At 53.7% G+C, this 57,671-nt stretch carries 50 protein-coding genes and 1 tRNA gene (1 of these 51 running past the window's edge); 30 read left to right on the top strand and 21 right to left on the bottom strand.

All coding sequences use genetic code 11. The features are described from left to right. The 4 genes from O0S10_RS00255 to O0S10_RS00240 form a co-directional block, all read right to left on the bottom strand. Positions 1-8 carry the 5' portion of a DUF373 family protein gene (locus O0S10_RS00255; RefSeq protein WP_268923877.1) on the bottom strand. It extends 1,174 nt beyond the left edge of the window, so 8 of the gene's 1,182 nt are visible here — the first part of the coding sequence; its start codon is at positions 6-8; the stop codon falls past the left edge of the window. A 254-nt stretch (positions 9-262) separates the two neighbouring features. Continuing rightward, positions 263-1,144 (bottom strand): coiled-coil protein, encoded by an 882-nt coding sequence (locus O0S10_RS00250; protein WP_268923876.1) that lies wholly within the window; start codon positions 1,142-1,144, stop codon positions 263-265. Between the two features lie 487 nt (positions 1,145-1,631). Continuing rightward, positions 1,632-2,795, bottom strand: a complete 1,164-nt coding sequence (ftsZ, locus tag O0S10_RS00245; RefSeq protein WP_268923875.1) for a cell division protein FtsZ — start codon at positions 2,793-2,795, stop codon at positions 1,632-1,634. 26 nt (positions 2,796-2,821) lie between these two features. Next, positions 2,822-3,007, bottom strand: a complete 186-nt coding sequence (locus O0S10_RS00240; protein WP_268922435.1) for a ribbon-helix-helix domain-containing protein — start codon at positions 3,005-3,007, stop codon at positions 2,822-2,824. 215 nt (positions 3,008-3,222) lie between these two features. Here O0S10_RS00240 and O0S10_RS00235 point away from each other — a divergent pair, with 215 nt between their 5' ends. The 3 genes from O0S10_RS00235 (at position 3,223) to O0S10_RS00225 (ending at position 5,814) form a co-directional block, all read left to right on the top strand. Further along, positions 3,223-4,233 (top strand): pyridoxal phosphate-dependent aminotransferase, encoded by a 1,011-nt coding sequence (locus O0S10_RS00235; RefSeq protein WP_268923874.1) that lies wholly within the window; start codon positions 3,223-3,225, stop codon positions 4,231-4,233. Beyond that, on the top strand, positions 4,221-4,826 hold the full coding sequence (locus O0S10_RS00230; protein ID WP_268923873.1) for an NTP transferase domain-containing protein: 606 nt from the start codon (positions 4,221-4,223) through the stop codon (positions 4,824-4,826). Before O0S10_RS00235 ends, O0S10_RS00230 begins: the two co-directional genes overlap by 13 nt. 307 nt (positions 4,827-5,133) lie before the next feature. Next, complete coding sequence (locus O0S10_RS00225) at positions 5,134-5,814, top strand: 2,5-diamino-6-(ribosylamino)-4(3H)-pyrimidinone 5'-phosphate reductase (protein WP_268923872.1); 681 nt, start codon at positions 5,134-5,136, stop codon at positions 5,812-5,814. Between the two features lie 21 nt (positions 5,815-5,835). On the opposite strand, the gene O0S10_RS00220 is transcribed toward O0S10_RS00225, so the two are convergent. Continuing rightward, on the bottom strand, positions 5,836-6,315 hold the full coding sequence (locus tag O0S10_RS00220; protein WP_268923871.1) for a hypothetical protein: 480 nt from the start codon (positions 6,313-6,315) through the stop codon (positions 5,836-5,838). Positions 6,316-6,870: 555 nt separating this feature from the next. On the opposite strand from O0S10_RS00220, the gene O0S10_RS00215 reads away from it, so the two are divergent. Continuing rightward, positions 6,871-9,486, top strand: coding sequence for an InlB B-repeat-containing protein (locus O0S10_RS00215; RefSeq protein WP_268923870.1), 2,616 nt, complete (start codon positions 6,871-6,873; stop codon positions 9,484-9,486). A gap of 443 nt (positions 9,487-9,929) precedes the next feature. Here O0S10_RS00215 and O0S10_RS00210 read toward each other — a convergent pair whose 3' ends face one another. The 7 genes from O0S10_RS00210 to O0S10_RS00180 form a co-directional block, all read right to left on the bottom strand. Further along, positions 9,930-10,589 carry a DUF4013 domain-containing protein gene (locus O0S10_RS00210; protein ID WP_268923869.1) on the bottom strand — a complete coding sequence of 220 codons (660 nt, stop codon included), beginning with the start codon at positions 10,587-10,589 and terminating at the stop codon, positions 9,930-9,932. A 311-nt stretch (positions 10,590-10,900) separates the two neighbouring features. Beyond that, the gene (locus O0S10_RS00205; RefSeq protein ID WP_268923868.1) at positions 10,901-11,500 is read right to left on the bottom strand and encodes a DUF4013 domain-containing protein; all 600 of its coding nucleotides are present in this window, start codon (positions 11,498-11,500) and stop codon (positions 10,901-10,903) included. Positions 11,501-11,643: 143 nt separating this feature from the next. After that, positions 11,644-12,453: a DUF4013 domain-containing protein gene (locus O0S10_RS00200; protein WP_268923867.1), complete on the bottom strand. Its 810-nt coding sequence runs from the start codon at positions 12,451-12,453 to the stop codon at positions 11,644-11,646. 84 nt (positions 12,454-12,537) lie between these two features. Then, positions 12,538-14,031 (bottom strand): bifunctional phosphoribosylaminoimidazolecarboxamide formyltransferase/IMP cyclohydrolase, encoded by a 1,494-nt coding sequence (purH, locus tag O0S10_RS00195; RefSeq protein ID WP_268923866.1) that lies wholly within the window; start codon positions 14,029-14,031, stop codon positions 12,538-12,540. 60 nt (positions 14,032-14,091) lie between these two features. Beyond that, positions 14,092-16,026, bottom strand: a complete 1,935-nt coding sequence (uvrB, locus tag O0S10_RS00190) for an excinuclease ABC subunit UvrB (RefSeq protein ID WP_268923865.1) — start codon at positions 16,024-16,026, stop codon at positions 14,092-14,094. 100 nt (positions 16,027-16,126) lie between these two features. Then, a complete protein-coding gene (gene tpiA, locus O0S10_RS00185; RefSeq protein ID WP_268923864.1) occupies positions 16,127-16,792 on the bottom strand; it encodes a triose-phosphate isomerase in 666 nt (221 codons plus the stop codon). A gap of 16 nt (positions 16,793-16,808) precedes the next feature. Continuing rightward, the gene (locus O0S10_RS00180; RefSeq protein ID WP_268923863.1) at positions 16,809-17,324 is read right to left on the bottom strand and encodes a multiprotein bridging factor aMBF1; all 516 of its coding nucleotides are present in this window, start codon (positions 17,322-17,324) and stop codon (positions 16,809-16,811) included. 152 nt (positions 17,325-17,476) lie between these two features. Here O0S10_RS00180 and O0S10_RS00175 point away from each other — a divergent pair, with 152 nt between their 5' ends. Continuing rightward, positions 17,477-18,760 carry a proteasome-activating nucleotidase gene (locus O0S10_RS00175; RefSeq protein WP_268923862.1) on the top strand — a complete coding sequence of 428 codons (1,284 nt, stop codon included), beginning with the start codon at positions 17,477-17,479 and terminating at the stop codon, positions 18,758-18,760. 160 nt (positions 18,761-18,920) lie between these two features. Further along, the gene (locus tag O0S10_RS00170; protein ID WP_268923861.1) at positions 18,921-19,145 is read left to right on the top strand and encodes a hypothetical protein; all 225 of its coding nucleotides are present in this window, start codon (positions 18,921-18,923) and stop codon (positions 19,143-19,145) included. A gap of 37 nt (positions 19,146-19,182) precedes the next feature. On the opposite strand, the gene O0S10_RS00165 is transcribed toward O0S10_RS00170, so the two are convergent. Further along, positions 19,183-20,979: an InlB B-repeat-containing protein gene (locus O0S10_RS00165; protein WP_268923860.1), complete on the bottom strand. Its 1,797-nt coding sequence runs from the start codon at positions 20,977-20,979 to the stop codon at positions 19,183-19,185. Positions 20,980-22,275: 1,296 nt separating this feature from the next. Here O0S10_RS00165 and mutS point away from each other — a divergent pair. From mutS to O0S10_RS00140, 5 genes are all read left to right on the top strand, one after another. Continuing rightward, positions 22,276-24,885 (top strand): DNA mismatch repair protein MutS, encoded by a 2,610-nt coding sequence (gene mutS / locus O0S10_RS00160; RefSeq protein ID WP_268923859.1) that lies wholly within the window; start codon positions 22,276-22,278, stop codon positions 24,883-24,885. After that, positions 24,885-26,702: a DNA mismatch repair endonuclease MutL gene (mutL, locus tag O0S10_RS00155; RefSeq protein ID WP_268923858.1), complete on the top strand. Its 1,818-nt coding sequence runs from the start codon at positions 24,885-24,887 to the stop codon at positions 26,700-26,702. Before mutS ends, mutL begins: the two co-directional genes overlap by 1 nt. A 3-nt stretch (positions 26,703-26,705) precedes the next feature. Beyond that, positions 26,706-27,818 (top strand): FecCD family ABC transporter permease, encoded by a 1,113-nt coding sequence (locus O0S10_RS00150; RefSeq protein WP_268923857.1) that lies wholly within the window; start codon positions 26,706-26,708, stop codon positions 27,816-27,818. Further along, the gene (locus O0S10_RS00145; RefSeq protein ID WP_268923856.1) at positions 27,815-28,588 is read left to right on the top strand and encodes an ABC transporter ATP-binding protein; all 774 of its coding nucleotides are present in this window, start codon (positions 27,815-27,817) and stop codon (positions 28,586-28,588) included. The genes O0S10_RS00150 and O0S10_RS00145 overlap by 4 nt, the downstream gene beginning before the upstream one ends. Before the next feature lie 63 nt (positions 28,589-28,651). Next, entirely contained in the window at positions 28,652-29,674 is a 1,023-nt protein-coding gene (locus tag O0S10_RS00140; RefSeq protein ID WP_268923855.1) for an ABC transporter substrate-binding protein, read from the top strand. Here the strand turns inward: O0S10_RS00140 and amrS are convergent. Further along, complete coding sequence (gene amrS, locus O0S10_RS00135) at positions 29,656-30,702, bottom strand: AmmeMemoRadiSam system radical SAM enzyme (protein WP_268923854.1); 1,047 nt, start codon at positions 30,700-30,702, stop codon at positions 29,656-29,658. The genes O0S10_RS00140 and amrS overlap by 19 nt on opposite strands. 190 nt (positions 30,703-30,892) lie before the next feature. Here amrS and O0S10_RS00130 point away from each other — a divergent pair, with 190 nt between their 5' ends. Further along, positions 30,893-32,128, top strand: coding sequence for an ornithine cyclodeaminase, nickel-pincer nucleotide-dependent (locus tag O0S10_RS00130; protein WP_268923853.1), 1,236 nt, complete (start codon positions 30,893-30,895; stop codon positions 32,126-32,128). Here the strand turns inward: O0S10_RS00130 and O0S10_RS00125 are convergent. Further along, positions 32,125-33,102, bottom strand: a complete 978-nt coding sequence (locus O0S10_RS00125; RefSeq protein WP_268923852.1) for an archaeosine biosynthesis radical SAM protein RaSEA — start codon at positions 33,100-33,102, stop codon at positions 32,125-32,127. The two genes, O0S10_RS00130 and O0S10_RS00125, sit on opposite strands and share 4 nt — an antisense overlap. Before the next feature lie 87 nt (positions 33,103-33,189). Here O0S10_RS00125 and O0S10_RS00120 point away from each other — a divergent pair, with 87 nt between their 5' ends. The 10 genes from O0S10_RS00120 to O0S10_RS00075 all read left to right on the top strand — a co-directional run bounded on the left by O0S10_RS00120 (position 33,190) and on the right by O0S10_RS00075 (position 41,791). Beyond that, positions 33,190-34,332, top strand: a complete 1,143-nt coding sequence (locus tag O0S10_RS00120) for a hypothetical protein (RefSeq protein ID WP_268923851.1) — start codon at positions 33,190-33,192, stop codon at positions 34,330-34,332. A gap of 53 nt (positions 34,333-34,385) precedes the next feature. Further along, positions 34,386-34,469 (top strand) — tRNA-Ser (locus O0S10_RS00115). Positions 34,470-34,519: 50 nt separating this feature from the next. Further along, positions 34,520-34,762, top strand: a complete 243-nt coding sequence (locus tag O0S10_RS00110; protein ID WP_268922465.1) for a HypC/HybG/HupF family hydrogenase formation chaperone — start codon at positions 34,520-34,522, stop codon at positions 34,760-34,762. Further along, positions 34,755-35,093: a hydrogenase maturation nickel metallochaperone HypA/HybF gene (locus tag O0S10_RS00105; protein WP_268923850.1), complete on the top strand. Its 339-nt coding sequence runs from the start codon at positions 34,755-34,757 to the stop codon at positions 35,091-35,093. The genes O0S10_RS00110 and O0S10_RS00105 overlap by 8 nt, the downstream gene beginning before the upstream one ends. A 1-nt stretch (position 35,094) precedes the next feature. Then, positions 35,095-36,120, top strand: a complete 1,026-nt coding sequence (gene hypE / locus O0S10_RS00100; RefSeq protein WP_268923849.1) for a hydrogenase expression/formation protein HypE — start codon at positions 35,095-35,097, stop codon at positions 36,118-36,120. Between the two features lies 1 nt (position 36,121). Then, a complete protein-coding gene (gene pyrC / locus O0S10_RS00095; protein WP_268923848.1) occupies positions 36,122-37,408 on the top strand; it encodes a dihydroorotase in 1,287 nt (428 codons plus the stop codon). Positions 37,409-37,667: 259 nt separating this feature from the next. Further along, on the top strand, positions 37,668-38,255 hold the full coding sequence (locus O0S10_RS00090) for a hypothetical protein (protein ID WP_268923847.1): 588 nt from the start codon (positions 37,668-37,670) through the stop codon (positions 38,253-38,255). A gap of 118 nt (positions 38,256-38,373) precedes the next feature. Beyond that, positions 38,374-39,888 carry a DNA primase DnaG gene (gene dnaG / locus O0S10_RS00085; protein ID WP_268923846.1) on the top strand — a complete coding sequence of 505 codons (1,515 nt, stop codon included), beginning with the start codon at positions 38,374-38,376 and terminating at the stop codon, positions 39,886-39,888. Between the two features lie 77 nt (positions 39,889-39,965). Continuing rightward, positions 39,966-41,420, top strand: coding sequence for a cobyric acid synthase (locus O0S10_RS00080; RefSeq protein ID WP_268923845.1), 1,455 nt, complete (start codon positions 39,966-39,968; stop codon positions 41,418-41,420). 20 nt (positions 41,421-41,440) lie between these two features. After that, positions 41,441-41,791 (top strand): type II secretion system protein E, encoded by a 351-nt coding sequence (locus O0S10_RS00075; RefSeq protein ID WP_268923844.1) that lies wholly within the window; start codon positions 41,441-41,443, stop codon positions 41,789-41,791. An 86-nt stretch (positions 41,792-41,877) separates the two neighbouring features. On the opposite strand, the gene O0S10_RS00070 is transcribed toward O0S10_RS00075, so the two are convergent. From O0S10_RS00070 to O0S10_RS00060, 3 genes are all read right to left on the bottom strand, one after another. Continuing rightward, the gene (locus O0S10_RS00070; RefSeq protein WP_268923843.1) at positions 41,878-42,447 is read right to left on the bottom strand and encodes a flavodoxin family protein; all 570 of its coding nucleotides are present in this window, start codon (positions 42,445-42,447) and stop codon (positions 41,878-41,880) included. Positions 42,448-42,747: 300 nt separating this feature from the next. Continuing rightward, positions 42,748-43,308: a pentapeptide repeat-containing protein gene (locus O0S10_RS00065; protein WP_268923842.1), complete on the bottom strand. Its 561-nt coding sequence runs from the start codon at positions 43,306-43,308 to the stop codon at positions 42,748-42,750. Continuing rightward, positions 43,305-43,547: a hypothetical protein gene (locus tag O0S10_RS00060; protein WP_268923841.1), complete on the bottom strand. Its 243-nt coding sequence runs from the start codon at positions 43,545-43,547 to the stop codon at positions 43,305-43,307. The genes O0S10_RS00065 and O0S10_RS00060 overlap by 4 nt, the downstream gene beginning before the upstream one ends. A gap of 485 nt (positions 43,548-44,032) precedes the next feature. Here O0S10_RS00060 and O0S10_RS00055 point away from each other — a divergent pair, with 485 nt between their 5' ends. Beyond that, positions 44,033-44,881 carry a sulfide/dihydroorotate dehydrogenase-like FAD/NAD-binding protein gene (locus O0S10_RS00055; RefSeq protein ID WP_268923840.1) on the top strand — a complete coding sequence of 283 codons (849 nt, stop codon included), beginning with the start codon at positions 44,033-44,035 and terminating at the stop codon, positions 44,879-44,881. Then, positions 44,882-46,237, top strand: coding sequence for an NADPH-dependent glutamate synthase (gene gltA, locus O0S10_RS00050; protein WP_268923839.1), 1,356 nt, complete (start codon positions 44,882-44,884; stop codon positions 46,235-46,237). It begins immediately after the preceding gene. Between the two features lie 41 nt (positions 46,238-46,278). Here the strand turns inward: gltA and O0S10_RS00045 are convergent, their stop codons facing one another. Both O0S10_RS00045 and O0S10_RS00040 read right to left on the bottom strand, forming a co-directional pair. After that, a complete protein-coding gene (locus O0S10_RS00045) occupies positions 46,279-46,740 on the bottom strand; it encodes a hypothetical protein (RefSeq protein WP_268923838.1) in 462 nt (153 codons plus the stop codon). 305 nt (positions 46,741-47,045) lie between these two features. Then, on the bottom strand, positions 47,046-48,257 hold the full coding sequence (locus O0S10_RS00040; protein ID WP_268923837.1) for a magnesium transporter: 1,212 nt from the start codon (positions 48,255-48,257) through the stop codon (positions 47,046-47,048). A gap of 200 nt (positions 48,258-48,457) precedes the next feature. On the opposite strand from O0S10_RS00040, the gene ppk1 reads away from it, so the two are divergent. The 6 genes from ppk1 to O0S10_RS00010 all read left to right on the top strand — a co-directional run bounded on the left by ppk1 (position 48,458) and on the right by O0S10_RS00010 (position 57,349). After that, positions 48,458-50,587, top strand: coding sequence for a polyphosphate kinase 1 (gene ppk1 / locus O0S10_RS00035; RefSeq protein WP_268923836.1), 2,130 nt, complete (start codon positions 48,458-48,460; stop codon positions 50,585-50,587). Next, a complete protein-coding gene (locus tag O0S10_RS00030; protein WP_268923835.1) occupies positions 50,577-52,559 on the top strand; it encodes a CHAD domain-containing protein in 1,983 nt (660 codons plus the stop codon). The genes ppk1 and O0S10_RS00030 overlap by 11 nt, the downstream gene beginning before the upstream one ends. Beyond that, positions 52,556-54,109, top strand: coding sequence for a Ppx/GppA phosphatase family protein (locus tag O0S10_RS00025; protein WP_268923834.1), 1,554 nt, complete (start codon positions 52,556-52,558; stop codon positions 54,107-54,109). Before O0S10_RS00030 ends, O0S10_RS00025 begins: the two co-directional genes overlap by 4 nt. A gap of 324 nt (positions 54,110-54,433) precedes the next feature. Continuing rightward, positions 54,434-55,735: a proteasome-activating nucleotidase gene (locus tag O0S10_RS00020; RefSeq protein ID WP_268923833.1), complete on the top strand. Its 1,302-nt coding sequence runs from the start codon at positions 54,434-54,436 to the stop codon at positions 55,733-55,735. Position 55,736: 1 nt separating this feature from the next. Beyond that, positions 55,737-56,156: a DUF5804 family protein gene (locus tag O0S10_RS00015; protein WP_268923832.1), complete on the top strand. Its 420-nt coding sequence runs from the start codon at positions 55,737-55,739 to the stop codon at positions 56,154-56,156. Between the two features lie 227 nt (positions 56,157-56,383). After that, a complete protein-coding gene (locus O0S10_RS00010) occupies positions 56,384-57,349 on the top strand; it encodes an EF-Tu/IF-2/RF-3 family GTPase (protein ID WP_268923831.1) in 966 nt (321 codons plus the stop codon). A 47-nt stretch (positions 57,350-57,396) separates the two neighbouring features. On the opposite strand, the gene O0S10_RS00005 is transcribed toward O0S10_RS00010, so the two are convergent. Beyond that, positions 57,397-57,546, bottom strand: coding sequence for a hypothetical protein (locus tag O0S10_RS00005; RefSeq protein ID WP_268923830.1), 150 nt, complete (start codon positions 57,544-57,546; stop codon positions 57,397-57,399). Positions 57,547-57,671: the final 125 nt, after the last annotated feature.

Genomic DNA, 57,671 nt, shown 5'->3' with positions numbered 1-57,671 from the left:
GCAGTCATTCATTATAGTTTTGCGAGTTCTTCGATAATATACCTGTGGGCGTGCCGGGTATCTTTGGAAATACTTTAGTCTTTTTTCCTGGAAACTCTAGGCGGGTTAGCTCTTAGAGGGTGGTTATCCACGTGCTGAGCACGTGAGCTGTCGTGCGGGGTTGAAGACCTCGTGGATTTTTGCCTGAACCACGGAATACACCGTACACGTAACTCATAAAGCCGGTGTACCTCTGCATACAAAACAGAAAAAAATATGGAATTTAGATAAGCTTCGACCGCTGGAGCTTTAACAGATCCTCGGTCGTCAACTTCTCGCCACTCTTGAAAGCATTGAAGATGGTCTCTGCCTCCTTGCGTGCGGACTTGTTCTCCTTGACACTTCTGACCTTCTTCTGCTTCGTGCGCATGCCGGTCAGGACTTTATCATAGTCGCGGAGGTTCTTCTGGCACTCAAGGAATGCCTTGTGCTCTGCATCTGCTGCTTCCTGAGCCTCAACAAACTGCTTGTGCTTTGCATCTGCACCCTCGCGCGACTTATCGGCTTTCCGGTAGCACTCAACCATCAGGTCATGGTGCTTCTGGGCAAGTTCTGCCTTCTCAGTCACATCTGCATGGAGTGCGGATGCCTGTTTGCGGAACTCGCGGGCCTCAATAAGGCGACCGCGAACTTCTTTATTCTGCTCGTGCTCAACTTCCTGCTCTTTGACTTCGGCACGGAGTTGCTTGATCTTGTCAACAAGCTCGCGCTCCTTTTCCGTTGTCATGACCTCAGTCTGCTGTCTCTCTTCAAGAGACTCAATCTGACGGAGGATGTCCTTTACGGATGTCTTCTTCTCATGGCTTGCAGCGGCCGCGCCGGAACCTGCATCGCCCCTGAGTGCGTCAATCTCCTCAAAGAGTGCATTTGCCTTGTCGTTTAACTCATTGCGCTGTTCTTTCAGAGTCTGGACGTCATTGTTGTACTGATCACGAAGTTCCTTGTTCTTCTGTGCATCCTCAACATACTGGCGGGTTGCATTGTTCAACTCGTTTCTCTCGCGTGCAAACTGGCTTGCCTGCGCGTTTAACTCGTTGCGTTTTGCTTTGTGTTCTTCGGACTCTTCAAGGAGTGTTTTTCTCTTTTCGACAAGATCTTCGGTCAACGTTCTTACCTATCCTGAGCAGTCGTCTGTCAGATCAGAGAGGGGAGGGACATACGGAAAAGAACAGGGAATCAAATACAAAACTGCATGAAAAATGACACAAAAACGAATCTGAAATTTCAAGCGAACGAATGGTATTCAACCTCCTGTACTTTCTGCCGTCTGTCTTTCGGGTCTCTGCCCTGCAGATATACGACTTTCCTATAATAAATGGTGCTATACTAATTTAAACATATCGAAAACCGAAGAAAAAACGAAAGACGCGGGTACCACAACCCATTTTCGGGTTGGGGTTTCCAGGGACGGATCTGTATGTACGTGTTATCCAATCCGTCCCTGTGTGAACATATTCTATCGTATTTCGTGTCCTTTCTTTGTATCCTGGGCGGGGTTCGTTCCGGGAGGGTTTAGCGTGTGTATATTTTTTCCCGGAACACCTGTGGTGTAATATATGAAACCTGTGTAACTCTGATGTGGCAGGCCCGACTTACATAATCCAGTCAAAGCTTGAGCCGCTGCGGGCGGTTGCTGCGTTGTTGGAGGACTGGGTTGCTGGTGAGGAAGACTGGAATCCGTAGATGTTTCCTTCCGAACGGGAAGAATTGGTTGCGGTGTTGACTGAGTGACCACCAAGGATCTGCGGGCTCTGGATACCGGTCATGATTGCCATGACAGAAACCTTGCCTTCAAAGTCCTTGCGGACACGTGCACCCCAGATAACATCTGCGTGCGGGTCAAGCTCGTAGGTGAGCTGCTGGGCGATCTCTTCGGCATCATGGAGCGTAAGATCATTACCGCCGGTGATGTGGATCAGGCCGCCGGTTGCGCCTCTGAAGTCGATGTCAAGGAGCGGGTGTGCAAGGCAGTCGCGGATAACGCTCTCTGCTTTGTTCTGCTGCTTGGACTCGCCGACCAGCATGACTGCAAGACCTCCCTTGCTCATAATTGCACGGACATCTGCGTAGTCGATGTTGATTAAGGACGGCTCGGTGATGGTCTCGGAAATTCCTTTGACGGTCTCTGCGATGATCTGGTCCATGACGGAGAATGCCTGGCCGAGCGGGAGGTTCGGGACGAAGTTCTTGAGTCTGTTGTTGTCAAGAACAATCACGGAGTCTGCTGCCTGGCGCATTGCTTCCAGACCATCCTCGGCTTTGAGCATTCTCGCACGCTCAACCTGGAACGGATAGCTGACCATGGCGACGACGATTGCACCATGCTCTTTTGCGATCTGTGCAACGACCGGTGCGGATCCGGTACCGGTTCCTCCGCCCATGCCGGCGGTGACGAAGACAAGGTCTGCATCCTTTAAGATCTCTTCAAGAGTCGGGCGGGCCATCTCGGCTGCGCGACGACCGACGTCGGGAAATCCTCCGGCACCTAAGCCCCGGGTCAGGGATTTTCCGATCAGGACGCGCTTGTCGGCCTGGATCATGTCAAGGTGCTGCTTGTCGGTGTTGATGGCGATCGTTTCCGATCCTGCAACCTTCATGTTGTGGAGACGGTTGATGGTGTTGTTTCCTGCACCACCGCATCCGACGATGACGATTCTTGGCTGTCCAAGCATGTCGTCGTCGTCAACGATGGAGGTCTTCTGCATTCCCTTTTCAAGTTCTGAGTTTTTTAATGCCTCGTTAATGATGCTCTGCATTTTTCACACCCCAATAATTTTTAACTTTAGAGTCGTACGTCGAATGTGGATACCTGTTCACTTTCACGGATAATCCGCTCTGATCTTCCAGCGAGAAACTCTCTTACAGCATATCTGACGGCTTCTGACACGGTGGGAAACTCCCCAGTTTCCACGAGTTTCTCGAGCAGTTCAACCTGCTGCGGCGGTAGGCGGATGGTGATTCTGTCCATTGTAACTCCATTCAGACAATTGTCAGTCATTTGTCCGACATTTGTCTGACGTTTGTAAGACATTCGACTGACGTCCTAATTTGGACAAATCATAATTGAATCTCTTGGTATATATAGATATGGATATGTCGCGGAGCAGATTAAATGAGAAATCCTTCGTTTCTGCACTTTATTTATGTCCGGGGTGTGAATAGTAGGATCAGGAACACGGCATCATGGCAGGACATTTTCCGGAAAAAGCAGTTCACGGGGGAAAAGTGCAGGAACTGCGGCGTATTTTCGGTCATGATTTTCTTGATGTGAGCGCAAGCATGAACCCCTTTGTACCGCAGGTCGGGGCTGACTTTTCCTGCGCGGATTTGTCCATGTATCCGGACGACAGCTATGCCGAGCTGAAGGAAAGTATTGCCCGTGTCTTTTCGCGTACCACCGACGAAATTTGTCTTGGAAACGGGTCTGCGGAACTGATCCGGGTGTACTGTCATACTGTACTTTCCCGGGGTGATACCGCGCAGATCGATCCGCCGACGTTTGCGGAGTATGGTCTTTCCGCAGAGCTTGCAGGGGCTGCAGTGCTGCCGGGAGCGATGCTTGGGGATCGTGTGCCTACGGTCCGGTTTATCTGCAATCCGAACAACCCGACCGGGACGCTTCTTCCCCGCAAGATCATGTTTGCAGAACTTGATCAGTGTTGTGCGGCCGGAACACAGCTGTTTGTGGATGAGGCATTTATGGATCTGTCCTGCCCGGAAGATTCGATCACGGATGTCCGATCCGAAAATCTGTTTGTGATGCGGTCGCTGACAAAGTCATTTGCAGTGCCGGGAATCCGGTTCGGATTCGGGTTCGGACCGCCGGATCTGATCGAAAAGATCGAGACGGCACGAACCCCGTGGACGATCAATGCGTTTGCGGAGTATTATGCAAAACTCGCGTTTGTCCATTATCATGAGCTGCGCGACGCGGCCAAACGAATTGCCGCCGAACGTGAATGGTACTATGCCCGTCTGGATGAACTCGGGCTGTCATACGAACGGTCGTCAGTCAATTATATTCTGATTCATCTGAACCGCAATGCGGCTGCCTTTACCCGTGCGATGATTGATAAAGGAATTTTAGTCCGGGACTGTACGTCGTTCGGCCTTCCGGAGTGTATCCGGGTGTCGGTGGAGACCCGCGAGAGAAACGTCCGGGTTCTGGAGGCAATCTCTGCATGCTTGCACTGATTCTTGCGGGCGGCGAGGGGTCTCGTCTGCGGCTCGGGGAAAAAGCGCTGGTGATGGTGCATGAGCGGCCGATGATTTCCTGGGTGCTGGATGCGTTTGGTGATGCGGACTGTGAACCTGTGGTGGTGACGTCGTATAAGACACCGTTTACACGGAACTGGTGCCGGGCAAACGGGGTTGCGTATCTGGATACAGCAGGGATCGGGTATGTGGAGGATCTGACCGAGGCGGTGGAGGAGTGCGGGGTGGAAGGGCCGCTGTTTACGTCCGCCGCAGATATTCCCTGCCTTACCCGCGACATTATCTGCCGCATTCGTGCGGCACATGCCGCGTCCTGTCTGCCGGCGTGTTCGGCATGGGTGCCGGTCAGCCGGTGCGAGGTATTCGGGATGCAGCCCCGCTATCGTGAGGTGGTCTGTGGAATTCCGGCAACGCCGTGTGCAGTGAATATTCTGACCGGCAGTTTGATTGGATCCGTGCAGGAGGAGTACTGTCTACTGCTGGATGAGCCGGGTCTGGCGTTTAATATCAATACCCGCGAGGAGCTGACGGTGCTGGAACGCGAGTTTGCAGCAGTGCGGAAACGCGGATGAATGATACCACGAAATGAAGTTCTTCGGTTTTTCTGGAAACAGCAGGCGGGTGAGTGGTGAGTGTGGTTTTGTTTGGAGTAACCACGTGCTGAAAATTCCCGAAAACATTTCCGTGTATGGTTACTCCAAGCAAAACCAAAGTCAAAGTTTTTTTTATTCAGATAATTTTTGATCCTGCAATAAAAGACGTTTCAGACTTTTGGATCAAATCCCGGCAATGATTTTCCGGGAAATGTAAGCAGGTAAGAGGGAAGCGTTTTTCCCCAAACCTGCAACGTATATATCCCTCCAATACAAAGGGACATACATGCGTCCCTATGTCATCATCAATGCTGCAATGAGCGCTGACGGGAAAATCTCCACCAAAGAACACCGGCAGACCAAAATCTCCGGCGACCAGGATTTCGCCCGCGTAGACCGTCTGCGGGCCGACTGTGACGCCGTCATGGTCGGCATCGGCACCATTCTTGCCGACGACTCCTCCCTTCGCCTCAAAAACCCTGACCTCATCGCAGAACGCACCGCCGCAGGTAAAACCGAACAGCCCATGCGGGTGGTAATCGACAGCCGGGCACGAATGCCTCCGGACGGGGACATGTTCAAAAAAGGAACCGGACAGCGGGTAATCTTCGTCGCGGAAACCGCACCCCCGGACCGCGTCGCTGCCCTTGCAGAAAAAGCAACCGTCATTTCTGCCGGAACCGACAAAGTCGATCTCACCCTCGTCCTAGACAAACTCGGAGAAATGGGCGTCAAAAAACTCATGGTTGAAGGCGGGGCAACCCTCCTCTGGTCATTCACCAGCCAGAAACTTTTCGACGAAATCCGCATCTACGTAGGGGCATTAATCATCGGCGGCACCGACGCACCAACCTTTGTGGACGGGAGCGGTTTCACCCGTGCCGAAGGCTTCACTCGTCTTGCACTCAAAAACGTTGAAAAGATCGATGACGGCCTGCTGATAACCTGGCACAAAAAAGAAGAATAAAAAAATAATTTTTTCGGGGATTTAGGATCTCTTCTTGTAGGTATACAGATCATCGCTCACAACCACAACCTCACCGGAGTAGTAGTAGGCAACAACCTTCACCCGATCGTCCGTGGACGGTGTGGAAGAACCCTCAAAGACCAGTTCGGATCCGATCTTCGGCTCTTTTCCAAACTGTTGGGTAATGACTTCCTTATCATCTGCACGGTAGAGCGTTACCTCAATCCTGCTGATCTGGTTCGTTCCCTTCCCGCCGGAATAGGTTGCCGTAATCGTCGGCTTGTTCGAGTCACGGCCGATCTGTACCGTCACCGATTTTCCATCCGGAAAAGAATCGGTCGGGCCGGGAGTCAGGCTGAAATCCGAGTTGCCGGACTGTGTCGGCTCAACTGTCGGTGTCGGTGTTGCAGTAGGAGACGGCGTGTCGGGATTGACACAACCCGCCGCAAGCACCAGAGCTGCAAGCAGCAGGACACACGCGGTCACAAGTTTATAGTTCATACAGTAAAGTCGTCTCACCGGCTATTATATTTTGCGCTGGGACCGGTTCTGCTCCAAAAATCTCAACGTGTACAGGATATCTGATCGGTTTTTTCCGGTTTTTTTCGCGGTGATTTTGTTTGGGGGATCTACAGAACGTCTGGCCTTCAGCCTGTTTACCTCCGGCAAAGTGCGTAATTCACACATATTCGCGGAAGATCAGCGAAAGAGGGAGAATGGGATGGAGTTGATATACTATCGTAAGAGGATATAATACTCCAGATAGGATAAAGATATCCTTTAACCACCTCGAAATACGAATTGACACCCGATTTGCCACAGCTTCATCTTTCCGGAATGGGGGTTCATTTCGGTTTTTTTACTTTTTTCCGACGTACTGATCATGGTGCGCGACAATATTTTTTGTCGGTATTGTCGATCATTTTTGTTTTTGTGTTGTTTCGTCCCCGTATTTTTGTATCCTCTTACGATAGGATAGCATCCTGAGATTCATTCGCGTTTCAGCTCCGTATTCACCGTATTTTTCGGGAACTATTCCTATTCTGAGGAATTTTCATGAAGTCAATATGTGTCCAGGAGCGTGTGTTCTCCGCGCTCCCGATAAATTCTGTTCTGCGGCGCGGGATGTTCGCCGCCGCAGTTCTGCTGCTGTTTGCGGTGGTGTGTGCCGTACCAGCGGCGGCCTCCGCGGATGATGCGGTGGTGTTCGATGGCAGTGGCGATACGTTTGACACCGCAGAAAAACTTGCAGAAGCGCTCGGCGATGGTAACGCAATCCTATCCGGCGACAGCACGCTCAAGCTTCTGAAGGACATCAAGGTCACCGGTACGATCAACATCACTGGTGACATGACCATCCTCAGTGACGGCATCACCATCTGGCGTGGTAAGAACGACATCACCCTCATCGAAGTCACCGGTGGAGCCCTCACGCTCGGTGACGGCTCATCGAAGCTGACCATTGACGGACAGAAGGATACGTTCGGTACAAATAAGGAATCTCTCATCTCTATCAGGAATGGTGCATCCTGTACGATGAATGCCGGAGTTACGCTCACTAACAACTACGCGGAATATGGCGGCGGGGTATTCGTCAATGATGGCAGCACGTTCGAGATGTCCGGTGATGCAAAAATCTCCGGCAACATCGCCAGTTATGCCGGCGGCGGGGTATACGTCACCGGCAGAGGCACATTCACGATGTACAGCGGAACGATCTCCGACAACAGAGCGGCTCATGGCGGAGGGGTATACGGCAATATGGGCAGCACGTTTACGATGACCAGCGGAGAAATCTCAGACAACAAAGCGGGTTATGGCGGCGGGGTACACGTCGATGGGGGCACGTTCACGATGAACGGTGGAACGATCTCCGACAACAGAGCGGCTCATGGCGGAGGGGTATACGGCAATATGGGCAGCACGTTTACGATGACCAGCGGAGAAATCTCAGACAACAAAGCGGGTTATGGCGGCGGGGTACACGTCGATGGGGGCACGTTCACGATGAACGGTGGAACGATCTCCGACAACAGAGCGGCTCATGGCGGAGGGGTATACGGCAATATGGGCAGCACGTTTACGATGACCAGCGGAGAAATCTCAGACAACAAAGCGGATTATGGCGGAGGGGTAAGGCTCTCCCAATGTAAGTTCCTGATGTCCGGTGATGTAAAAATCTCCAACAATATCGCGTACAACGACGGCGGCGGGGTATACATGGATGATGACACCACGTTCACGATGTCCGGCGGTGTGATTTCCGGCAACAACGCGAAGAACGGCGGCGGGGTATGCGGCAATGAGGGCAGTACGTTCGAAATGTCCGGTGATGCAAAAATCTCCAACAACACCGGGACCCAATACGGCGGCGGGGTACACGTCGATGGGGGCACGTTCACGATGAACGGTGGAGAGATCTCCGGCAACACTGGGTACAGAGGCGGCGGAGTATACGTCGATGGGGGCACGTTCACGATGACTGATGGAGAGATCTCCGGCAACAACCCCGATGATAAGGGCGGCGGGGTATTCGTCAATGAGGGCACGCTCACGATGTCCGGCGGTGTGATTTCCGGCAACATCGCCAGTAATGGCGGCGGCGGGGTATTCGTCAATGAGGGCACGCTCACGATGTCCGGCAGCGTAACGATCGCTGCGGACAACGAACTGTATATAGATAGTAGTTCTTCCTTCGTCATGGTCAACGGCACCTCATTTACCGGCAGTGCCACAAACATCACCGGTGATTCAAAAGTTATCACGAATGGCTACCTACTTATCAAGATCAATTCTACCTCCATCCTCACCGCATCGGAGATTCAGGACAAGTTCCAGCTCCAGAAGTCCCAGGAGTATACCCTCACCCCTTCTGACGATGACAAAAACCTCATCGTCACAGCTTTACCAGTGAAAATTATCACTGAGTCACTTCCTGCCGGCATGGTTGACGAACCATACAGCCAGGTCATCAATGCAACCGGTTCCTCACCGCTAACATGGACATACGATGAACCATCGCTACCGCCCGGCCTGACGTTGGAAGAGGTGGAAGAAAGACAGTACCGGATCTCCGGCACACCGACGGTGGCCAACACCTACACGTTCTGGATCAATGTAACGAACGGCCAGAATTCCTGCAACGAAACTTTCACCCTCACCATCAATGATCTCCCCGAGCCTGACCCACAGCCGCAGCCTTCGGTCGGTCCCTCCGGAGGCAGCTCCTCCGGTGACGGCAACATGGAAAACGCCTTCCGCGTCCTCTTCGACACCTCCGGCGGCAGCTTCATCAGCCCCGCCACCGGCCTCTCCTACGGCGACCGCGTGACAAAACCCGCCGACCCCGTCAAGGACGGTTCCACCTTTACCGGCTGGTACAAAGATGCAGGGCACACACAACCCTGGGACTTCGCCGACGGCATTCCGGGCGACATGACCCTGTATGCAAAATGGACCAGCACCACGGCAACCACCCAGCCGACAATAACCGCGACCACTGCCGCAACCGGAACTGTAACACAGATTCCCGTAACTGCGGCCACCACGACAACCCCGGCGGCAACAACCGCCACAGAACCCCGCCGCACCTTAGTCCAGACACCCGCACCTGTGTTCGGCGTACTGGCAGGACTCCTTGCCGCGGGAGTTCTCCTTAGAAGAAAAACGTAAGAAGAGCAGAACCGCTCTTCCTCATTTTTGTACTGGCATCACCGGCGGCACAGAACACGCCACGCCTGTATCCAGGCGGCACGCGCCGTCTCCGGACCTCCTCCAACAATCGTAAACTCATGGGTCCGGAACACGGCACCGGCAGACCGGCGCCTCTCTGTACCTTGCAGAATCACATGCACGGTAGGGACCGTGCATAGCGCCAGAACCCCGGACAGCAGCATCTGCGGATGCAGAAAGCGTGTTCGCCGAAACCGGTATCCTGCCAGCAAAGTAACGGGATTTTGTATCGTATGACGTGGTCACCTCGGTAGCTGTTTTCGGGAATCTTCAGCATGTGATTTTACCCAAGACACCAATCCAATCAGACAATCCGAACAAACTTAGACATTTGAAACAAAACCGCCAGAACAGAAAAAAGAAAAAAATTGAATGAACCGGTTTTACGCGGACTCGTACAGCTGGGCGAAGTACCGTGCTTCCCAGATGGCCAGGAACGGAGCAAAGATCAGCATCAGAATCAGACCGATGATCACAAGCGCCAGCAGGAAGAAGATGAAGAAGATGACCGCAAAGATGATTGCAAGCACAATCCAGGACAGGATGTAGTGCACCCAGCCGATCTTACCGATGATCTTAAAGATCTCGCCAAACTGGAATGCTGCACCAAGGCTCTCCTCCTTTGCAAACCGGACGATTGCCATCGTTCCCATGATACCAAAGATGATGGAAACAATCAACGTAACGATCACACCAATGATACTGACTCCCGCCGTGAGTGCGGTAAGTGATCCCATCGGGTCCATCGGATTGATTGCATAAAGGGATGCACCAAAGATCATACCGACAATCGCCGGGATAATACCATAAATAATCGCGATGATGACCAGAAGGATACCATCAATCAGCATCTTAATCCATTCGCCGAGTTTTGCCTCGCCGCCGCGGTACACGCGAACAATAAATCCGAGCAGGAGCAGCCAGCCGATGAACGGAATGATACACAGGATGATAAGAATAAGCCAGTCAACCCAGTTTCCGAACAGTCGGTTCTTCGCAAAGTCCACAGACTTGTTCAGGTTTTCTACAATACCAATAGACATAAATTTCCACCTCTTTTTGTGGTTATAGATACATCTGCGTCTTTCTATATATAAGTATCTCATAATTTTGTCAGACAACGATTGAATATCAGTCGGTTTCGCAAACCAATGCATTTTTTCGTGATTTTCCCCTCCGAAAAAAACCCACGAAAAAATACCTGAAAACAGGGCTATTTCAAAAACTTACCACAATATGATGGAAAATTCGGCAATTGGTAAACATCAATTCGTCCGAACATCCAAACTGCGCGGAAAAAAAGAGTCAGGGAAAAAAACACCGCAGCCCCTCCCCTCCCCTCCTCCCGCACATCTTATGCGGACTCGTACACGTTTGCATAATATCTGGCAAAACCGATCAGCACAAACGGCGTCAGAAGTGCCATAATCAGCCACCCGATACCACCAAGGAAACCACATACCGCGCCAAGAACCCACATGATAATATAGGCAACAAGAACCGCAATCAGATAGCTCAGCCAGCCGATCGAAGCGATCTTCGTAAAAACCGCACCAAGCTGAAATGCATCACCAAAACTTCCCTTTGCAAACCGGATAAGGGCAATAATCAGCAGCAGTACAAACAACAAGGAGACAACAAAGGAAACCACAATCGTAACAATATTTTCAGCACCAAACAGCACGCCGAAAACGGCGGCAACAACTGCCGGAATAATCAGGTACACAACCGCGATGATAAGCGCCTTCACACTATCGATCACCAGTTCGACCCAGTCCCCGATGGCGAACTTATTCCGGAACACCCTCACCGCAAAACCCGGCAGAGTCAGCAGATTCACAAGCGGAATAAGTGCACACACAAACAGAACCACGTACGTTATCCACTTTCCAACCAGATTGTCCTTTGCATACTGAAAGGACTTGCCAAGATTATCAGTCACATCAATTGTCATACACATTCACCTCCCGGGTGAACAAAAAATATCTTGCCACGTCACACATATACCTGCCGGAATGCGAAACAAACAGCAGACCTCAGTCAGTATACGCTGACAACAGTTTTTGAAAATTACATAAAACAACAAAAAAAAGAGGATTACTCCTCAAGAACTGCGGGTGCGGACGCGGCAACCGCCGACTCATACAGATTCGTAAAGAACTTTGCCTCCCAGATGGTCAGAAGCGGCATAACAACAAGTAACAGAACCCAGCCGACCACCAGAATCACCAGCAGAATGACGCAGATAATCAGAAGAACAACGCCGACAACAATAATGTTGCCCAGATACCGCAGCCAGCCGATCGTCGCAATAACGTTGAACAGTTCCTTCATCTGGAACGCCGCACCAAACCGCTGCTCCTTGGCAAACCGGATCAGCGCCATGATCAGTACCATACAGGTGATCAGCAGCACAACGAACCGGATGACCATTGAACCAAGAACAAATGCCGCATTGTCCATGGGACCGAACATCAGCAGCACGGATATCACAATATATGGAATACAGTACACGAGCGAAATGATCGTTGCCAGCAGACCGTCAAGGAACATGCCGCCCCAGGAACCGAGCTTCAGCTCACCGCCGCGGTACACCCGCAGAATAAAACCTGTCCACAGAATACTGAAGATGAGGGTAAAAATCACACCGATACACAGAGCAGCCAGCGAAAATGCACCAACCACTCCGGCAAAAGGAATGCTCTCCGGAAACAGAGTCGCCGAACCCGGAGCAATTGCCTCCATGGACGCAGCAATAAACCCGAACAGACCAACAGCCATCAGGACAGCCCCTGCCAGTGTCAGCAGACAGATCGTGATCAGAATTACCCAGTCGCTGAAAGAATGCAGCGCCTTGTTTGCGTACTCATACGAACCGCGAAGGTTCTCTACAATACCAATAACCATACTTTTATGCACCTCTTTTTGGAGATACCAAATACTGTGCCCCAAGAGTATATACAAATTGTGCACGACGTTAAAAAAAAGAAGTTAATGCCGGAAATGCCGGGTTCCGGTAAACACCATCGCAACACCCAGCTCATCCGCCTTCGCAATAACCTCATCATCACGGATCGAACCGCCCGGCTGAATCAGCGCGGTTGCCCCGGCAGCCGCTGCGACCTCCAGTGTATCCGCAAACGGCAGGAACGCATCCGACGCCACAACCGTATCCTTCATCGTCCGGCCGAACTCTGCCGCCTTCATCACCGCAATCTTCGCCGAATCCACACGGTTCATCTGGCCGACACCAATACCCACCAGCTCGGTTGCATTTGAGTACACAATCGCGTTGCTCTTCGCATACTTCACAATCTTCCAGGCAAACCGCATCGCCGCAGTCTCCGCCGCGGTCGGCGCACGTTTGGAGACAACCGTCCACCCCTCTTCATACGCCGGAGTTCTCTGCACCAGCACCCCGCCGTCGATCGTCCGCAGTTCATCCGCCGGAACCTCCGGCGGGAGAAGCAGAAGACGCATATTCTCCTTTTTCCGCATAATTTCCCGTGCCTCATCGGTAAAGGACGGGGCAATCAGCACCTCCACAAATGTGGAACAGATCTCCTCTGCAACATCCTTTCCGACCGGACTGTTCATCGCCACAACCGAACCGTAGGCAGAAACCGGATCAACCTCGCGTGCCTTGAGATAGGACTCAAGCTGGGTTGCGCCCGTCGCAACCCCGCAGGGATTGTTGTGCTTCACAATAACTGTTCCGGGGGACGGCAGTTCGCGGCAGAGACTGACCGCGGCGTGCACGTCCAGATAATTGTTGTAGGACATCTCCTTCCCCTGCAAAGCCGTCTGACCGGCAATCCCGGACGTTCCGTACACCGCAGCTTTCTGGTGCGGATTTTCCCCATACCGGAGATGGCGGCCGTTGGCAAACTGCACCGTATAGGTTGACGGGAACTCGGCACCGATACCATTCAGATAGTTCGAGATTGCTGCATCATATGCCGCAGTCCGTGTAAACGCCTTTGCCGCAAGACCAAGCTTCTGCTCATACGTAAAGCCGCCGCCGTTCACCGCATCAATCACCATCGGGTAATCACTCGGATCCACAACCACCGCAACATCCTTAAAATTCTTGGACGCTGCGCGGATCATCGCCGGCCCGCCGATATCCACAAACTCGATCAGCTCGTTGAGCGGCAGATTCTTTTTTGACATCTCCTCAAACGGATAGAGATTGACACAGAGAATATCAATCCCCTCAATACCGTGCTCCTGCATGACCGCATCATCTGTACCGCGGCGTCCCAGCAGTCCTCCATGCACTTTCGGGTGCAGCGTCTTGACACGGCCATCCATCATCTCAGGAAAACCGGTATACTCCGAAACGTCCTTCACCGGAATTCCTGCCTCCCGAAGAGTCTTTGCGGTTCCACCGGAACTGAGAATACCGATATTTTTTGCTGCCAGGACTTTGGCAAGATCAATAATGCCGGTCTTGTCCCAGACCGACAGGAGTGCGAGAGTCATAACACATGTATATGGTTGGAAGAAGGTATTAATGGCATCGGGTTTCTGCCGGCAGGCGGCTCAAAGCCCGTCCCGCAACCCCTTGATCCTGTCCCGAAGCTCAATTGCCCGCTCGAAATCCAGCGAACCGGCTGCCGCCTTCATCTCCGCCTCAAGCTCAATGATAAGGTTTGGAATCTCCGACTTTGGCAGATGCTTGACATCTTTGATGTCAACTTCTTTTTCCCGCACCGGTTTTTTGATCGTCTTTGGAATAATGCCGTGCTCCGCATTGAACGCAATCTGCATCTCGCGTCTGCGGGACGTCTCGGACATTGCCACCCGCATCGACTCGGTAATCTTATCAGCGTACAGCACAACCCGTGACTCGGCGTTTCGTGCTGCCCGACCGATGATCTGAATCAGACTGCGGGAGTCGCGGAGGAACCCCTCCTTATCGGCATCAAGAATACCGATGAACCCGACCTCGGGAATGTCAAGACCCTCACGAAGCAGGTTGATACCGACCAGCACATCGAACATACCGAGCCGCAGCTGACGGATCAGTTCCGTGCGTTCCAGTGACTGAATGTCCGAGTGGAGATAGCGTGTCCTGATTCCCTGCTGTGCAAGATACTCGGTCAGCTCCTCGGCGAGTTTCTTGGTCAGGGTGGTAACCAGTGCCCGGTCGCCGCGTTCGATCACCGCATGAATCTCTTTGATGATATCGTCCGTCTGTCCTGCAATCGGCCTGACCTCCACAACCGGATCGACGAGACCGGTAGGCCGGATAATCTGCTCCACAGCACCCGCTGAATGGGACAGTTCATACTCGCCCGGCGTTGCCGAGACGAAGATCACCTGATGCATGTACTGCTCAAACTCAGGGAACCTGAGCGGCCGGTTGTCAAAGGCACTCGGGAGCCGGAACCCGTACTCAACGAGGGAAACCTTTCGAGAGTGGTCGCCGTTGTACATGCCGCGTACCTGCGGCAGCGACTGGTGACTCTCATCAATGACCATCAGGAAGTCGTCGGGGAAGTAGTCCAGAAGACAGTACGGTTTCTCTCCCGGGCAACGACCGTCGAAGTGGCGGGAGTAGTTCTCGATTCCCTTGCACGAACCGGTCTCCTCGATCATCTCAAGATCATACTGCGTCCGCTGCTTCAGCCGGTGGGCGGCAAGATCATCCAGCTCCCCGCGGGCAAGTACTTCGCTGAGTTCGGCACGGATCGATGCAAGACTGCGCTGCATCTCGGACTCTGGCGTTACGAAGTGGCGGGCCGGATATACATAGAAGTACTCCAGCCGCTCCTTTTCTTTGCCGGTGTTTTTGTCAACCTCTGCAATGCGGTCGATCTCATCACCGAACATCTCAATTCTGATGATGTCGTTGAAGTATCCCGGAATGATGTCGATTGTGTCTCCCTTGACGCGGAATCGTCCCGGCATCAGTTCGAGATCGTTTCTTTCAAAGAGAATGGCAAGCAGTTTTTCCATAATCTCGCGGCGGGAGATTTTCTGGCCTTTGCGGAGTTCAAATCCCAGGTTGCGGAAGTTCTCCGGATTACCGAGACCATAGATGCAGGAGACCGAGGCAACAATAATCGTATCGCGATGGGAAAGAAGTGACGCTGTTGCCGCAAGCCGCATCATCTCAATCTTCGGGTTGATCTGGGCATCCTTTTCGATGTACTGATCCTTTTTGGCGATATAGGACTCCGGCTGATAGTAGTCGTAGTAGGAGATGAAGTACTCCACGTGGTTGTTCGGGAAAAACTCCTTGAACTCATTGTAGAGCTGGGCGGCGAGGGTTTTGTTGTGGGCGAGAACGAGTGTCGGTTTCTGGACGTTCTGAATTACATTTGCAATCGTAAAGGTCTTGCCCGACCCGGTCACCCCCAGGAGCGTCTGGTACTGTTCGCCGTCTTCGATTCCTGCGGTCAGCTCGGCAATCGCTTCCGGCTGCGAACCCCGCGGAGCAAATGAGGAGCTGAGTTCAAACGTTCCTGACATCAGTAGTAATGATGTTGGTGCGGGACGATATTAGTGTGTGGGGATGCGGCAGGCAGGGGGTGGCAGTGTACGCAGTTCCGGACAAAAAAGAAAAAAATATTCAGATCAAAGATACCAGATCCCGCAGAACCGCTTCGGGATCCTTTGCCTTCACCACACTTGACGCAAGAAGAACCCCGTCGGCGCCAAGGGAAAGTGCGGTCTTCACACACTCGCCGGACTGAATCCCTGCACCGCACAGCACTTTTACGTCCGGATTCACCCGGTGCACCGCATCAACCGTTCCTTTGATAATTTCCGGATCTGCCTTTGCCACCGAGATGCCGGAACCGATCAGCTCCGGCGGCTCCACCGCGATATAGGTCGGGGCAAACGAAGCCGCAGCAGCAGACACCGCCACATTATTTGTACAGACCACCGACTCCAGATGGTGGAACTTTGCCGCAGCAACCGTCGCCTCAATGTCTGCAATCGACAGACGGCGCTCCGAATGATTGATCAGCGCACCCGTGCATCCTGCTGCGCGGACGGTGAACGCCGGAACACGGCCGGTAAACGCACCCTCAACCGGATCGATGTGCTGTGCATACACCGGAATTTCATAATGTTTGCAGAACGGGTGCAGCTCGGTAAACTGAGGGGCAACCCCGATGGTCACGCCCGACTCCTGCATTACCAGCTCTGCCGCAGACCCGATCTGGCCCGCATTATTGCCTGCTCCTTCCCGGTACGACTTGAAATTAATAAGGATAAGTGGGGATGCCATGATCGATTCGTCCCGCTTACTTCCGCTTCACCTGCAGAACATCACCAAGCGTTGTTGCCGCAACACCGCCCTGTTGGAGTGAATCGGAATCACTGCCGGTATCCAGAAGCTCAATACCAAGCTCTGCTTCCAGCTTCTTGCGTTCCGCCTCGGTCGGCTCACGCTCTCCGCGTTCCAGCTTCTTAATATCCCCTTCCTGCATCTTCAGAACAAAGGCAAGATCCTTCTGGGAGAAACCCTTTGCCAAACGCGCTGCTGCAATGCGCTTCGGGAAATCCTCAACAATATCGCCTTCCATATAATCAAACATATCGCGCTTGCGCGGTACTGCGGCTGATGCCGGCTGTGCGGGTCCTTTGCGCACAACCGTTGGCCTGCCAAATCCTGCAGATGCCGGCCGCGGTGCCTGGACCTCTGTGCCGAGTTTGGCACATTTATCGCAAACTTTCATTGGCTTTGCACCTTCAATCTGCACCAGTTTTCCTTTTTTGGTGAGAGGTGCACCACATAACTCACAGTATTCTGTTTGCATGATAAATTCGCCGTACTATATTATTTATTTCTACCACATTAACAATTCGGATACCGATACTTTTTAGAGAAGAATTTTCCCGAACATCAAAAATCCGATATCCATATGGGAAGCTATTTTACTCATATACACTGATATACCCGTAAGTTGCCATGTCAGAAACACCGGACATCATCTCGTCGTGTGCCAGAGAGTCAAATTCCGTAGACACGATCGCGGAAAAATCCTCGCACTCAAAGGAAAACGAACTTGCGTCTCTCCGGAAGGCAAACATCGCACTGGAGAGCAGAAACTTCGAACTCCGCGAGCAGGTCCGGCAGCTCCGACTCCAGAATGCGGCAGCAGAGTCACAGCGTGATCAGTACAAGCGCGAAATAAAGAAACTGCGCGATGAACTGAATGACTACCGCAGCCCGCCGCTTGTTCTCGGAACGATTGAGTCGGTTATTGATGAGACACATGTGGTGGTCCGAAGCACCACCGGCCCGCAGTTCCTTTCCCGGGTGAGTGAACATCTGGATCCAAAAGATATCATGCCCGGGACCCTGTGTGCTATGCACCTGCAGTCCTTCAGTATCGTGGATATCCTGCCGCCGAAATACGACTGTCAGGTATCCGCAATGGAAGTCATGGACACACCGACCATCACCTATGACGACATCGGCGGCCTTGAGGAGCAGAAGCAGCTGCTCCGCGAATCAGTGGAGCTGCCGCTCAGATCTCCGCGGTTGTTTGAGACGGTCGGTATTGCCCCGCCCAAAGGTGTTCTGATGTTCGGACCGCCCGGAACCGGCAAGACACTTCTCGCAAAAGCAGTTGCACATCATACCAAAGCATCATTTATTCACGTGGTCGGATCCGAACTCGTTCAGAAGTACATCGGCGAGGGCGCACGGCTGGTACGCGAACTGTTCCAGATGGCCAGGGAACGCTCACCGACAATTATTTTCATCGATGAGATCGATGCTATCGGTGCGGCACGCGGAAACGACAGTTACTCCCCGGGCGATCACGAGGTCAGCAGAACACTCATGCAGCTGCTTGCCGAGCTGGACGGATTTGACAACCGCGGCGATGTAAAGATCATAGGTGCAACAAACCGTCCCGATATCCTTGATAAAGCACTGCTCCGCCCCGGACGATTCGACCGCATCATTGAGTTCCCGCTGCCGGATGAGGAGGGACGAAAGACCATTCTTGAGATTCATACCCGAAAGATGAATCTCCGGAAAACGGTGTCGCTTGCAGATATTGCAAAAGAGACCGAGGGTATGAACGGTTCGGAACTTATGGCGGTGTGTGTGGAGGCGGGTATGAACGCTATCCGCACACGGCGGACGACGATAAGTTCCGAGGACTTTTCAAAAGCACTCGCAGCAGTGAAAGCCGGACGAACCGGGATTGTGGTCCAGCAGCCGGACGCAATGTACTCCTGACCGGAATGGTCACCCTTTCTAAGACCGACCTGTTTTCAGCGGGTGTTTGTGCGGTGACAGGTTGATTTCGTTTTTTTTTGTTGTGATTCCATCAAACAAAACCCCACAGGCCGCGGAATGAGTGAAAGTCTGTAACTGTTGCGGCCCTGCGGGTACCGGTATGGTAGTACCGGTTTCGGCGGACACGCCCCTATCGGCAGATGATGCTGCCGGAGATCGGGCGCGATGCACGGTCCCCACCGCGCGTATTATTCTGCAAAGTGCAGAGAGGCGCTGGTCTGCCGGTACCGTGTTCCGGACTCATGAGTTTACGATTGTTGGAGGAGGTCCGGAGACGGCGTGTGTCGCCTGCATACAGGCGAAGCGTGTCCTGTGCCGCCGGTAGCGGGAAGATGCCCGCGAAGAGGGGAGGGGAGAGGGAGTTAACCGAGGTATAACTCGATGCTTTTTCGGACACGGTCTTTGTTAAAGTCCCAGCGTTCGCGTCGTCCGGGGTCGCGATACCAGGCGGCTGTACGGAACAGTTCGGGAAGTTTGTCCGGGTTGATGTATCTGCCGTGCCATACTTTGATGCGGTATTCGCTGAGTTCTCCGCCGGAGGGGATGAGGAAGGTGACGGTGTGGCGGAGGAAGAGGAGGATGAGGAGCAGGATGGCGAGGAACAGGAATAGGATGCCGCCAAGGAGGGGCAGGATGCCGCCAGCGGGTTTGGTACCGGTATCGCTGGTGGGTTGTCCGGTGGGTTCGCTGGTCTGTTCCCCGGTGGGTGTTGGGGTTGCGGGCTGTCCGGTTGGTTCGGGGGTTATGGTTGCGGTGGGTGTAGGGGTTGTGGTCGCTTCACAGTTCCATTTGGCATACAATGTCATGTCGCCCGGAATGCTGTCGCTGAAACTCCATGCCTGGGTGCATCCTGCGTCTTTGTACCAGCCGTCGAAGGTACAGCCGTCCTTGACGGGGTCGGCGGGCTTTGTTACGCGGTCGCCGTAGGAGAGGCCGGTTTGGGGCGGGATGGTGCTGCCGCCGCGGGTGTCGAAGAGGACGCGGAAGGCGTTCTCCATGTTGCCGTCGCCGGAGGAGCTGCTGCCGGAAGGGGTGGGTACCGGGGTTTCCGGTTCAGGTGTACCGCCGCCGGAGGCGTCTTGGTAGGTCGCAGTGACGGTAACCGACATGGCAGGCATTGTGAAGGTAGTTGCACTGCTGAATGGATCGTCAAGGGTGGTAACGTCGTCCGTGACGACCCATTTGTCAAATACCTTACCTTCTTCAGACGTATTTGCGGTAATCCAAACCGTGTCTCCGGAAAAGTATGATTCACTGGTATTAGTAGTTCCGGTAATAACACCGTCGAGAATTGTTACCGTGTACGGAGTTTTCAGAATGAGGTTTGGTTCCTCCACCTGAAGCGTTATTTTCGGGTCCATCCTGCTGCCCAGAGCAAAGAATGGCCGCATGTTCTCTGCTGTTTTCGCTGTATCAGATACCTGAATCACAACCGTACCATCGCTCTTCTCTGCTGTTGTAATGTTCTTTGCACCCCCGTTGCCCGCCAGCGCTCTGGGGATGTTGATGAACGTACCGGTAGTCAGATAGACTTCAGAGGAAATATTGGCATTTTCGGACATGTTCAGTTCGCCTTCTACGTATACTCCGGCACCATTCTCCGTTGCATAGGAATCGGTGATTTTTGCTGTGCCTGATAGATTGAGGACTCCGCTGGTACCAACCATCACCCCGCCACCGATTTCGGCAGAGTTGCCGGAGATCGTGCCGTCGGACATGGTGAGACATCCCGTGTCGACTAAAACACCACCACCCTGTCCGGCAGAGTTGCCGGAGATCGTGCCTCCAGTCATGATCATTTCTTTTGCACCATCGTCGAGGGAGACTCCGCCTCCACCAAAACAGGCATATGTATCAGTACCCTTGTTACCTGTGATACTTCCCCCGCTCATCTCAAACGTAGCATTCTGGCTCAGATAGATACCGGCGCCACCTTTGGGAGCACCGGTATTTTCGGAGATGCTGCCTCCTGTCATGGTAAGAGTTCCTTGGGTAACATGAATGCCTCCGCCAGATGTCGTTGCTGTATTCCCTGTTATCTTGGCATCACCAGAAATGATGTTAACTCCCCCAACGATCTGAACATTCCCACTATCTGTAGTATGCGTAGAACTATTAGTAACCCTGATTCCTCCGCCATAGGCTGCAGTATTATTCATGATTATTCCCCCTGAAATAGTCACATTAGACCCGGGAATGCCCCACACCCCGCCGCCATCGCCAGATCTTACCATATTGTTGGAGATCTCACCACCGGACATGGTGAAGTTCCCACACACTCCCACCAATACCCCACCTCCGCCTTTACTTGCAGAATTATCAGAAATTATACCTCCTTTCATAATGAACTCTCCAGGTTCTTCCCAAAAGATATCATCTGTATCCGATTTATGACCCACAAATACAGCACCACAAACATTGTTTGACCCATCAATATTTTTATTGTTTATCAGGTGTCCGCCTTCCATGGTAAATGTAGTTCCACTTGGAACTGAGACAAGAGGTCCCATAATTAGCATGCCCTCTTTTGTTCCATCAATGGTAAGTACCCCGGTACCATTATTCCGAATAGTAAGAGCACCATATGAATACGGGGAGAGATGAAACAAGGACTGCATCACGGTACCACGGAATATAGTATAGTTCGTATCTTCAGGAACCGTAAGAATAACATTGCTTTGAACCAGGATTCCATCCGTCTCCTCGGACCAAGCCGAAATCCCGGTAATGTTATTCCCGATGACAATAACAGTACCGTCGTTGCTAGCGTCCATTAATTCGCGAGATAAGTCGTCGAATGTCATGACATACTTTGTCTCTGCCGATACTGCGGGCACCAGACACAGCCCGCAAAGCAGAAGAAGTACACATATCCATACCACACAGTGCGGAGTATCCTCCGCACGCTTTTCGGGACACGAATGTCCGCCACCACGTAAACACATAATTGTTCCTCCGGACAGTGGTCACACACGTACGCACACACACGAATCACTTGAATATGTGATGACCACTGAATCCTATGACAAGAGAATTTATCCGGAAATTGTCCTCCCTCCAAAATTGAGGAAATGAACCGATTTTGCGTGGATAAATGAGGAATAGATGCAGTCAAAAAAAATCACAAAAAAAGTAGGATATAATATTGCGGACGCAGTCCGGCAGGTCTTCCCTCCCTATTTCTGTGTCGTATGCCGAATTCACAGAGGAATTACGAGTATATTTAATAAGAGTATGTATATATCATATTGTCATAGGATTCAATGCTCGTCTGTTTTTTTTTGAAACTCCGGTCCATAGGCGGCCCGCGTATTCTCTCTGGAAAAAACCCGTACCAAAAAAATCCAGAACAATTCACTGAACCTCTTCCAAGACATTCGGCACACATCCGGACAACTGCAGCAAAACCAAACCAACCTCTTCAATAACATAAAAACGAATACATATTTTCACCTATGGTCTCCCAGAAAAAACTCACTCCTGCAATGGAACAGGTCCGGATGTTCAAGGAACAGTACCCGGACTGTATCCTCTTTATGCGGATGGGCGACTTTTACGAAACCTTCTGGGAAGACGCAGAAATCTGTGCCCGCGAACTTGACATCGTCCAGACCTCGCGGTCCAAAGACCCGGACGGAAACCCGATTCCCCTCGCAGGCATTCCCTATCACGCCCTCGATCTCTATCTCCCCCGGATGATCCGCAAAGGCTACAAAGTTGCCATCTGCGAACAGATCGAGGACCCCAAAACCGCGAAGGGCTGTGTAAAGCGGGATGTCATCCGCGTAGTCACCCCGGGCACGGCAATTGATACCGGTATCGTGGACACCAGTGCCGCACATTATTTACTGGCGCTTGCAACGGATGCAAAAGGCCGGGCCGGTCTTGCGTTTCTGGATATTACCACCGGTGAGTTCTTCGTCGAAGAAATACCTCTTGAGGAAAACAACGCCTCGCTTGCAACCGAGATAGAACGCTACACACCGGCGGAAATATTGGTGCCGCAGCAGATACCGGCGGACCTCATCAGCTTCCTTGCCGGATGCGGCCGCGTCATCACCCCCGGACGCGCCGGTCTCTTTACCGACGGGGAATCAGCGCTCTGCAACGCCTTCGGCGTTGCATCGCTTGACGGCTACGACTGCGCCGACTCCCCGCTCTGCATCAGTGCCGCCGCCGCCGCTCTCCGGTATGCAAAAGAGACGCAGAAAACCGCTCTTCCTCATATCAACGGATTTTCCCGCAGACACGCGGACGATGCAATGGTGCTGGACGCAATCACCCTGCGCAATCTGGAAATTCTCTCACCACTGCGGGGAGACCGCAACGACACCACACTGTTCGGATTCCTGAACCGCACCAAAACACCGATGGGCAGCCGGACCCTGCGCAGTACCGTAACCGTTCCGCTGCTTGACGCAGACGCCATCAATCTGCGACTGGACGCCGTGGAATTTTTCACGGACAGGCCCGTGCTGTGCAAAACACTGGACAGCATCCTTGCAAAGGTTGCCGACATTGAGCGGATTGCAGGACGCATTGCCTACGGCAACGCATCCCCTCGCGACCTTCTGTCGCTTGCCGCAAGCCTTTCCCTCCTGCCTGAAATCGGCAGAGAGATCGGCAGCACCTCCGGCCTTCTGGCAGACCAGCTTGCCCGTATCCCGGACTTTACCGGCGTCGCCGAGTTAATCACCTCCGCACTCATCGACGATCCGCCCGTGGTGTACCGCAACGGGAACGTGATCCGTTCCGGCTACAACGCCGACCTTGACCAGCTCCGCGAAGTTCTTGCAACCGGCAGAGACTGGATCGCAGAACTGCAGCAGAGCGAACGCGACCGGACCGGTATCAAATCGCTCAAGATCGCCTACAACAACGTCTTCGGCTACTACATCGAGGTAACCAAAGCGAACGCGGACAAAGTACCGCCCGAATACGAACGCAAACAGACCACCGTAAACGGCGAACGGTTCACCCTTCCGGCGCTCCGCGAACGCGAAGCGCTGATGGCGCAGGCGGACGACCGGATTCTCGCCCTGGAAATATCCCTCTACGAATCCCTGCTTGCAACACTCCGCGGATATGTGGCCGATCTCAAAGAGGCGGCGGAAGGAATTGGTACCATCGACATGCTGACTGCGTTTGCCGAACTTGCATCGGCGAACCGGTATATCCGGCCCGATTTCTCCGCAGGAGTTGATCTGCTGATCCGCGACGGCCGTCACCCGATCGTTGAGGACTCTGTACCGGGCGGCTACGTCCCCAACGATACCGAGATGAACGCATCCGGCGATCAGATTCTGATTCTGACCGGTGCAAACATGGCCGGAAAGTCAACCTACATGCGCAGCGTTGCCCTAATCTGCATCATGGCACAGATCGGATGCTTTGTTCCGGCACGTTACGCAAAAATCGGCATGGTGGACCGGATCTTTACCCGTGTCGGGGCATCCGACGATCTTGCCGGCGGCCAGAGCACATTCATGGTGGAGATGCTTGAGTTAGCCAACATCCTCAACAACGCAACCGACAAAAGCCTGATTCTTCTGGATGAGATCGGGCGGGGGACAAGTACGGTGGACGGATATGCAATTGCCCGGGCGGTACTTGAGTATCTGCACGGAAAAGGAGCGAGCGGTCCCCGGACACTGTTTGCCACGCACTTCCACCAGCTGATTGGTATGGAACAGGAGTTCCGCCGCATGAAGAACTACCACTTTGCCGTAAAAGAGGATCAGCACGACATTACTTTTCTGCGAAAACTGATTCCGGGAGCAACCGACCGGAGTTACGGTATCCATGTGGCACGGATTGCCGGTGTTCCGAAAAAAGTACTGACCCGTGCAGAGGCGATCCTCAATCAGGCGCTCCGCGAAGATGCAGGTTCCGGCGGCAGAAAATACTACACACAGATGCTTCTGGTTGATACGGCCTCCGAACCGCTGACGCCCGCGGTCTCGGCGGTTGAGGAACGGGTTCGCGAGGCGAACATCAATGAGATGACACCGATGCAGGCGCTGATGTTCATCAATGAACTCAAGTCAATGTTAGAGAGGAAGTAATGGGCGTAATCACCGTTCTTGACGAGGAAACCATCAGCCACATCGCCGCAGGCGAGGTGGTGGAACGTGCCGCATCGGTGGTAAAGGAACTGGTGGAAAATGCAATTGATGCCGGGGCACACCGGATCAAAATCGATCTTGCGGCGGACAAGACCGCCGTGACCCGCGTTGCGGTCACGGACGACGGGTGCGGGATGGAAAGTGACGATGCACTGCTTGCGTTCCGTCAGCATGCGACCAGTAAAATCTCCCGGCCTGCGGATCTTGCGGCAATCGGCACACTCGGATTCCGGGGCGAGGCAATGGCGAGCATTGCCGCGGTCTCACAGGTGACGCTTACCACCAAAAAGCATGGTTCCGAGAGTCCGGAAGCAACCCGCGTAGTGATTCACGGCGGAGAACTCGTCGAACATACCGCGACCGGAGCACCGGAAGGAACGAGCGTTGTCGTCGAGGGACTTTTTTACAACACGCCCGCACGGCGGAAGTTTCAGAAGACGGTCGCAACCGAGCTTGCCCACATCTATGATATGGTGGAACGGCTGGCGCTTGCGCACCGTGACATCTCGTTTGTACTTTCCTATCAGGGAAAGGAACGGCTCCGTACCTACGGCAACGGCAGTTTTTTAGATGTGATTGCAGCGGTGTTCGGGCAGTCGTTTGCCAAAGAGCTGGTGCCGGTTGCAGGGATGTACGGGATTGTGAAGGTCGAAGGGTTCGTGACCCGGCCGGGTTGTGAGATGAAGAGCACGCCGAGCCGGTTTTATCTTTCGATTAACCGGCGGCAGATCTCTTCCCGCCCGCTTCAGTGGGCGGTGCGTGAGGGATACGGAACTCTTCTGCCGAAAGGGATGTACCCGGCGGCGTTTCTGGATCTGGAGATCGATACCCGCGATGTAGATGTGAATGTGCATCCGACAAAAAAGGAGGTGCGGCTGTCCCGTGAGCGGGATGTGCAGACCGGCGTTCAGGACGCGGTGTACTGTGCTCTTCATGAGACGCGGGTGTTTGCAGCATCGGCAGAACCGGATCTTCCCGTAACTCCCCGAACCGCAGCACAAACAGCAGCGGCAACACTGCCGCTCTATGTTCTGGGTGAATCGGTTTCCCCGTATGAGCGGCGGACAGTTCCGCAGAAGACAGAATCTGCATCCCCGCAGCTGCCGCCGGCTGCGGCGCTTCGGCAGACGGATAAACAACTGCGGCGGACAGAACGTTTTGACCCGCCGGAGACGACAGAGTTTGTACCGGAGGTTCTGGGACAGATTGCGGACACGTACATTCTTGCCCGCAGCGAGACCGGCGATCTGGTGGTGGTCGATCAGCATGCGGCACATGAACGGGTGATGTATGATCTCCTGCTCGCCCGACAGGAGAAGGGACTGTCCGGTCAGGAACTGATCGTTCCCGTACAGCTGAAGCTCACAAAAAAAGAGGCGGCGGCTGTTCCTGACCTGCTTCCGGTACTTGCAGATGCAGGTTACACGCTTGAACCGTTCGGGAAGGATGTCTGGATGGTGCGCACCGTTCCGGTTGTGTCGGCATCGCTCGGCGATCCGGCGGTGATTCATGAGATCATTGCCCAGGCACTGGACAAGACCTCCTCCGGTGGTGAAGAGAGCGTGCTTGACCGCGTGCTGAAAACGGCGGCGTGCCGGTCGGTGGTAAAGGGGGCAACACCGATGACGACGGAACAGATGCAGCGTCTGCTTCGCCAGCTGATGGCAACCCGGTCGCCGTACACCTGCCCGCACGGCAGACCGACAACGATCGTACTGACGAAGGAACGGCTTGCGGCGATGTTTCTGCGGACGTGACCTATGCCTGAACATCCGATAGCCAAACTCTACCGCACCACGCAGAAGCGCAAGCTCCTCATCTTCGGTGCACTCCTCCTCCTGCTCATCATCGCCGCCGTCATCGCCTGCGGTATCGGGACGGTTGCCATTCCTCCGGCGGACGTTCTGGCAGCCTTCGGTCATGCGATTCTCCCCGGCCTCATCGACGCTCCCGCAACCGCCAACGCCGGATTCATCATCACCGGCTACCGGCTGCCCCGCATCCTGCTCGCCATTCTTGCAGGCGTGAGTCTTGCCGTTGCCGGGGCGGTGATGCAGGGGCTTTTGCGCAACCCGCTCGTCAGCCCCTTCACCCTCGGCCTGTCCTCTGCGGCATCCTTTGGTGCCGCGTTCATGATCGTCCTCGGCCCGATCCTCTTCGGCGCCGCATTCGCAGGCGCCGTAACCATTGCGGGCATCACCTTCTCTCTTGATACGGCACTCCTCATCCTCTCCGCATTCCTTTTCGGCTGGATGAGTGTCGTTCTGGTGTATCTCATCTCCCGTACCAGACAGACCTCGCAGGCCATCATGATTCTTGCGGGCGTCGTCATCGGCTACCTGTTTCAGGCAGGTCTTCTGGCGTTACAGTACATCTCTGACGACGAAGCGCTCCGCGACATCGTCACCTGGCTCATGGGCGGTATGTGGGGCGCAAACTGGCAGGCGGTCATCGTCCTTCTGCCGATAGTTCTCCTCTGTTTCCTGTTGGTTGAACGGCGGGCATGGGATCTCAACACCCTTTCCGGCGGTGACGACGTGGCAAAAAACCTCGGCATCAACGTCCCGCAGTTTCGGATCCGCGGGCTTATGATCGTCAGCTTCGCCGCATCCGCCTGTCTTGCATTTACCGGCGTGATCGGATTCATCGGCCTCATGGCGCCGCATATTTGCAGAATGATTGTGGGAAACGACTACCGGTACCTTCTTCCGGCCTCCGCAATAATGGGCGCACTGATTCTCCTTGTTTCCGACACCGCGGCCCGCAGCCTCTTCTCGCCGGTTGAAATTCCGGTCGGCGTCATCATGTACATCCTCGGCGGTCTCTTCTTCCTCTACCTTATCACGCGGGGACACGGGAGGTATCTCGGATGAAAATTGCAACGGAATCCGTCTCGCAGAAGTACGGAAACGTACCGGTTCTGCACGACATCAGCTTCACCGCGGATGCGGGCGAGGTCGTCGCACTGCTCGGACCGAACGGTTCGGGCAAATCAACGCTGATCAAAACCATCGCCGACATTCTCCCGCCTGCATCCGGAAAAATTCTGATCGACGGAACCGATGCATCCGCACTCGATCCGATCGACCGGGCGAAGCTGATCGGTTACGTCCCGCAGTACTTCCATTACACACCGTTCACCACCGTGCTTGACACGGTGCTGATCGGACGGCGGCCCTACATGAGCTGGTCGGTCACCGACGATGACCTTGCGGTGGTGGACAACAGTCTTGCAACGATGCATGTCACCGATCTCGCCGGACGGTTCGTGAACGAACTGTCCGGCGGTCAGCGGCAGCGGGTGTTCATCGCACGGACCCTTGCCCAGCAGCCGGCGTTCTATCTTTTCGATGAACCAACGAGTTCCCTTGACCTGCGTCACCAGCTGGAGACCGTGGCAACAATGCAGAAGATTGTCCATGAAGAAAAGTCCTGCATGATTATCGCCCTGCATGATCTGAATCTGGCTCTGCGGTACACGGACAAAGTGGTGATGCTCAAAGACGGCAGAACCTACGCCTGCGGAACACCTGAGGAAGTGCTGACGGAAGATGCAGTCCGGGATGTGTACGGCGTCTGTGCCGAGATTGTGGAGAATTCCCACGGCAGATTTATTCTCTCCTATGCCCCGTCCGATGTGTGAGAAGATTTGTTCTTCGTAACACTGAAATAGCGCGTCATACCACTACTACAAAGAGTGTGTACGATGAAACACTATTCCCTTCTTCTCCTCTGCCTCGTTGCAGCGGCAGCTGTTCTTTGTTCGGCAGGTTGTGTGACAACCGATGTGCCTGCCGGTGCGGTGGTGGTCAACCAGACAAACGGCGATGCATTCACGCTTGACCATACCGCGGAACGGATTGTTTTGATGAACTCAAACGCTGCGGAAATGTTGTATGTCATGGGTGCTGCCGATAAAGTGGTCGGGGTGTCGCAGTCGATTGCAGATCATGCCGAACTCGGCCCGCTCTTCCCGCATGCCGTGAGCGTTGGAAAATGGGATGTTCCCGATATCGAGACGATCAGTTCCCTGTCGCCGGATGTTGTGATTGCATTCTCCACCTCAAAACCACTGAACGCCGATGCTATTGAGGCGGCCGGAATTCCGATCTGCTATATCGACTGCTACAAACCGGTCACAATGGCGGCGGATGTTGCAGCCCTCGGAGTTCTTACCGGCAACTCCGCAAAAGCGGAGGAGTTTGCTGTCTTCTACACCGGAGTACTGGACTCGGTGACAAATGCAACCGCGGGTATTTCGTTCTCCCCGTCGGTGTACTGCGAAGGATACACGGACTACTCCGGTCAGGCAAAGGGGTCGGGGATGGATCTGCTGATGGAACATGCAGGCGGCAGAAATGTGCTCACGCAGGAAATGGGCGCAACATCCCCGAAGGTCTCGCCCGAGTGGCTGATTGCCGAGAATCCTGATGTGATGATCAAGGTGCTTTCGGTGAAAAATATGGAGAGCGCCGCAGATCAGTATGCCAAATTTACGGGCAGGGCCGGGTTTGCCAATCTGGATGCAGTGGCGGAGAACCGGACGTACCTGATCCGTAACGATATTGCCTACGGCCCCCGGACGTTTGCCGGAGCAGTGGCGGTGGCAAAGATGCTGCATCCCGAGGCTGCGGCGCATCTGAGTGTCCGGGCCGTTCTGGATGAGTACAATACGCGGTTTGGTCTGAACGTGTCTGCCGGAGAGGTTGTCTATCCGGCATTTGCATAATTTTTTTTGGAAAGGTATCTCCCCTGATCGTACCAAATCCCGTCAAACGGTCTCCCGCAGTTTTTACATTTTCCTGCGGAAATTCCCGGCATTTTTGTGACATACCCGGTTCGTATCAGCAGCCGTTCCCCGCATGCGGGACATCGTGTCTCCGAACCTGCCGCATGCATGATATTGCCGATATACGGATAGGCAATTCCGTGTTCTTTCGCCTGCACAAATATTCTGTCCAGCGTTTCTTTCGGAGTAGGGCGGGCGTTTTCCATCCGGTACATCGGCGAGAACCGGGTAAAGTGGTGCGGAGTGAGAGTTCCGAGATGTTCCGTCTCCCAGGAAAGCATTGCGTCAATCTCTTCGGGGCTGTCGTTGTATCCGGGGATGATCAGCGTCACCAGCTCCAGATGCAGACCGAGTTCCTTTGCCCGAAGAATCGTGTCAAGGACGGGAGCAAGATGCGCCCCGCAGACCGTCCGGTAAAATTCGTCGGTGAATGCTTTGAGGTCAATGCGGATTGCGCCAAGGTAAGGTGCAAGTTCCCGTAGCGCCTCTTCACTCATATAGCCGTTTGTGATAAACGCCGAGCCGAGACCGGCAGGTTTTGCCAGCCGGAGCACGTCCAGCGCATACTCAAAGGAGAGGGTCGGTTCGTTGTAGGTGAAGGAGATGCTCTTTGCCGGTGTCTTTTGGACTTCAGCGATCAAATCTTCGGGGGGAACCGCGGATGCGAACATGTCCCGTACCTGCGACAGAGTATAGTTCTGACAGTGGCGGCAGGTGAAGTTGCAGCCGTAGCTGCTGACGGAGAACGTCTGTGTTCCCGGAAGGTAATGATACAGCGGTTTTTTCTCGACTGGGTCCAGACCGGCGGCGGTAAGTTTTCCGTAGCTGTTTGCATACAGGGTGCCGGAGATGTTTTCCCGTACCCCGCAAAATCCCCGGTCCCCGCTCTCAATCCGGCAGTGCCGCGGACAAAGACGGCAGATGACCGCCTCATCCCCGGACGGCGAGAACAGCAGAGCTTCGTGCATACAGGAATATTATGGGGAGAACCTATATCAACGTCTGGGTACCCTCCGGAATTGACAGGAGTACCGCCACAGAATCAAAACAATTTCATGCGTACCGTAACTGTCGTGCACAGGACACCGATACAAACAGGAGATTGGGATACTGAGGTACGGCGAGATATTCATCTCTTTTCACGATCCATATATATTCATGAAATTCTCGCGGGAGATCGAACTAAGGGGTCATATCGTTGACTCAGGAATCCTTGCCAAAGTCATGGACTGCGTTGTCGAGTACAACGGAGATTTCGAGACCGAGGAGTTCAATCTCGGCAGACAGAAGACCGACCCGAGTTACGCACGCATGCAGATCTCCGCAGAGACGCCCGAACAGCTCACCAAGATCATCAGCGAACTGCGTCGTTTAGGTGTTCTTGTCACGGGAGAAGCAGAGGTAACGCTCCGGAACATTATCAAGGCGAAGGTTGCCCCGGAAGGATTCTACTCCACCACGAACCACCCGACCTACATTCACTATGACGGCGAATGGATTCCGGTAGAGAATATGAAGATGGACGCTCTTATCCGGGTTGATACCGTCAAACGAACTGCGACCTGTGCGGTACAGGGTAAACTTCTTCCCGGCGACTTTGTGGTTGTCGGGGAAGAAGGTGTTCGTGTGGACTTCCCGGAGCGGCCGCGTGAGATCGGTGTCTTCGAGTTTATGGGAGGCGACGTCTCCTCCGAACGGCCAAGCAAAACGATGATCCGCCAGATTGCAAAGGAACTTCTGCAGATCAAAGAGTCCGGCAGAAAAGTTGCGCTCGTGGGAGGGCCTGCAATCGTTCACACCGGCGCCGCAGATGCGGTGGCGGCGATGATCCGCGAGGGATACATCGATGTGCTGTTCGCCGGAAACGCACTTGCAACGCACGATCTTGAGTACAGTATCTTCGGGACGTCGCTTGGGATGGATCTGCGGAGCGGGGAGCTGGTCAGCGGCGGTCACCGTCATCATCTCTACACGATCAACAGGATCATGGATGCAGGTTCCATCTATGCCGCGGTGCAGACCGGGATGGTGAAAAGCGGCATTATGTATGAGTGTATCAAACACCATGTCCCGTTCGTTCTTGCCGGTTCCATCCGGGATGACGGGCCGCTGCCGGACGTTATTCAGAATGTCATTGAGGCACAGGACGCGATGCGAAAACACATCCCTGACCTTGGCATGGTCTTAATGGTTGCAACGCTTCTCCATTCCGTTGCGGTCGGCAATCTGCTTCCCTCACATGTCAAGACCATCTGTGTTGACATCAACCCGGCCTCTGTTACCAAACTCATGGACCGCGGAACATCGCAGGCAATCGGCATGGTCAGCGATGCGGGAACGTTTATGCCGCTGCTGCTTGATGAACTGCGGGAACTTGCAGAAAAAAAGAATTAATCTGTTAACGGCATGTTCCACGACGTTTCGTTGTCGAGAACATACTCCCATTCTTTTTTGCAGGAACATCCGGCGTCCCAGACCGCCTGAAGAACGTTTTTATCGGCAGTGAGCGAGTACGCATTGATCGCCGCAACAATCTCTTTGTCGCAGCTGCCGCAGTTGTGCGGCCCGCGACGGAATCCGCCGCCGACCGGGTCGCAGGCGACGCAGGCGTCTGCGTCCAGCAGCACCTTCACTGCCGACCACAGATACGGCGGGCGGAACGACCCCCGCTGCCAGTACTGCTCAAGTTCGGTTCTTCCCTGTACTGTACACAGGTTCATGGAGATCATATCCGCATACGGCGCAACCTCCGCAATCGACTTCTGCATATCCTCCATTGCCTCACGTTCGGTCAGGAACAGCGGCTTCATCATCAGATAGGCTTTCACGCCGACACCTGCTGCATGACAGATGTCTGCGGCACGGATGAAATCCGCAAAGGAAAATCCTTTGTCGATGGACTTCTCACGGACGGCATCATTCGTGGTCTCAAGACCCATGGCTACGGTCAGCGGGTGGGACTGGCCCTGATCCAGTGTGGACAAAAACCGTGAAAGAGCATCTTCGGTTACGTATTCGGCGCGTGACTCGGCGATTACAGGTTTTCCGGCAAACAGATGCCCGAAGGAGTCCAGCACCTCGCGGGGTACCTCGATTGGATCAAACACACTGCCGGAGGTAAAGATCTTGCCAAGTCCGTACTCATCAGCTGCGTAATTTTCCGAAATCCAGGCAATCTGGGCATTCATGTGCGCGATGAGTTCCTCACGCGAGCCGCAGGTACTGCGGTCGTTTTTATAGCCGCACATTCTGCAGCGGTTCCAGCTGCATCCGCCGGAGAGAAAAATACCGGTCAGAGACGGCAGAACTTCGCCAAAATATCTGTCCTGCCCTTTCCAGGATGCAAGCGGTTTTATTGGTGCTGACATGACTCTTATCTCATGGTATTGCTGGCATTATCTTAGTTTGGTTCTCAACGGCAAAGCCTATCTATATAGAAAATAACTAAGTAGATTATGAATAACGGTACGAGAAAAACAGGAATCCTTCTTCTCGCTGCCGGTCTGCTGGCTCTGCTGACTTGTGCAGGAGCTGTATCGGCGTACTCATTTGACTTCATCACGCCGGATGCCCAGACCGCCACGCTAAAAATGGGAGTGGGATCCCAGATTGTAGTTGACTGTGTTACCGACAATATCCCCGCCGGCGCCACGATGCGCATCGTGCTCGCAAAATCCGGTGGAAACTCTGTGGAATCGAAATCAGTTATTATCCAGTCCAACGGTCACTTCGGAACAACTTTTGAGACCTGGGAACTGGCCGGAGGCATGTACACGGTAACCGTTCAGGAACCGAAAGACTACCCGTTTGGCAGCAAACGCAACTGGTTCACCGTTCAGCTCGTGGATCGGACCGGGGAACTGACCAGTACCGCGCCCAGAGTCCAGTACTCCACCGAAGAAGTACAGGTCTCCGGTAAAGCCAGTGCAACCGGCGGCAGAGGAGTGGAACTGACGATGTATGAGGGAACCACCACCGACGGCAGGGTCGTGTACGGCCCGACCTGGGTCGGGACTGATGAAAACGGTCAGTTCTCCGAGAAGCTTCCGGCAACGGGTGCAGGAGTCTATCAGGTCGTTGTCAAAGACAAAGACGGCTACATTGGTCTTCTGACTTATACGCTGATGAGCGGAAGTGCAACCACCTCCGCAACCACAACCGTAACCCCGACCTCTGCCGGAAAAACGCTGACCGCAAACGCGGCTGCATCGACCGACAAGCCGGCATACTTCGCAGTGAAAACCGGAACCGGAACGTCAACCATTACTGCATTCCGCGGAACCGACTGGACGATTGAGTACACCGTCAACGGCGGATCGGTCACCCGTGTAAACGATAAGGATGAAAACTCCGATGAGACCATCACGATTACGGCAAGTGACGCAACCGTCCATCTGAAGGTCTATCCGACCAAAGAGGGTGCAAGCGGAACGGTCTATCTCAGTGCAAAGAATGTGATCTCGCTTGCCGAGGATCCCAAACTTGCCGACAGCTTCGGAACCGGTGCCGGACCCAATGCAACCCAGAGTCCTATCGGTGCTGTTGTGCCGGTCTTTGGCATTCTTGCCGCGGCTGCTCTGGTTCTTTCCCGGAGATAAGCCAACACAAATCTTTTTTTAGGCAGCATGCGTATTATCTGGTGGACTTTGATGCCGAGATAGTCTAGTCCGGAAAGGCGGTGGCCTTGAAAGCCTCTGGTGGTAACACCTCGGGAGTTCAAATCTCCCTCTCGGCGTATATCTCTTTTCGTTGTCTTTATCACTCTCCCTCACCAATATACCGTATATGTGCATAGCAGTTCCCGCAGAAATACTTGAAATACGCGATGGAAATGTGGCGCTCGTTGACTACGGGGATCTTCAGCAGGAGGTCAGGATCGATCTGGTTGATGTTGCAGTCGGCGAGTTCGTGCTGGTTCACGTGGGTTTTGCCATTCAGCGTCTCTCCCGTGAGGAGGGACTGGAGACCCGCGAACTGTTCAAGGAAGTCTATAAGGCGATGGAAGAGGGGCCGGAAAACCATGCATGAGTCGGGAATCGCATATGATATATATGCGACCTCCAAACGTGCAGCCGAGGACAATGGTGCGGTGAAGGTCAAAACCATCTACGTGGACGTCGGGTCGATGGCGATGGTGAATCCGGATCAGGTGGAGTTTATGTTCGGAACATTCGTCACCGATGATCCGATGTTTTCGGAGACGAAGCTGGTGTTCAATATAGTGCCGCCGGTTGCCGAGTGCGAGTGCGGGTATGCGGGGCCTGAGATTTTTGTGTGTCCGCAGTGCGGGAAACTGCCGCATCTGGTGCAGGGACGAGAAATTTTAGTGAAGAATATCGAGATCGACACGGAGGAGTAAGATGAAAAAGGATACAGAAGTCAATATGATGCACGGTGCGGGCGGCGAGGTCATGGGGGAGCTTCTCATGACGCTGACCGCATTCAAACACAATAACGCGGGCGGGATCGGTCTTGAGTCGCTGGACGACGGTTCAACCTTTGAGATCGGCGGAAAGACCGTTGTTCTCACGACCGACTCGCATGTGGTGAAGCCGATCTTTTTCCCGGGCGGCGACATCGGCCGGGTTGCGGTGTCGGGAACAATCAATGATCTTGCGGTAATGGGCGCACGACCGGTTGCACTGACCTGTGCGATGGTGATCGAGGAGGGATTCCCCATCTCCGATCTCGAAAAAATCGTGGCATCGATGGACGAGGCGCTCGGTGAAGCGGGAGCTGCAATCATCACCGGTGATACCAAAGTTGTGGAGAAGGGAAGTCTCGACGGTATTGTGATCAATACGGCGGGTGTCGGCGTCGTCGAGGAGGATTCGTATCTGATCCGCGACAAGGCGCTTGCACCGGGAGACAAGATCATCGTTTCCGGCACGCTCGGCGATCACGGGCTGGCAATTGTTGCCCACCGTGAGGGGTTCGATCTCGGCGATCAGCTGAAGTCGGATGTTGCCCCGCTGTACATGATGATTGCAGGAGCGGTAAAGGCCGCTCCCGCGGGTGCCGTTCATGCGATGAAGGACCCTACCCGCGGCGGGTTTGCAGCCTGCATCAATGAGATGGCACGCAAAGCCGGTGTGAAGGTTGTGGTGGATCAGGAGGCTGTGCCCATCCGCGAGAGTGTTGCATCCGCCGGCGGACTGCTTGGAATTGATCCCCTGCAGGTAGCAAACGAGGGCAAGTGCGTGATGGGCGTCGCCGCAGATGCGGCAGACGCGGTGCTTGCGGCTCTGCGCAGTCATCCGCTCGGAAAGAACGCGGCTATCATCGGTGAGGTCGTGGAAGGTTCGGGCGTGGTGATGCGGACGCGTATCGGCGGTGAGCGGTTCATCGAACCGCCGATGGGCGATCCGGTTCCACGGGTCTGCTGAGATGGCAGATCTGGTTCTGAAATCCGCAACACTGCCGGACGGCAGGGTTGCGGACATCAGCATCACCAACGGTGTTATTACGCATATCGGCAGTTCCGGAGCGGCGGAACAGACGATCGACTGCCGCGGCCGTCTCTGTGTTCCGGCGGCGATTGACGTGCATGTCCATATGCGGGATGGTCCGCAGGCGGCAAAGGAGGACTGGGAAACCGGAACAAAAGGAGCGGTCGCGGGCGGGGTTGCGGCGGTGGTGGATCAGCCGAATACGGTTCCGCCGATGGAAACGGTGGAGAATTTTGCTGCCCGGGTGCGGCGGGCGGGAGAGAAAAGTTTCTGTCACTATGCAGTGAACGGATCGGTGACGGAGTCTGCGGACCTTGCGGGTCTGTACCGCGCGGGCGCTCTTGCGTTCGGCGAGATGTTTGCCGCGCCGTCCAGTTACGGTTCTGCCCTGACACCGGAAGTAATCCGTTCCGCTCTGGCCATTCTTGCGGATCAGGGAGTCCTCACAACGGTGCATGCGGAAGAGGTGAAACCGGATGAGGTGAAACCGGGTGAGGTGCATACGCTCGCCGGGCATGCGGCATCCCGGCCTGTCTCCGGTGAGGCGGCGACGGTGGATCTGGTGAATTCCCTTGCTCCGGCGGATGCGAAGCTCCATTACTGTCACATGAGCGGGACAGCGTCGATTGCCCGCGTGATGATGCGGCAGAGGAACACCTTTGAGGTTGCACCACATCACCTGTTTCTTTCGTGGGAGGAGCACGACTGCGCCGATACGCGGTTCCGGATGAACCCCCCGCTGCGGACGAAGGCGGAACGGATGGATCTGTGGCGGATGTTTGATGCGATTCCGGTAATTGCCTCAGACCATGCACCGCATACGATTGCGGAAAAGGCGCAGGATTTTGCGTCGGCGCCGTCCGGGGTCCCGGGTGTTGAGACGATGCTGCCGCTTTTAATGAACGAGGTCTTTCTGGGACGAATTTCCCTTGCCGCAGTTTTGGAAAAGACGGTAACCAACCCGTGCCGGATCTTCGGACTGACGGCACCGGCAGTTGCGGTTGGCAGTCGTGCGGATCTCGCGGTGTATGCAGATGTGCCGGTAACGATTTCCGCAGAGAATCTGCACAGTAAATGCGGCTGGACACCGTATGAGGGTATGAACGGGCTGTTTCCGGAGACGACGGTCGTCGGAGGTACAGCGGTCTGGCACAAGGGCGAGTTTGTCCGGGGCAGAACGCTCTGGCTTGCCGGAAGAGGTAAGTCATCCGAAACCGAATACTAACGTGTGCCGACACACCGGCATGTGTTAGGCCCCCGGGTGACAGATACGCGGTCGCGGAGGATGATCCACGGGACAACACGGCATGCCACAGGCACCCCCCGTCCGGTCAAAGATCCATAAGGGACGGCAACAGCCACCGATGCATGGACTCGGTTAACGACGGGGGACATTCTCTTCTTATCTCCAATGTAGCCATCAGTACAGACAAAAATAGTTACCATAACTATTATGGGTGATGGGATGAGTAGTTTCATTTGTTATGTTGAGAAGGGATGCTGCAGTTTCTCCATCAATTGCTACCCTGCTTCTTGTCCTGCTCACAGTACTCATTGCTGCGATCCTTCTCCTTCTGTGCATGGGAATGATCAATTTTTCCCTGGACACGTATGAGCCGGTTCCGGAAATTATCGTAATACAAGAGATACATCACGAAAATATACAGGGTAAGATTACCTGGGCGGGTCGTCTCTACCTTATTCACAAAGGGAGAGAGGAGAAGCCGGTAGTGGAGATGAAAAACGGCAGATTTTCCTATGTGATCAAAGAGTACGATTCTATCATTCTTTCAGACCATTCTGCCGTTATCTACGTTAATGGAATCAGACAGCCCATCTTTATTAATACACTTCAGGGAAATGAATTCATTCCCACTCATCATTACGGGGTTGCAACACTTGCCGGAACCGGAGTCCGTGGTTATGAATGGATGGCAGGAGAGTGGGCCTGGATAGATGTGAAGGACGAAATGATCACCGCAAATAATGAGGTTACCCTCGAGATTGTTCGCAAATCAGATAATAAGGTGATCTCCAGATCTACGAAAACAGCACCAGATAGGTGGTGGTAATCACTATTCCTTACCTAAAACTTTGTGGTCGGATAGTTTATAAGCGTAAAGAGTACATATGGTATCTATCTATGGTTACCTCTTACATTACCCATTCCAACCATGGAGGCTTTCTTACATGTACTCACCTGACACTACAAAGTATCTTATTCACATTCACATCGAAACAGAGGGGGTGGTCGAAAAACCCGACGTAGTCGGGGCTATTTTCGGCCAGACCGAAGGATTATTAGGCGAAGATCTGGATTTGCGCGACCTGCAGCGAAGCGGCAGAGTCGGACGCATTGATGTGCAGATAACCAGCAAGTACGGAAAAACATCCGGCGAACTCTACATCGCATCCTCCCTTGACCGTGCGGAGACAGCAATTCTTGCAGCATCTCTGGAAACGATCGAGCGGGTCGGTCCCTGCGTATCGATGATCAAGGTGCAGGGAATTGAGGACCTGCGGGCGATCAAACGACGGCAGATTGTGGGCCGGGCAAAGGAGCTGCTGCTTGAGTCCTTTGATGATGTGGGAATCTCGACAAACGAAATTCTTGCAGAGGTCCGTGAGTCGATACGGGTGGAAAAGGTTTCATCCATCGGCGAGGAACGGCTTCCGGCAGGTCCGAACGTGCTGGACTCGGATGCCATCATTATTGTTGAGGGACGGGCGGATGTGCTGAATCTGCTGAAGTGCGGAATCAAAAACACTGTTGCCGTGGAAGGAACAAAAGTTCCCCAGATTGTTGCAGACCTCAGCATCAAAAAGAATGCGACGGTGTTTGTGGACGGCGACCGGGGAGGAGATCTGATTCTCCGCGAACTGCTGCAGGTTGCAGATATTGATTATGTTGCCTTCTCTCCCCGCGGGAGAAGCGTGGAGGATATGTCCCGCAAGGAGATTGTGAAATCCCTGCGGAACAAGATTCCGGCAGATGTTCTGCGTGCGCAGCTTATGCGGGACGGGGAGATTGCGGATCTTGTGCAGGAACTGGAGCAGGAACATACTGATACAACTGCAGAGACCATGCCGCCTGCGGAGATAACAGTACCAATTTCTGTACCGGTCCCTTTGGATGAACCGGCGGTACCGGTTTCAGCAGTCATTCCTGAAGAAGTCCCCCAGATATCGCCTGAACCAGTGCAGGTAGAGAGTCTGTCTCCGGCAAAGACAGTCCGGACGCGAAAACCCGCGGAAACACCGGTTCCCAAACAGGAATCGAACACGGAACCGCCGGTTCATGAAGTGAGGGAGGGGGAGGTTCCGCTTGCAGCGGTTGCAACCATCACCGGCCTGGTTGAACGCACAGCGATCGAGACACCTCCGGTTGCCGCTGCAGAAGAAACGCTGCAACCGGTTCTGGTTGCAGAACCACGGACGATTGCCGAACATGCCGACTGGATGCGTCAGACCGGCAGGGCGCGGGTGCTGACCGGTGAGGGGACAATCTATGGTGACTACTCACTGTCCGAGATGCATGACATTCTGCCGAAACTGAAAGGAGATTTTGCCGGAATTATCATTGATGAGACGATAAACCAGCAGTTTGTGGATACCGCAGCGGAAATCGGGATGAAGTTTGTCGTTGCCAAAAGTTTTGAGGGAATCGTCCGCCGTCCGGTCTCCATCCGGATGATTTCTTTATAAATTTCCTTTTTCGATCTGAAAGACCGACATCTGCAAACAAGCATTCTTATTTTACTGCACAACAATACGGGTACTTCATGTCTCTGATGGTTCTCGGAACCTCCTCCCATGCAGGAAAAAGTTCCATTACGGCTGGTATCTGCCGGATACTGAGCGACCGCGGCATTCCGGTCGCACCGTTTAAGGCACAGAACATGAGCCTGAACTCGTATATCACTGAAGAGGGAGCAGAGATCGGTATCGCCCAGGCGACACAGGCGTTTGCGGCACGGGCACGACCGGTGGCCGAGATGAATCCGGTTCTTCTCAAACCAAAGGGAAACTCGGTTTCGCAGGTTGTGCTGCTCGGCAAACCCTGGAAGGATACAAAGATCGGGGACTACTATACGGAGACGGAGTTTCTGCTGGATGAGGCGGTTGCAGCCTACGACCTGCTGAAGGCCGAGTACACGAATATTATTGTGGAGGGGGCAGGCGGTGCTGCCGAGGTGAACCTGTACGACCGTGATATTGCAAATATTTTACTTGCAAAGCGGTTGAAGATCCCGATTATTCTGGTTGCGGATATTGAACGGGGCGGTGTGTTTGCGCAGGTATATGGGACGATTGCGCTTCTGCCGGATGATGTCAGACCGCTCGTAAAAGGGATTGTGATTAACAAGTTCCGCGGAGATGCGGAGCTGTTTGTGTCAGGCAGAAAAATTCTTGAGGAGCTGACCGGCGTTCCTGTTCTGGGAATTGTTCCGTGGAAGAAACTCAATATTCCTGAAGAGGATTCGCTGTCGCTCGGCGACAAGGTCCCTGCCGTGCGGGAGATTCGGATTGCGGTTATCCGCTATCCGCACATTGCAAACTTTACGGACTTTTCCCTGCTTGAGGAGGCGGCATCGGTTGAGTATGTCCAGCCGGGAACGGAGCTTGATTCCTATGATGCGGTGATTCTTCCCGGTACAAAGAATACGGTGAGTGATCTTGCATGCCTCCGGGAGTCCGGAGCGGCGGAACAGATACGTGCCTACGCAAAGACAAACCGGCCGGTGATCGGTATCTGCGGCGGGTATCAGATGATGGGCGAGTCGATCTTTGACAATGCGGTTGAGGGCGATGTGGTTGCAGAGTATGAGGGCCTCGGACTTCTACCAGTGCAGACGCGGTTCGACCGCTACGATAAGGTCACCCGGCAGGTGAAGCGGGTATCGTCCGGGTTCGGGCCGGTTCTGTCACGTGTGGAAGGTGCGGCAGGTTATGAGATCCATTCGGGACTGAGTACCGTTTCCGGCAGGACGGCGTTTGCGGATGAAGGGGCGGTTGATGCAAGCGGGCTTGTTTTCGGGACATATATGCACGGGCTGTTTGCAAACGCCGGAATGGTTGATGCACTGGCCGGTTACCTTGCGGAACAGAAGGGTATTTCCTATACACCGGTGAGTGAAGCAGGCGATCCGTATGCGGCTCTTGCCCGGCATCTGGAGAGCTGTCTGGAGGTGGACCGGATTCTCACGCTCGCAACGGATAACTACATGAGGGAATGACACCTATCTAAAGGGTAGAGATGGCACTCAGGTTATCATTCACGCTCGATCCCGAGTTATCGGAGCGCATCGATCTGTTTGCGAAGAAACAGGATCTTGACCGCAACGAGGCGCTGCTCCGGCTGATTGAGTCGGGGTTGTTTCAGGCGGAGCAGAAAGGGGAGATGCCGCCTGCGCCCAAACGCGATTTCAAGGAGCTTGTGCGGATGCAGAAGAATGTGGATCTGCTTTTGCACAGCATGGAGGAGGTAAAAAAGGAGGTGCGGGTGATGCATCATATGATCGATCTGGAGGAGAAGCGCGAGGCTGAGGGGAAATCCGCGACAAAACCTGCCGGGAAGTGGTGGGGCCGGCTGGACTTTACCAAATAGTCTGAGGCGGGTATTTCAGGCAGCCCCGATGCATCTCATGATTTTTTTCGGATGACTTTTTTGAAAGGATATTTTTTTCTTGGGAGTTATGGGCGAATCTTCTGAATCAGATGTGCCACGTTTTCCGCAAATGTCCGCATGGTTGCGATGCCTTCCTCATCCTCGGCAACGGTTCCCGGAGCCTGGCCAAAGGCAATGTTCCAGTAGGTTGAGCCGGGTACTATCATGCCGCAGATGAAATACATCATCAGCATCTCCTGTAAGGTCGCGGTCTGGCCGCCGCGCCGTGCCACCACAACCGGGCCTCCTACTTTGCCGGACATCCAGCCGCCGTTCGCACGCGAAACCATGCCGACACGCTGCAGCAGGTTCATTACATCGCCGCGGGCGGTTCCGAAGTACACCGGTGCACCGACAATGAAACCGTCCGCTTCACGAATTTCGGGCAGCATTTCATTCAGCCCGTCGTTTAACGCGCATTTACCCAGTTTTCCACACTGTCCGCAGGCAATGCAGGACTGAACGGGGTTTCCCCGAAGGGTCAGCACTTTTGCGGTGAGACCGGCTGATTCGATTGTTTCTTTGCACACGTTCAGCAAATATTCTGTGTTTCCGTTCGTACGCGGACTGCCGGAGATTAAAACTACGTCTGCCATTGTACCTGACAGGTTTGATGCAGGGGTTTATGAAACACGCGGAAACCCGGGTTTTGTGCCAAATGTTCAAACGTGTTTATACGGTCTGACCGGATGTAAACTGAGTTGTTTGATGGGATGTGACGAAAGGGAGGTCGGAGATATTTTTCCGGAAACTGAAGACGGGAGGGGGGTGAGTGGGGTTTTTTCAGGCAAACATCCGCGACGTTTTCAACCCCGTGAGACGCCTTACGTGCACAGCACGCAGACAACCACATGCCGAAATAAATCCGGTCAGGCATCAGAAACATGTTGAGACGTTTAGCGCAGTTTCTGATTATGGGAACAAAGCCGTAGTTCCTCCGGAAAGACAGCATCAGTCAGGTTTGCGCCGGAAAAGATCGTCCCCGTACAATCTGCCAGCCGGGCATAGGTTCCGGAAAGATCAGCGCCGGTAAAATCAGCGTCGGTAAAAACGGCGCGCTGGGCGTAGCAGCGGTGAAGTTTCGCGGACCGGAAACTGGCGGCGGTGAAGTCTGCACCGGAGAGGTTGGCACCGGAAAGATCCGCGTCCCGGAAGTTTGCATACGCGGCGAATGTTCCCGAAAGATTTGCAGACGACAACACAGCGCCGGAGAAATCCGCATCATCAATCGTTGCGCCGGTAAGATCGGTATCGGTGAGGACGGCACCGGAGAGGCGGCATGCGGTCAGATCAAAATTTCTCATGCATGCGCCGGTAAAGTTTCTGCCGGAAAAATCCTGACCGGGAAGGATCATCACTGCCTCTTCCGATTCTTTGAGATAGGCAGCATACCAGCAGTTCCATTCGGTGTAGTCACTGTTCTGAACGGCAGACAGGAACAGCCGGAGGGCGTTCACGACATCCCTCCGCCAAACAGGATTACGATCAGAAAGACGGCGGCAAGGAGGATAAACAGGATCAGAAACAGGACGTCATGATTCCCGTCACGGGCATCCTGCGGACGCGGGGGAGCAGGGATTTTTTCCTCGTGCGCTTCGACATATGGATGTTCGCGCTCAAGCCGCTCAAACTCCGCATGTTCTTCGGCGGTGAAGTCGGGATCAAGCTCAAGCGGTTCAGAGGTATTGCGGGTCACGTAGAATTACGTGCGATGCATGAGGGCTAAAAGGTTTGGTGAGGGGAAAGTTTCGGCATATCCGAAAACTTCCGAAACAGTTTCGGGAGAGGTATTTGACAACCTAAGCGCCCAGTATAGTATGGAGTTTCCCAAAATGGACTCCAATGCCATGTATGAAAAAAGAACAACAACCCTCTTGGAAAAATTGATGGAGGAAAGAATGACCTGGATTCGCTAACGCTTACACACCAAACCAGCCACTATGGATAACAAAACCTCATCCGGCATTTGGACTGATTTCACCAATGCTAACACAATTGTCCATTTCCAACATATAACATACCGCAAAGACGGGGCTGAGAGCTTCAAATAATTTTCTGCGGTAGACCCCACGTATTCGTTTTTCTCATGCTGCGATAAATGCGTCCGGCACAGATTAAAGTTGTCAGCCGTACAATACGTATTCACAATTTCTCAAGGCAGAACAGCGGAGTGAAATACTAATGTACGAGATAGTGAAGGCACACGCCTTGTCCGAGGCGGTTTTTGAGATGTGGATTCGTGCGCCGCAGGTTGCACGCAATGCACAGGCAGGACAGTTTTGTATTATTCACCCCGACGGCGCAGGGGAACGTGTTCCTCTGACCATTTCCGGAACTGAGGGCGATCTGATCAGGATTTCGTTTATGGCAATCGGTACAACAACGAAGCTTCTTGCAACCCTCTCCGCAGGCGACTGTCTGCGGGATGTGGTGGGGCCTCTTGGGATGCCGAGCGATATTGCCAAAGGTCCGGAGACAGTGGTAATTGTGGGCGGCGGTGTCGGTGTTGCCTGCACGCCAATTATTGCCCAGGCGGCAAAGGATGCCGGAAACTACGTGATCGGAATTATCGGCGCACGCAACAAGAGTCTGCTGATTCTTGAGGATGAGATGCGGGAGATCTGCGATGAGCTGTTTGTGACAACGGATGACGGTTCGTACGGAATCAAGGGATTCGCCAGCGGGCCGTTACAGACGCTGTGCGAAAGCGGCAGGAAGATCGACAAGGTCTGGATTATCGGCCCCGGGATGATGATGAAGGTTACAAGCGGCGTCACCAAGCCCTACGGCATTAAGACGTACGTGTCATTAAATCCGGTTATGGTGGACGGTACCGGAATGTGCGGTTCCTGTCGCGTTGTCGTGGGCGGCGAGATGAAGTTTGCCTGTGTGGACGGACCGGAGTTTGATGCACATCTGGTTGACTGGGACGATCTGCTGGCACGCCAGCGGATGTATCTTGCCGAAGAGAAAGAGTCGGTTGCGTATCATGAGGAGCACCATGTGTGCAGATGTAGGGAGGTGGCGTAAATGGACAGAGATGCAAAGGAGCGGATCGCCGATTTCGGTGAGGTGGATCTCGGATTCACGGAGGCGGAGGTCCGGGCAGAGGCGGCACGCTGTATTCAGTGCAAGAAGCCGAAATGTGTAAACGGTTGTCCGGTCGGCATTGACATCCCGGCGTTTATCCATGCCTGCGAGATCGGCGAGTTCCGCGAGGCGGCACGGATCATTAAGAAGGACAACATGCTGCCCGCTATCTGCGGCAGGGTCTGTCCGCAGGAGACGCAGTGTCAGGGCGAGTGTGTGCTCGGGAATAAGGATACCCCGATCTCCATCGGTCATCTGGAGCGGTTCGTTGCAGACTGGGAGAGACGGGAAGGTATCGAGACGCCGGTGCGGCTTCCTGCAACCGGCAGGAAGGTTGCGGTTGTCGGGTCCGGTCCTGCCGGTCTTTCGGCAGCTGCGGAGCTTGCACGGCTCGGCCACGCGGTAACGGTGTTTGAGTCCCTGCATGAAGCAGGCGGTGTGCTGATGTATGGTATTCCGTCGTTCCGTCTCCCGAAAGATATTGTTCAGACGGAGATTGAGCAGGTGAAAAAACTCGGTGCCGAGATCAAAACAAACTATGTGGTCGGCCGCAGTGTGCCGGTTGCGGAGCTGCTCGGCTATGATGCGGTGTTTCTGGGAACGGGTGCGGGTCTTCCGTACTTTATGGGGTTACCGGGCGAGAATCTTTGCGGAATTTACTCGGCAAACGAGTTCCTGACCCGGGTGAATCTGATGGGCGCAAACAGGTTCCCGGAAAAGGATACACCGGTAAAGAAAGGAAAGAAGGTTGTGGTCATCGGCGGCGGAAATGTTGCGATGGATGCAGCACGGGTGGCACGCCGGATGGGAGCGGCGGTTACCCTGATGTACCGCCGCGGCGAGGCGGATATGCCGGCACGGCTGGATGAGGTTCGTCACGCAAAGGAGGAAGGGATCGAGTTCATGTGCTGTACGAATCCGGTGCGGTTCATCGAAGGCGAAAACAAGGCGGTTGCCGGTGTTGAGGCAATCAGAATGGAGCTTGGCAGTCCGGGCGATGACGGCAGATGTTCGTTTGCGCCGATTGAGGGAAGTAACTTCACGGTTGAGGCTGATGTGGTGGTGGAGGCTATCGGTCAGGGTCCGAACCCGCTTCTGTTACGGATGCTGCCGGATCTTGCCCGCAATAAGAACGGCAGTGTTGCGGTGAACTGTCTGGGCCAGACGTCGATTGCGAAGGTGTACGCGGGCGGCGATGTGGCGACCGGTGCTGCGACCGTGATTCTTGCGATGGGTACGGCAAAGGATGCAGCACGGGCAATCGATAAGATGCTCCGCGGTGCACCGCAGTTCTAAAAAAAAATACTTTTTTTTGATAATTTTTGGAACAGGATCCTTCACTGGGTGATGGAGCCGTCCGAGGTCCACTCGGTTACCTTTCCGTCAGGCTCGACCATTTTGTAATGGACAACACCGTTTTCGTCAATGGTGTAGGTGAGAGAACCTCCGTCACCTTCAACGTGACCACCGGTTGCGCTTCCGACCATACTGGAGCCGTCAGTACCCTGATAGTTGAAGTTGCCGTCTTTGTCCATCGATCCGGAACCATCTTCGGATGTGCCGCTCCAGGAGCCGTCAGGATTGATCTGAACTTTTGTTCCGTCCTCATCTTCGGCATAGTAGGAACCGTCGGGGTTCTTATAGACTGTTACACCGTCTTCGGATGATACCGGAACAGCACCAAGAGCCGGACCGCTCGGGCCGGCGTCACCGCCGGCCGGAGCGGGAGTTCCTACACATCCGGCAGATATTGCCAGCAGTGCAACACACAGCATCAAAACAATCAGCATTCGCTTCATACTAGATACGTGCCGGTTGTTACGTATATAATAGTATTGGGCATCCGGGAATTACCTAAGATAATTTTTTCAATATTTCCGAGAGTCACATCCATGGTATATGCAAAAATATTCCCATACAGACGCAGAATAAAAATTGCCTCAATATAAATACATATATACTGCAAGTAACAATCATGCGCGGGGACACAAAAAGGATACGAAAACCGGTGAACAGGAGGTTTTGTTCCAAAAGTCAAAACGTGTTCATAGAATACGAACGTTTGGAACAAAAACCCGCCGCAGTAATAGGGCGGAACCCACGGTCACAGCAGTACCATCATCACCAGCAGAAGCGCTGTCGCCCCCACCAGATCGATGGAGCTCGTCACCACCGGTACCCCGAAATTATCCGGATCAAAACCCATCCGGTAACTGAACACCGCCGTATAATACCCCAGCAGATTCATCACCGTAATCACCAGTACCCCGGCAGCAATCGACAACTGCACCATCGGCCAAAGACCAGGCGTCGTAATCCCGATAGCCGTTGCAAACAGATGCGACAGAATGCCCATCAGCGGCAGAATCAGCAGAGCATATGCATAATTCTCCACAAAATGCCACAACACCGTCCGGGACGGTACCAAATCCGCATCCACCAGACCCATGTGCATCTCCGTTGCAACCCGTGACGTCAGAATACCTCCGATAGACCCGCATCCGTTCATAAACGGCGCCATCAGAATCAGAACCGCCGCCGCCGCAATCAGACTTTCCAGACTGTCAGTATATAAGACACCCGCAATAATCCCCAGAAGCGATAGCGGCGCAAGCAGCGGAACACCTTCCCGCAGTACATCCCGCATCGTCGCGGTCACCCGGCCCATCGAAACAACCGCCCACACAATCATCGCCAGCACCACAATACCTAAAACCAGCTTTAGTTCAGCCGGCGCTCCCATCATCAGAACCGCCGTAACCACCAGAAACGGCAGCGTCATCATATCCCCGAACGTTGTCACCACCGGTGCACCCACCATATCCAGATTCCAGCTGCGGCGGTAACACACAATCGACGTAACAACGCCTATCATTGTTACAATCAGACCCGCAATCGTCCCGGAAACAACCGAAATGATCACCAGATCAACAAGATCGATAACCTCCGTACCTGTAACAACACAGATGATCTTTCCAAACACCGCCAGAAGCACCGAAATAATCACTGTCAGCAAAATCGACGCACGCAGATTATCTCCCAGATCCGTCCCGCGCGAAAACTTCACCTCAAATGCACCAAGATGCATCGATGACGACAACCGGGACGTCAGAATCCCTGCTATTGCTCCGCGCATATTAATCGACGGTGTAACCAGTACCATAAGCCCCGGAATCAGCAGAAGAACTTCATTCACCGATCCCAGATAGACGCCTGCAATAAATGATAAACTGACACTAATTAAGAGCGTGAAGAGGCCGGTAAGAAACTCCTCGTGCTCCGAAAATATGCGGCGCCCAACTATCGCCAATTTCATCCGGAGTCACCTCATCAGTCAGTATCATAATACCTTATCTATAGATCATCGTAACGTATCAAGACTTTGCCTCAAACGAAAGAAAACACAAGAATAGAATCCCAATAGGCATAATTAGACCAATAGTGTTTCTATAGAAAGGACTGATACCAATGGGAAACAAATATACCTGCAACAACTCCCCGGAGATTCCCATACAAATGACCCCCGACTCTATCCGCGACCCGAACGATTGCCAAATCAGTCTCACGGACAAATCTCTCTATATCAACAGAGAGATTTCTCTCATTCAGTTTAACCGCCGTGTCCTGGAAGAAGCCGCAAACCTCAGCCATCCCCTGCTTGAACGCGTCAAGTTTCTCTCCATCTTCGCAAACAACATTGATGAGTTCATGATGATCCGGGTCTCCGGTCTTCTTCGCCAGATTCGCGGCGGTGTTCTGGAACGCCCGCCGGACGGTATGACCCCCACAGAGCAGATGCAGGATATCCTCGGAACTCTCCTCCCTCTTCAGGCAGAATCCGGCCGCTGCTGGAGTCAGGACCTCAAACCGTCCCTCGCAAAGGAAGGAATCTATATCCATAAATGTAAAGACCTCGGCCCGGAAATGCAGGAGTACCTGCAAAAATACTTTGAAACCCAGATATTCCCTATCCTCACCCCCATGACCTTCGACGGTTCCCATCCTTTCCCGTTCATCTCCAACCTCTCCATCAATCTCGCCGTCGTTATCAATCACCCTACCCGCGGGCAGGTCTTTTCACGGGTCAAAGTCCCCAAAGGAACCATCCCCCGGTTCATCCGTATCGAGAACGACCGGATGATACCCTCCGCCAAAAAATCTGAATATCACTACGTTGTTCTGGAAGATCTCGTCGCCGCAAACATCCAGATGCTCTTCCCGGGAATGGAGGTCAAAGACACCTACATCTTCCGTGTAACCCGTGATGCCGACATGGAGATCGAAGAAGATGAAGCGTCCGATCTTCTCACCGCAATCGAGACCAGCGTTGAACAGCGGCGGATCGGTATTCCTTCCCGTCTTGAAGTCCACGCTGCAATGCCGGAATGGATCCGTACCCTCCTTACCGCAAAGCTCCGACTCATGCCAACCCAGGTCTATGTTTCCTCAAGCGGTCTCATCGGTATGAATGATCTCATGGAACTCATGGATATTGACCGGCCTGATCTCAAAGATATCCCGTTCAAAGCCTCTGTTCCGGCATGCCTCGCAAAAGAGTCACTGCCCGCTGCAATTGCCCGCAACGATCTCCTGCTTTACCACCCGTATGACAGTTTCGGACCCGTCGTCGAGTTCGTCCGAACAGCAGCCCATGACCCCAATGTCCTTGCAATCAAGCAGACCCTTTACCGTACCGGCAAAAACTCGCCGATCGTCCACGCTCTTATGGAAGCCCGTGAGGAGGGAAAACCGGTTACGGTTCTCGTAGAACTCAAAGCCAGATTCGACGAAGAAAACAACATTGAGTGGGCGCGGTCGCTGGAACGTGCAGGTGTCCATGTCATCTACGGTATCGTCGGGCTCAAAGTTCACGCAAAAATGTGCATGGTTGTCCGCCGCGAGCAGGACAAACTCAAAACCTATACCCATATGGGCACCGGCAACTATAACGCATCCACGGCCCGCATCTACACTGACCTTTCCATGTTCACCTGTGACCCGGATATTGGTGCTGATATCGCTGATCTGTTCAATGCCTTAACCGGTTACTCCAAAAAGACCGACTACCGCAAACTGCTCGTCTCCCACGGTACCATGGGTACCATGCGAAAAGAACTCATCGCACGAATCGATCGGGAAATCGAGCGGCAGAAGACCCACGGCGACGGTTACCTCGCATTCAAACTCAACGCTCTGGTAGATGAAGAGTGTATCGTAGCCCTCTACCGGGCAAGTCAGGCGGGTGTTAAAATCGATCTCATCGTCCGCGGCGTCTGCTGTCTGCGGCCCGAAGTTCCGGGTGTCTCCGACAACATCCGCGTTATTTCCATCGTCGGCAGATTCCTTGAACATACCCGTATCTACTACTTCCGTAACGGCGGTAACGAAGAGGTTCTGCTCGGCAGTGCTGATCTCATGCCAAGAAACCTTTCGCGGCGGGTTGAGATTCTCTTTCCGGTGGAAAATCCGCATCTGCGGGACATGATCATCCATACTATTCTTGAGACCCACATCAAAGATACCGCACAGGCGCAGATTCTCCATATCGACGGAAGCTACGAGAAAGTTCTTCCCGCAGAAGGAGAAGAGCCCCTGAACTCCCAGATGTGGATGATGGAACACCGCGGAATCTGGCATGACTACTAATATGGACGAAGGATACCGGCTGTACGGGGCAACTGCTCTTGCGCAGCTCGCCGCCGATATGGCCGGGGAAAGCGCCGGTGTTAAAGCAGGAACCGATATTGAGTACATTCACCGCATGCGGGTCGCATCCCGCAGACTCCGGGCTGCTCTGCCCCTTTTTGCCGGATGTTTTCCGGAAAAAGAGTATTCGCGCTGGGAAAACGAAATTAAGCAGATCACGCGATCACTCGGACGCGCCCGCGATCTTGATGTGCAGATAGCGTTTCTGAGAGATTATGCAAAAACACTTTCAGGAAACGCTCTTCCACCCGGAACACCACGTTTCCTCCCTGAAGAGTTCCGGATGCCGGTTGAAGAGCGACCGGCACACCCCACCGCCCTTCCGGCACCTGCATCTGTGCCGGAGGTACAACCCGGATTTTTTGCCCGCCTGAAACAATTCTTCGCAGGAAGCCCTGCTGTTCCTGTGGAATCCGAACCGTTCCGTTCTGCTGAGGAGAATACAAATGCTGATCTCAGATCCGGTATCGAATGTCTCACTCTGCGCCTGATGCAGGAGAGAACGGCACTTCAGCCTGATATCATCTGTGCAGTGGAACGGTTTGAAAAATCCAAGACCCTCCCCGCACTGCAAAAAGCCTGTATGGGAATAATTGTCCGCGGTAAACTCGAAAAAACCGAGACCACCACTGCTGTCTCCTACAACACTGCTTACTATGCAATCAGTTTTGCCGCAGAACAGGTGAAACTGTATGCAAAAGCCCTCGCTGATCCGGAACGCGTAACTGCGCATCATGAGATGCGCATCGCTGCAAAAAAGCTTCGTTACACGATGGAGACCTATCGCGATCTCTACGGTGACGGACTTGCACCCGCAATCAGGATGGTAAAAGATCTCCAGGATTATCTGGGCGATATGCATGACTGCGATGTCTGGACAGAGTTCCTGCCAGGGTTCCTTGCAGAAGAAGAAGAAATGTGCGCCGCATACTTTGGTAATACCAGTTTCATGGAAACTATCCGCCCGGGTATTGCTGCGATTGTTGAGGACCGGAAAACAAAACGGACGAAGCTGCACGCAGAGGTAAACATCTTCTGGAAAAAGAATGAGAGCCAGTGGAAGGTGCTGGAACAGAGTCTGACAAAACCGCTTGTTGACCTCCGGCTGAAAACCATCTCTGTCCCGGACTCTGTTTCTGCAATCGCCTTTTTCGCCGATGTGCATGCAAACCTTCCGGCACTTCTGGCAATTACTGCTGATGCGAAAAGCCGCGGCTGTACCACGTTCCTGTATGCGGGCGATGTGATCGGATTCGGGCCCTTCCCTGAGGAAACGCTGGAATATCTCCAAACTATCAGTGCCGCAGGTGTTCTGGGCAATGCAGAAGAGGCTGTTCTTGCGGTGGGCAGGACGAAGAACTGTCCCGAAGGAATGGATAAAAAACGCTGTGCAAATCACAAAAAAACCTGGAAAAAACTCTCGGATGCGGGGCGTGCCCAATTGTTTGCGATGCCTGCGGAGATACGGTTCACCTGGGGGGGTCAGCGGATCGTTGTCATGCATCATCCTGTATCCCCGGAAAACATCTGTTCGGAGACGGCCGCGGCTGAACTTGAACGGTTTTGCGCCGATACCGATGCAGATGTTATTATCTGCGGCCATACCCACCGGACCTTTGCAAAGAAAATTCACGGCGTCTGGGTCGCAAATACCGGGGGAGCAGGACGTTCGGGGGACGGAGATCTGCGGGCGTCGTATCTGCTTGTGACCCGTGATCCTTTTTCCCTGCATCACATCCGCGTCCCGTATGATCTTGAGGAAACCCTGCAACATCTCAAAAAACAAAAAGAGATAGCCGCCATGTTTGCCGGGGGTCTGGATTTTGACGAAGCAGCAGGACAACGGGAGATCCCGAGGCCTGTGCCAATGCAGAACACGGTTACGGTCACTGCGGCAGAGGAGGAGAGATGATCAGAGAAAAGGTAGTTGCGTTCATTGATATCGGGACAAATTCGGCCCGGCTGCTGGTTGTTTCTATCGGGGAAAACGGCGCATATCATATGCTTACCCGGATAAAGGATGTTGTCCGGCTCGGCGAGGGAGAATATACTGCTGGAAAAATCCAGGCAGATGCCATTGAACGGCTGATGCGGGTTTTGAAACGGTTCATGGATCTTTCCCGCAGTCTCGGGACCACTGAGTTCGTTGCAATGGCAACATCCGCTATGCGGGAGGCGGTCAACTCTCAGGAAATTGTGGATAAAATCGAGTCTGAACTTGGTCTTGAGATTCAGATCATCAGCGGTAAGGAGGAGGCACGCCTGATTCATCTCGGCGTTGCTGCAGGTATCAATCTGGGAAGCGAGAGTGCCCTTTTTGTGGATATCGGCGGAGGGTCAACGGAACTGATCGTCGGCGGCCAGTACACCTATGCGGTGCTTGAAAGTATGCGGCTTGGTGCTATCCGCGTTACGAATCAGTGCATCAAAAAAGGGTTTACCGGTGCTCTGCCCCAAAAGCGGCAGACGAAGATGATGAACCGCATTATGACAGTGGCGATGCCTGCACTTCAGCGGATATCTGCATTTCCGTTTACCCGCTGTATTGGCAGTTCGGGAACAACCATCAATCTTGCGGAGATTGCGCAGAAGCTGTACCATCCGGCAGAAACACCCGAAAAGCCGGTACTGCAGCTTTTTGATCTGGAAAATCTCTATTCCTATCTCTGTTCCCTCACACTGGAGGAGCGGCGGAAGGTTCCGGGAATTAATCCTGATCGTGCCGATATCATTCTCGCCGGAGCTGCAATTCTTCTTGCTGTGATGAAGACCCTTCAGATTCCGGTAATTGAGATCAGCGACCGGGGTCTGCGGGAAGGCATTTTAATGGATTATCTTGCCGAGATGCCCGGTACTCCGCAGTCCGAAAAGATGCCGGTAAAAGAGGCAAGTATACTTCAGCTCGGGCGCTCCTGCCGCCTCGAGGAGATACATGCACAAAAAGTGCAGGAGATTACGCTCAGACTTTTTGATTCGGCAAAGGAGTGCGGTCTGCACAATTATGGTGCATGGGAACGCGAGCTTCTGGCACAGGCGGCGTGGCTGCATGATGTGGGAGATTTCCTCTCGTTTGTTGGTCATCATCAGCACGGCGAGTACATTATCCGGAATACTGAACTGCTCGGATTTGACCAGCGGGAGATTCTGATCCTTGCGAAAATTGTCCGGTATCACCGCAAAAAACTGCCCGGGAAAAAAGATTCGGAGTTCGGTAGTCTGACTCCTGCGGACCGCGACCGTGTGCGTGTTATGGCAATGTTTCTCCGGTGCGCCGAGCTGTTGAACCGCAGTCATGCAGATGCGGTTGCAGATGTGAGATACATCTGTAAAAAAGGAGATGCGGTTGTGCTGGATGTTGTGCCTGCGGCTGATGCGGATCTTACGCTGGAACTGATGAGTCTGGTGCCGGAAGCCGCGCTGTTTGCGAAGGTGTTCGGCAGGAAACTCATTTTACAGAGATAAGGGCTTTATCCGGAGGGGAATGTGTGCGATGCTGCGCTCAGGACAGAGTATTTTCCGGAAACGGGGGTCTTTTGTTCAGGTGAGGGGAATTACGAAACGGTGTGTGCGGCTGCGGGTGGGCCGAGGGGTGCAGTTGGGGGTTACGCCAAATAAAAGTTCACGGGGTTTTCAGCCCTGTGAGACGTTTCATGCGTCTATTTTCCGGAAATGTGTTCCGGCTGTATGTCTGGAGGAGTGATAGGGAAACGGGATGGGGGAACATGCAGTTTTTCATCCTCAATCAGATAGAATATAAACGCCGCGATCCTAACATACAGTTAAGATATGAACGAAGAAGTTCACACACTGAATACCAATACTACGCGGAAGGGGGCGAAGGTTGCAGATATTTCTCCGGAGGCGCTGGAATACAGCGATCTCAATGAAAAATTTGCCCAGATTTCAGGAGAAGCGCAACTTCTTCGTAAAGAGACGGAGTTCCTCAATAAGCAGCTGCGGGCAGCACGTGCTGAGAATGAATCTCTCCGGACCGATAATAACCAGATCCGGATGGACAATGCACAGCTGAAGAAGGAAAACTCCCAGCTGAAACGTCTTCCGTTGTTTGTTGCGGTGGTCCTGGAGAAACTGCCGGGCCGCGAGCTCTATCTGCGTCAGCAGGGTAATAATCAGGAGTATGTTACTTCTGCAAACGAGGAGATTTATGCAGAGGTCAAGGCCGGAACAAAGGTGGCTGTAAACAACACGCTCTCGATTGTGAAGGTTCTCGGCAGTACTGTTGATTCACGGGTCAAGGTAATGGAGCTGGATGCGAAACCTGCGATTACCTTTGCTGATATCGGCGGGTTAAAAGATGAGATTCTTGAGGTCCGTGAAGCGGTTGAGTTCCCGCTGACCCGGCCTGAGTCGTTTGAACGGTTTGGTGTTGTTCCGCCGAAGGGTGTTCTCCTCTACGGGCCGCCGGGGACCGGTAAAACGCTGATCGCGAAGGCGGTTGCGAATAATGCGGGTGTTCCGTTCCTCCGGATGGCGGGATCAGAACTGGTGCATAAGTACATCGGTGAGGGAGCACAGCTTGTCCGCGATCTGTTCCAGATGGCACGCGATATGGCGGCGGCCAACGGTGGTGTGGTGGTGTTTATTGACGAAATTGATGCTGTCGGCAGTATGCGCACGAATGATGGAACGTCCGGTTCTGCTGAGGTGCAGCGGACACTTATGCAGCTGCTTGCTGAGATGGATGGGTTCAACAATCGCGGAAATATCCGTATTATGGCTGCAACGAACCGGCCTGATATGCTGGATGCGGCACTTCTCCGGCCCGGACGGTTTGACCGGCTGATCAAGATTCCGGCTCCTGATGCGGAGGCAAGGAAGCAGATTTTCCTGGTGCATACGCGCAAGATGGCGGATGCCGGGTCATTGTCGGGTATCGATTATGATGAGCTGGTGCATCTGACGGATGGTCTTACTGGTGCTGAGATTGAGGCTATCTGTCGTGAGGCGGGAATGCTTGCTATCCGCGAGGGGGCAGAGGTCATCAATGAAGACCGGTTTATTGCTGCTATCCGGAAGGTCCGTCATCAGGACAAAGATGATGAACGTGCAGATATAATGTATCTGTAAGATGCTGCTGATCTGTTTCGGAAAACCGGGCGTGGATCTCTACCGGACACTGTCCGATTCGGAGACCAGCCGCCATATTTTACGTTTTTATCATCCGAAGGAGCTGGAGTTTGGGATTTCGGTTGAGGTGTCGACGGTTTCAAGCGGACTTGCGTTGATGAGCGAGCTGCGCTGGTATATTATGCGGTATATGCGGGAGGTTTTGATTGAGGATACGGATCACGGGGTGTATCTGACGCAGAATCTTGCACGCGAGGCCTACGATTCCCGTTCGATAACGCTGTCCCCTGAGTGGGAAAGCCGTTTCCGGATCTGTGTTACGGAGGAGGGGGATGTTCTTCGTCTGCCGGAGGGTGTTCCTGAGCCGGAGGGTGTTGCGGGTGTGTATGCGGTGTGGGGACTGCCGGATGAGCATCCGTGAATCTTTTTTGGGGGAGGGTGAGCGGGTTATATGCGGGGTGTTTAGCGGAAAAGAAATTCCGCCGGATGTGATGAGAGTGGGCGGATGTTGGGGTAATGGTGCAGTGTTGGGCGTTGTGTTTTTATTCCTGAACGTCGTTGGCTGAAATTCGATCGATGACGATCCTGTACAGGCAATCCCGCAGTATTGAAAGAGTTAATCCGCCGTAACGTCCAATACGTATGGATATGCCAAATCTGACAGTTGCGGTCCTTGCTCCGAATGGATACGCCCGGGATATCGGGAAAAAGGGAACGAGTACTGATATTACGTTTTATAATCTGAAGAAGGGACATGATACGGTTACGCTGCTGGAGCCGACACGGTATCCTGACCGGCTTGCGCCGCTGTTCTATGTGGTTTCGATGGCTCATGAGGCGATTGTGGTTGTTGAGGAGATTACGTCCATGTTTGCGGAGTGGGTGTTGATTCTGGATTGTGCGGGTGTTGCGAGGGGTACGATTATTCTGAAGAATTATCTGCAGCCGTCGGATATTGCGCCGCTGATTAAGGGTACGGTTCTTGAGGGGTATGAGATATGCGAGGAGGATTTTATTGCGCTGTCTGCAAATCTTCTTGCGCGTGCGGCTGCGCAGCCGGAGATCGAGCCGAAGGAGGGGGCGACAGGGTCGGTGCCGATTGATCATCATTTCAATGTGCGGGGGATCGGGACGGTGATTCTCGGGTGTGTGGCGGACGGCTGGGTTCGGAAGCATGATAAGATGCGGGTTGAGCCGATTGGGAAGACGGCACAGATCCGGTCGGTGCAGAAGCATGATGATGATTTTGCCTGGGCGTATGCGGGGGATCGTGTTGGTTGTGCGCTGAAGGATGTTGAGGCGGAGGATCTGGATCGCGGGTTTGTGCTGACGACGGATCCGCTGGTGACGAGTGCGACGATGATTACGGCGCAGGCGGAGCTGGTGAAGTACTGGCCGTCGGCGGTGAAGGAGCAGATGGTGGTTTCGGTGGGTCACTGGATGCAGTTCCTTGCGGCCCGGGTGACGGCGGTTGAGAATGGTGCGGACTGGCACAGGCCGGTGCTTACGTTTGCGATGGAGACGCCGCTGGTGTATAAGCCGGGTGATACGGCGGTTCTGCATTATCTGGACGGCGGGAAGCTCCGGATTATGGGGACGGTTGTTCTTCCCTGATTCTTTTTTTTTGGATGTGAGCTGGGGAAAAAAGAGGGCCGGGGTTTTTAGTTCCGGTCTTCGTTTGCGGTTGTGTTGTGGGTTCTGTCGAGCCACCGGTCCGTCCATGCGTAGAGGGGCGGTGCGAGGATGAGTGCGGCAAAGGCGAGGCCCTGAGCGGCGATGCCGATGATGAGGATGAGGGTGATGGTGTCCATGGTTTTGTTTCTCTTTTTTGGTGTTTTTTGTTTGGAATACGCGGTTTAACCGCTGCATCCGAGCGGGTCATTTTGGTGTTTTTTTGTTTGGAATACGCGGTTCAACCGCTGCATCCGAGCGGGCA

Origin of the sequence: Methanocorpusculum petauri (assembly GCF_026891975.1) — an archaeon.
Taxonomy (GTDB): domain Archaea; phylum Halobacteriota; class Methanomicrobia; order Methanomicrobiales; family Methanocorpusculaceae; genus Methanocorpusculum; species Methanocorpusculum petauri.
This window is presented reverse-complemented; position numbering and strand designations above follow the sequence as displayed.

Excerpts from the sequence above, each read along its gene's own strand:
- ftsZ (WP_268923875.1), bottom strand. The coding sequence starts at position 2,795 with ATGCAGAGCATCATTAACGAGGCATTAAAAAACTCAGAACTTGAAAAG.
- O0S10_RS00240 (WP_268922435.1), bottom strand. The coding sequence starts at position 3,007 with ATGGACAGAATCACCATCCGCCTACCGCCGCAGCAGGTTGAACTGCTC.
- O0S10_RS00235 (WP_268923874.1), top strand. The coding sequence starts at position 3,223 with ATGGCAGGACATTTTCCGGAAAAAGCAGTTCACGGGGGAAAAGTGCAG.
- O0S10_RS00230 (WP_268923873.1), top strand. The coding sequence starts at position 4,221 with ATGCTTGCACTGATTCTTGCGGGCGGCGAGGGGTCTCGTCTGCGGCTC.
- O0S10_RS00225 (WP_268923872.1), top strand. The coding sequence starts at position 5,134 with ATGCGTCCCTATGTCATCATCAATGCTGCAATGAGCGCTGACGGGAAA.
- O0S10_RS00220 (WP_268923871.1), bottom strand. The coding sequence starts at position 6,315 with ATGAACTATAAACTTGTGACCGCGTGTGTCCTGCTGCTTGCAGCTCTG.
- O0S10_RS00215 (WP_268923870.1), top strand. The coding sequence starts at position 6,871 with ATGAAGTCAATATGTGTCCAGGAGCGTGTGTTCTCCGCGCTCCCGATA.
- O0S10_RS00210 (WP_268923869.1), bottom strand. The coding sequence starts at position 10,589 with ATGTCTATTGGTATTGTAGAAAACCTGAACAAGTCTGTGGACTTTGCG.
- O0S10_RS00205 (WP_268923868.1), bottom strand. The coding sequence starts at position 11,500 with ATGACAATTGATGTGACTGATAATCTTGGCAAGTCCTTTCAGTATGCA.
- O0S10_RS00200 (WP_268923867.1), bottom strand. The coding sequence starts at position 12,453 with ATGGTTATTGGTATTGTAGAGAACCTTCGCGGTTCGTATGAGTACGCA.
- purH (WP_268923866.1), bottom strand. The coding sequence starts at position 14,031 with ATGACTCTCGCACTCCTGTCGGTCTGGGACAAGACCGGCATTATTGAT.
- uvrB (WP_268923865.1), bottom strand. The coding sequence starts at position 16,026 with ATGTCAGGAACGTTTGAACTCAGCTCCTCATTTGCTCCGCGGGGTTCG.
- tpiA (WP_268923864.1), bottom strand. The coding sequence starts at position 16,792 with ATGGCATCCCCACTTATCCTTATTAATTTCAAGTCGTACCGGGAAGGA.
- O0S10_RS00180 (WP_268923863.1), bottom strand. The coding sequence starts at position 17,324 with ATGCAAACAGAATACTGTGAGTTATGTGGTGCACCTCTCACCAAAAAA.
- O0S10_RS00175 (WP_268923862.1), top strand. The coding sequence starts at position 17,477 with ATGTCAGAAACACCGGACATCATCTCGTCGTGTGCCAGAGAGTCAAAT.
- O0S10_RS00170 (WP_268923861.1), top strand. The coding sequence starts at position 18,921 with ATGGTAGTACCGGTTTCGGCGGACACGCCCCTATCGGCAGATGATGCT.
- O0S10_RS00165 (WP_268923860.1), bottom strand. The coding sequence starts at position 20,979 with ATGAATAATACTGCAGCCTATGGCGGAGGAATCAGGGTTACTAATAGT.
- mutS (WP_268923859.1), top strand. The coding sequence starts at position 22,276 with ATGGTCTCCCAGAAAAAACTCACTCCTGCAATGGAACAGGTCCGGATG.
- mutL (WP_268923858.1), top strand. The coding sequence starts at position 24,885 with ATGGGCGTAATCACCGTTCTTGACGAGGAAACCATCAGCCACATCGCC.
- O0S10_RS00150 (WP_268923857.1), top strand. The coding sequence starts at position 26,706 with ATGCCTGAACATCCGATAGCCAAACTCTACCGCACCACGCAGAAGCGC.
- O0S10_RS00145 (WP_268923856.1), top strand. The coding sequence starts at position 27,815 with ATGAAAATTGCAACGGAATCCGTCTCGCAGAAGTACGGAAACGTACCG.
- O0S10_RS00140 (WP_268923855.1), top strand. The coding sequence starts at position 28,652 with ATGAAACACTATTCCCTTCTTCTCCTCTGCCTCGTTGCAGCGGCAGCT.
- amrS (WP_268923854.1), bottom strand. The coding sequence starts at position 30,702 with ATGCACGAAGCTCTGCTGTTCTCGCCGTCCGGGGATGAGGCGGTCATC.
- O0S10_RS00130 (WP_268923853.1), top strand. The coding sequence starts at position 30,893 with ATGAAATTCTCGCGGGAGATCGAACTAAGGGGTCATATCGTTGACTCA.
- O0S10_RS00125 (WP_268923852.1), bottom strand. The coding sequence starts at position 33,102 with ATGTCAGCACCAATAAAACCGCTTGCATCCTGGAAAGGGCAGGACAGA.
- O0S10_RS00120 (WP_268923851.1), top strand. The coding sequence starts at position 33,190 with ATGAATAACGGTACGAGAAAAACAGGAATCCTTCTTCTCGCTGCCGGT.
- O0S10_RS00110 (WP_268922465.1), top strand. The coding sequence starts at position 34,520 with ATGTGCATAGCAGTTCCCGCAGAAATACTTGAAATACGCGATGGAAAT.
- O0S10_RS00105 (WP_268923850.1), top strand. The coding sequence starts at position 34,755 with ATGCATGAGTCGGGAATCGCATATGATATATATGCGACCTCCAAACGT.
- hypE (WP_268923849.1), top strand. The coding sequence starts at position 35,095 with ATGAAAAAGGATACAGAAGTCAATATGATGCACGGTGCGGGCGGCGAG.
- pyrC (WP_268923848.1), top strand. The coding sequence starts at position 36,122 with ATGGCAGATCTGGTTCTGAAATCCGCAACACTGCCGGACGGCAGGGTT.
- O0S10_RS00090 (WP_268923847.1), top strand. The coding sequence starts at position 37,668 with ATGTTGAGAAGGGATGCTGCAGTTTCTCCATCAATTGCTACCCTGCTT.
- dnaG (WP_268923846.1), top strand. The coding sequence starts at position 38,374 with ATGTACTCACCTGACACTACAAAGTATCTTATTCACATTCACATCGAA.
- O0S10_RS00080 (WP_268923845.1), top strand. The coding sequence starts at position 39,966 with ATGTCTCTGATGGTTCTCGGAACCTCCTCCCATGCAGGAAAAAGTTCC.
- O0S10_RS00075 (WP_268923844.1), top strand. The coding sequence starts at position 41,441 with ATGGCACTCAGGTTATCATTCACGCTCGATCCCGAGTTATCGGAGCGC.
- O0S10_RS00070 (WP_268923843.1), bottom strand. The coding sequence starts at position 42,447 with ATGGCAGACGTAGTTTTAATCTCCGGCAGTCCGCGTACGAACGGAAAC.
- O0S10_RS00055 (WP_268923840.1), top strand. The coding sequence starts at position 44,033 with ATGTACGAGATAGTGAAGGCACACGCCTTGTCCGAGGCGGTTTTTGAG.
- gltA (WP_268923839.1), top strand. The coding sequence starts at position 44,882 with ATGGACAGAGATGCAAAGGAGCGGATCGCCGATTTCGGTGAGGTGGAT.
- O0S10_RS00045 (WP_268923838.1), bottom strand. The coding sequence starts at position 46,740 with ATGAAGCGAATGCTGATTGTTTTGATGCTGTGTGTTGCACTGCTGGCA.
- O0S10_RS00040 (WP_268923837.1), bottom strand. The coding sequence starts at position 48,257 with ATGAAATTGGCGATAGTTGGGCGCCGCATATTTTCGGAGCACGAGGAG.
- ppk1 (WP_268923836.1), top strand. The coding sequence starts at position 48,458 with ATGACCCCCGACTCTATCCGCGACCCGAACGATTGCCAAATCAGTCTC.
- O0S10_RS00030 (WP_268923835.1), top strand. The coding sequence starts at position 50,577 with ATGACTACTAATATGGACGAAGGATACCGGCTGTACGGGGCAACTGCT.
- O0S10_RS00025 (WP_268923834.1), top strand. The coding sequence starts at position 52,556 with ATGATCAGAGAAAAGGTAGTTGCGTTCATTGATATCGGGACAAATTCG.
- O0S10_RS00020 (WP_268923833.1), top strand. The coding sequence starts at position 54,434 with ATGAACGAAGAAGTTCACACACTGAATACCAATACTACGCGGAAGGGG.
- O0S10_RS00015 (WP_268923832.1), top strand. The coding sequence starts at position 55,737 with ATGCTGCTGATCTGTTTCGGAAAACCGGGCGTGGATCTCTACCGGACA.
- O0S10_RS00010 (WP_268923831.1), top strand. The coding sequence starts at position 56,384 with ATGCCAAATCTGACAGTTGCGGTCCTTGCTCCGAATGGATACGCCCGG.
- O0S10_RS00005 (WP_268923830.1), bottom strand. The coding sequence starts at position 57,546 with ATGGACACCATCACCCTCATCCTCATCATCGGCATCGCCGCTCAGGGC.